This window comes from Flagellimonas sp. B-3 (assembly GCF_056857835.1).
Window position 1 is genome coordinate 1 of sequence record NZ_JBSXNW010000025.1, and the last position, 40,744, is coordinate 40,744.

The 40,744-nt window shown below is 40.2% G+C and carries 32 protein-coding genes and 1 pseudogene; 20 read left to right on the forward strand and 13 right to left on the reverse strand.

Features of this window, described 5'->3' with window-relative positions; all coding sequences use genetic code 11:
* A pseudogene (locus AC13CS_RS17935) lies at positions 1 to 551 on the reverse strand (HEPN domain-containing protein); the annotation flags it as partial.
* Between the two features lie 144 nt (positions 552 to 695).
* Between AC13CS_RS17935 and AC13CS_RS17940 the strand changes: the two are divergent.
* The gene (locus tag AC13CS_RS17940; protein ID WP_293167296.1) at positions 696 to 1,094 is read left to right on the forward strand and encodes a helix-turn-helix domain-containing protein; all 399 of its coding nucleotides are present in this window, start codon (positions 696 to 698) and stop codon (positions 1,092 to 1,094) included.
* Between the two features lie 119 nt (positions 1,095 to 1,213).
* Here the strand turns inward: AC13CS_RS17940 and AC13CS_RS17945 are convergent, their stop codons facing one another.
* Together AC13CS_RS17945 and AC13CS_RS17950 are read right to left on the reverse strand one after the other, a co-directional pair.
* Positions 1,214 to 1,696 (reverse strand): PIN domain-containing protein, encoded by a 483-nt coding sequence (locus tag AC13CS_RS17945; protein ID WP_293167295.1) that lies wholly within the window; start codon positions 1,694 to 1,696, stop codon positions 1,214 to 1,216.
* A complete protein-coding gene (locus tag AC13CS_RS17950) occupies positions 1,686 to 2,465 on the reverse strand; it encodes a hypothetical protein (protein ID WP_293167294.1) in 780 nt (259 codons plus the stop codon). Before AC13CS_RS17950 ends, AC13CS_RS17945 begins: the two co-directional genes overlap by 11 nt.
* A gap of 640 nt (positions 2,466 to 3,105) precedes the next feature.
* Here AC13CS_RS17950 and AC13CS_RS17955 point away from each other — a divergent pair.
* A complete protein-coding gene (locus AC13CS_RS17955) occupies positions 3,106 to 4,362 on the forward strand; it encodes a site-specific integrase (protein WP_293167293.1) in 1,257 nt (418 codons plus the stop codon).
* 715 nt (positions 4,363 to 5,077) lie between these two features.
* On the opposite strand, the gene AC13CS_RS17960 is transcribed toward AC13CS_RS17955, so the two are convergent.
* From AC13CS_RS17960 to AC13CS_RS17970, 3 genes are all read right to left on the reverse strand, one after another.
* Positions 5,078 to 5,572 (reverse strand): hypothetical protein, encoded by a 495-nt coding sequence (locus AC13CS_RS17960; protein WP_293167292.1) that lies wholly within the window; start codon positions 5,570 to 5,572, stop codon positions 5,078 to 5,080.
* Between the two features lie 94 nt (positions 5,573 to 5,666).
* Entirely contained in the window at positions 5,667 to 6,035 is a 369-nt protein-coding gene (locus AC13CS_RS17965; protein WP_293167291.1) for a hypothetical protein, read from the reverse strand.
* Positions 6,036 to 6,151: 116 nt separating this feature from the next.
* Entirely contained in the window at positions 6,152 to 7,189 is a 1,038-nt protein-coding gene (locus tag AC13CS_RS17970; protein ID WP_293167290.1) for a Fic family protein, read from the reverse strand.
* Between the two features lie 499 nt (positions 7,190 to 7,688).
* On the opposite strand from AC13CS_RS17970, the gene AC13CS_RS17975 reads away from it, so the two are divergent.
* Positions 7,689 to 7,982: a ParB N-terminal domain-containing protein gene (locus tag AC13CS_RS17975; RefSeq protein ID WP_293167289.1), complete on the forward strand. Its 294-nt coding sequence runs from the start codon at positions 7,689 to 7,691 to the stop codon at positions 7,980 to 7,982.
* Between the two features lie 10 nt (positions 7,983 to 7,992).
* The gene (locus tag AC13CS_RS17980) at positions 7,993 to 9,486 is read left to right on the forward strand and encodes a partitioning protein (protein WP_293167288.1); all 1,494 of its coding nucleotides are present in this window, start codon (positions 7,993 to 7,995) and stop codon (positions 9,484 to 9,486) included.
* 338 nt (positions 9,487 to 9,824) lie between these two features.
* On the opposite strand, the gene AC13CS_RS17985 is transcribed toward AC13CS_RS17980, so the two are convergent.
* Positions 9,825 to 10,088, reverse strand: a complete 264-nt coding sequence (locus AC13CS_RS17985; protein ID WP_293167287.1) for a hypothetical protein — start codon at positions 10,086 to 10,088, stop codon at positions 9,825 to 9,827.
* A gap of 663 nt (positions 10,089 to 10,751) precedes the next feature.
* On the opposite strand from AC13CS_RS17985, the gene AC13CS_RS17990 reads away from it, so the two are divergent.
* Together AC13CS_RS17990 and AC13CS_RS17995 are read left to right on the forward strand one after the other, a co-directional pair.
* Complete coding sequence (locus tag AC13CS_RS17990; RefSeq protein WP_293167286.1) at positions 10,752 to 11,093, forward strand: single-stranded DNA-binding protein; 342 nt, start codon at positions 10,752 to 10,754, stop codon at positions 11,091 to 11,093.
* 66 nt (positions 11,094 to 11,159) lie between these two features.
* Positions 11,160 to 11,609: a JAB domain-containing protein gene (locus AC13CS_RS17995; protein ID WP_293167285.1), complete on the forward strand. Its 450-nt coding sequence runs from the start codon at positions 11,160 to 11,162 to the stop codon at positions 11,607 to 11,609.
* Positions 11,610 to 12,469: 860 nt separating this feature from the next.
* On the opposite strand, the gene AC13CS_RS18000 is transcribed toward AC13CS_RS17995, so the two are convergent.
* The 4 genes from AC13CS_RS18000 to AC13CS_RS18015 are packed head-to-tail and all read right to left on the reverse strand — an operon-like array spanning position 12,470 to position 14,770.
* Positions 12,470 to 12,817 (reverse strand): hypothetical protein, encoded by a 348-nt coding sequence (locus AC13CS_RS18000; protein ID WP_293167284.1) that lies wholly within the window; start codon positions 12,815 to 12,817, stop codon positions 12,470 to 12,472.
* Positions 12,818 to 12,847: 30 nt separating this feature from the next.
* A complete protein-coding gene (locus AC13CS_RS18005) occupies positions 12,848 to 13,195 on the reverse strand; it encodes a hypothetical protein (protein WP_293167283.1) in 348 nt (115 codons plus the stop codon).
* Positions 13,196 to 13,224: 29 nt separating this feature from the next.
* Positions 13,225 to 13,569 carry a hypothetical protein gene (locus tag AC13CS_RS18010; RefSeq protein ID WP_293167282.1) on the reverse strand — a complete coding sequence of 115 codons (345 nt, stop codon included), beginning with the start codon at positions 13,567 to 13,569 and terminating at the stop codon, positions 13,225 to 13,227.
* A gap of 10 nt (positions 13,570 to 13,579) precedes the next feature.
* Positions 13,580 to 14,770 carry a hypothetical protein gene (locus tag AC13CS_RS18015; RefSeq protein WP_293167281.1) on the reverse strand — a complete coding sequence of 397 codons (1,191 nt, stop codon included), beginning with the start codon at positions 14,768 to 14,770 and terminating at the stop codon, positions 13,580 to 13,582.
* A gap of 156 nt (positions 14,771 to 14,926) precedes the next feature.
* On the opposite strand from AC13CS_RS18015, the gene AC13CS_RS18020 reads away from it, so the two are divergent.
* From AC13CS_RS18020 to AC13CS_RS18045, 6 genes are all read left to right on the forward strand, one after another.
* Entirely contained in the window at positions 14,927 to 15,142 is a 216-nt protein-coding gene (locus AC13CS_RS18020; RefSeq protein WP_207031515.1) for a helix-turn-helix domain-containing protein, read from the forward strand.
* A gap of 500 nt (positions 15,143 to 15,642) precedes the next feature.
* Positions 15,643 to 16,677 carry a protein kinase domain-containing protein gene (locus tag AC13CS_RS18025; RefSeq protein WP_293167280.1) on the forward strand — a complete coding sequence of 345 codons (1,035 nt, stop codon included), beginning with the start codon at positions 15,643 to 15,645 and terminating at the stop codon, positions 16,675 to 16,677.
* Positions 16,677 to 18,233 (forward strand): tetratricopeptide repeat protein, encoded by a 1,557-nt coding sequence (locus AC13CS_RS18030; protein WP_293167279.1) that lies wholly within the window; start codon positions 16,677 to 16,679, stop codon positions 18,231 to 18,233. Before AC13CS_RS18025 ends, AC13CS_RS18030 begins: the two co-directional genes overlap by 1 nt.
* Before the next feature lie 870 nt (positions 18,234 to 19,103).
* Positions 19,104 to 20,588 (forward strand): FGGY family carbohydrate kinase, encoded by a 1,485-nt coding sequence (locus AC13CS_RS18035; protein ID WP_293167278.1) that lies wholly within the window; start codon positions 19,104 to 19,106, stop codon positions 20,586 to 20,588.
* 2 nt (positions 20,589 to 20,590) lie between these two features.
* Positions 20,591 to 21,916 carry a xylose isomerase gene (gene xylA, locus AC13CS_RS18040; RefSeq protein ID WP_293167277.1) on the forward strand — a complete coding sequence of 442 codons (1,326 nt, stop codon included), beginning with the start codon at positions 20,591 to 20,593 and terminating at the stop codon, positions 21,914 to 21,916.
* 150 nt (positions 21,917 to 22,066) lie between these two features.
* The gene (locus tag AC13CS_RS18045) at positions 22,067 to 23,113 is read left to right on the forward strand and encodes a LacI family DNA-binding transcriptional regulator (protein ID WP_293167276.1); all 1,047 of its coding nucleotides are present in this window, start codon (positions 22,067 to 22,069) and stop codon (positions 23,111 to 23,113) included.
* 42 nt (positions 23,114 to 23,155) lie between these two features.
* Here AC13CS_RS18045 and AC13CS_RS18050 read toward each other — a convergent pair whose 3' ends face one another.
* Entirely contained in the window at positions 23,156 to 24,328 is a 1,173-nt protein-coding gene (locus AC13CS_RS18050; protein WP_290574843.1) for a XylR family transcriptional regulator, read from the reverse strand.
* A gap of 590 nt (positions 24,329 to 24,918) precedes the next feature.
* Between AC13CS_RS18050 and AC13CS_RS18055 the strand changes: the two genes are divergently transcribed.
* The 8 genes from AC13CS_RS18055 (at position 24,919) to AC13CS_RS18090 (ending at position 39,751) form a co-directional block, all read left to right on the forward strand.
* The gene (locus AC13CS_RS18055) at positions 24,919 to 26,037 is read left to right on the forward strand and encodes a Gfo/Idh/MocA family protein (RefSeq protein WP_293167275.1); all 1,119 of its coding nucleotides are present in this window, start codon (positions 24,919 to 24,921) and stop codon (positions 26,035 to 26,037) included.
* Positions 26,038 to 26,114: 77 nt separating this feature from the next.
* Positions 26,115 to 27,362: an MFS transporter gene (locus AC13CS_RS18060; RefSeq protein WP_290574839.1), complete on the forward strand. Its 1,248-nt coding sequence runs from the start codon at positions 26,115 to 26,117 to the stop codon at positions 27,360 to 27,362.
* Between the two features lie 138 nt (positions 27,363 to 27,500).
* Positions 27,501 to 30,875: a SusC/RagA family TonB-linked outer membrane protein gene (locus tag AC13CS_RS18065; protein WP_293167274.1), complete on the forward strand. Its 3,375-nt coding sequence runs from the start codon at positions 27,501 to 27,503 to the stop codon at positions 30,873 to 30,875.
* Positions 30,876 to 30,891: 16 nt separating this feature from the next.
* Positions 30,892 to 32,592 carry a RagB/SusD family nutrient uptake outer membrane protein gene (locus AC13CS_RS18070; RefSeq protein ID WP_293167273.1) on the forward strand — a complete coding sequence of 567 codons (1,701 nt, stop codon included), beginning with the start codon at positions 30,892 to 30,894 and terminating at the stop codon, positions 32,590 to 32,592.
* A gap of 56 nt (positions 32,593 to 32,648) precedes the next feature.
* Positions 32,649 to 33,587: a DUF6807 family protein gene (locus tag AC13CS_RS18075; protein WP_293167272.1), complete on the forward strand. Its 939-nt coding sequence runs from the start codon at positions 32,649 to 32,651 to the stop codon at positions 33,585 to 33,587.
* 39 nt (positions 33,588 to 33,626) lie between these two features.
* On the forward strand, positions 33,627 to 36,464 hold the full coding sequence (locus AC13CS_RS18080; protein ID WP_293167271.1) for a 3-keto-alpha-glucoside-1,2-lyase-like domain-containing protein: 2,838 nt from the start codon (positions 33,627 to 33,629) through the stop codon (positions 36,462 to 36,464).
* Between the two features lie 138 nt (positions 36,465 to 36,602).
* On the forward strand, positions 36,603 to 38,666 hold the full coding sequence (locus AC13CS_RS18085; RefSeq protein WP_293167270.1) for a TonB-dependent receptor domain-containing protein: 2,064 nt from the start codon (positions 36,603 to 36,605) through the stop codon (positions 38,664 to 38,666).
* Between the two features lie 17 nt (positions 38,667 to 38,683).
* Positions 38,684 to 39,751 (forward strand): aldose epimerase family protein, encoded by a 1,068-nt coding sequence (locus AC13CS_RS18090; protein ID WP_293167269.1) that lies wholly within the window; start codon positions 38,684 to 38,686, stop codon positions 39,749 to 39,751.
* A 587-nt stretch (positions 39,752 to 40,338) separates the two neighbouring features.
* On the opposite strand, the gene AC13CS_RS18095 is transcribed toward AC13CS_RS18090, so the two are convergent.
* Positions 40,339 to 40,744, reverse strand: a 406-nt coding sequence (locus AC13CS_RS18095; RefSeq protein ID WP_482889104.1) for a type IX secretion system membrane protein PorP/SprF, incomplete at its 5' end; no start/stop codon positions are given.

Sequence of the window (40,744 nt, forward strand, 5' to 3'; positions counted from 1 at the left end):
CCTATGCACATCTGTTCAATGAAACGGAACGAAAGCTCAAAGGCCTGGTGCATGTTGAAGGTGGCAATGGCATAATCCCCTTCCTTTATCAGGATGTCGGCAGTATTGGCAAAGGCATTTACTTTTGCCGATTCGGATTTAAGATATCGAATGGCCCTTTTGATAAGGGTCTCGTATGCCATTGTGGGGTAATCCATAATGTTTCCTCCTTGTAAGCGAGCAAAAACAGTCTCTCCCAGACAGCAATGTTCCAAGAAATAGAGCGAACCCCTTTCAAGGCCTACTTCGGATTGGCTTTCCGTATAGACCCTTATCCTGAAATCGGGATGCTTCTTTCCTTTTTTGGTTACTAGGGTACGTATCTCATTAGGGAGAGGATCATTATTGACATCCACAAAAAGGGTAAGGAAATAATATTCGGTATTGCCCTCCTTCTGTTTTTTGGACAAAAAGGCACTGTCAATGGTTATGATGTTCAGGATGCTGTCGAGCAATTCGGACAGCTCTTCGGCTTTTTCAAAGTTTTCTGGTATGTTTGTGTCATATTTCATAAGATTGTTGTTTAAAGGGTTCGAGAATCGCTGACCATATTAAGGCCATGTTCCCAAGTACCCTACCATGGGCACTTGTATTTTATTGAAACTGTTTTGTATTTTACAATCGGATTATTGTACGAAACACCCTATATTTGAGATATGCAGACAAAGACCAAAAACAACCATATAGGCAGAAAGATCAGTAGGATCAGGGAACTTCGTGGGATGAAACAGGAAACCCTTGCCGAAGAACTGGGCATCAGCCAACAGGCCGTTTCCAATATTGAGAACAGCGAAAAGGTGGATGATGTGAAACTGGAAGAGATAGCCAAGGCCTTGGGCGTGACCAAGGAAGGGATTGAAAATTTTTCTGAGGAGGTTGTTTTCACAATTATTGGCAATACGTATAATGATAATTCATCTTCATTAAATTACAACTGCACATTTAATCCATTGGATAAACTTATAGAAGCCTACGAAGAAAACAAGAAACTTTATGAGCGTTTATTACAATCAGAAAAGGACAAGGTTTCTTATTTGGAAAAGCTTATAAAATAGAGTTATTCTGCCTCGCTCAGTAAATTAGTTTGGTAAGTTTTGGGACGCTTGCAGCACTTCGCTTTGCTTCGTTCGCTCTTTAATGGCTTGTGCAACAGTTACTTTTGTTGTGCGACTTTTTATAAGTCGAGAATACCAAAGGTTTCCGTGTAAGGAATATCTATACTGATAATATCAAACTTAGGATTCAATCCTTTTTTGAGGAGTTCTAATGTACCTTTGGAGCGAACGTCTGATGTAACAAAATGTGTTGTTGTCTTATCTACATCTGCTTGCGCAAATAGTTTTGCGTCATTTGGTATAATAGCTCTTGGATGAAGACTTGATAAGCTAACTTTGTTTTCTGCGAATATTATTTTGGCAAATTCTCCAGCTCTTTGGGCTTCTGCGAGGTTTAATGGTAAAATCTGAATATTTACAAGTGGTAAATCATCTAATTTGCCTAAAACACAATATTCAGCTATTGTTACAGTAGAAACTTTTAATGTGATTTCTTCTTCAAGAAAATATTTATAGTAGCCAAGGGCGTTTTGGTGAAGTTTGTCTTCATCATTGAGTAGACGAATAAAGAAACTAGTATCAAGTAAAACACTATGCTTCATAACTACCTCTAATATCTAATATCCACTCATCAGGATTAATATTTTTCCAACTCTTCTTTGCTTTTTCGATTAGACTGTTTAAATAAGTTTTATCGAATTTTGGGTTATAGTCTATTAATTCCAAAAGCTTTAATGACTTTGTATCCACTTCTCCAGTTTCAACATTCTGAAGCCCTAGTGCTCTTACGCCAAATCTTCTATAAAGTAAATTTTCTTCTCTTTCTTTTAGAAATTCTTGTCCTGTTTCTATTGCCAAATAGCCATAATCTTGTGTATCCAGATGAATATTAGCTTTGCTTTTGCCTCCAGCATCTCTAAGGATACCATAAAAATAAAGTTCCGCCTCTACCCAAGTTTTTTCAGTTTGAACAAAACGTGTTGAAGGATTTATCGTCAATTCATAATCTTCTTTTAAGGAAGTTTTGATTTGAAATTCATAATTTTTTTGGCGCGATAAATTTTGAATGTTCTCTATTGCTCTTGCTGTTTTTAATTCCAAAAAGTCTATTGAATTATTAGCTTGAACTTGGGATAAAATTGCACTAAAACCAATTATTGCTTGAATAGTGGTTTTGAATTTATGTCTTACCGAACCTTCTTCAATATCATAAGTTATTATCGGACGGTCCTTTTTATTGTTTGGGTACAGCAAATCCTCTACATTTTGCAGTATAGCTGCAATTTGCTTTATGTCATAGTTCTCAGGACTTAAGTCTTTGTGTCCTGATTTTCCTACTACTCGGATTTCTATTTCTCCAAATTTCTCCACAATTCAAATGTACAAATAATTGATTTAGACTATAACTTTCATTTTTTGCAAATGTTGCACTGGGGTATCAGACAAAAAAAGGAGTATTATTCAAAGGGTTTTCAATATGATTCAAAATTCTGTAGATTGACCTGAAATAATTTACTCTCCTTTATCAGTGTATTTTATTTCCTTTCCTTCAAAATTTGTTTATTATTCTTAAAATTTTTGCACGGTCTAGTATATTTTGAACTGTTTTCAGTATTTTTAGTGTCAAATGGATATGTTCTTATTCTCATTTTCATGATAAATGTGCAATAAGGTGTGCAGGTTCTGAAATTTCAGTGCTTGTTTCTGATTTAGAATAACATACAATCATATGGATGGTTCAGTCATCCCGACGAAATAGGTTTCAAAAGAAACCAAAATAAGGCAAATCAAATGAAAATCAGATACTTACATATTTTCTGATTTCATTTGATTTCCTTTAAAATTGTTAATAAGTGGCCAATTCGGTTACCTATTCGGTTACCTAAGGGGGAGCAATAGCCCGACGAACCAAGCTCGTTTTTTTTTATTAAATTAGTGACCTTTAGCATTTGACTTTCACTTCGATTTGACTTTCAAAACAAAATCGAATATTCACCTAAAGTGAGAGTCTATGGACGTTTCAACAACTTTTACTATTCATTTTTGGCTTAATACGGCCAAGGAAAAAGATGGTCTGGCACCAGTTTATGCGCGTATTACCGTAGATGGAAAACGTGCCGAAATCAGCCTTAAAAGAGTGACCCAGGTAACTTTTTGGGACCCAAAAGCAAAAAAAACGGGGTTAAGAACCTCTGAAGGAAAACAATTGAACAACTATTTGGATACGGTACAAGCCAAGCTTTTGGCATGTCACAAACAATTGTCATCCGATTTTGAACTGGTCACGGCACAATCCATTAAATCCAGGTTCCTTGGAGTGGATTCCAAGCACAAAACTTTATTGCAATTGGTGTCTTATCACAACGAGAACATGGACGGTACTTTAAGGCCAGGAACCCTTAAAAATTATTATACCACTGAGAACTACCTCAAGAAATTTTTAATGAAGCAACAAAGAACGGGCGATATTTACCTGCGACATATGAGGTATAGCTTTATTATCGATTTTGAGCAGTTTCTTCGCAAGGGCCCATCCTTGCAACGTTCAAACTCCTTGAACAATAATGGGGTGATGAAGCATCTATCCCGTTTAAAGAAACTGATGAATCTCGCATTGGATCTGGAATGGTTGGACAAAAACCCTTTTGCCCGTTACAAACTGAAATTCCATAAGCACGAAAGTGAATTTTTGGAGAAACACGAACTTGAATCGTTGGTCAAGGCATTTGTTCCAGAGGAAGGTCAACGTATAGTTCGGGATGTATTTGTCTTTTGCTGTTATACGGGCCTTTCCTATAGTGATGTCAAAAAATTGAAAAGTGGCAACGTCGTTCGTGGTATTGATGGCAAGTTCTGGCTGTTTTTACAACGGACCAAGACCAATTATCCGCTTCGGATTCCCTTGTTGGAAGAGGCTATGCTGATCTTAGAGCGGTATAAGGATGCTCCAGGTACAGGGAAAGATAACCTTTTGCCCGTTTTTGTAAACCAAAAAATGAACACCTATATCAAAGAGGTGGCAAAACGGATCGGGATTGATAAGAACCTGACCTTTCATTCGGCAAGGCACACTTTTGCCACCACGGTCACCCTCTCCAATGGGGTCCCCATTGCAACAGTATCCAAGTTGTTGGGCCATACCAAGATCACAACGACACAGGTTTATGCTAGAGTTTTGGAGGATAAAATCAGTTCAGATATGGAAGGGCTGCGTTCAGTACTCAGAAACAATTCTGAAAGTGATAGTGGTTTTGTTTCAGGATGGTAATAACTTTAGAAAATCCTTTCTGAAATAAGTAAAGGGCCTTTGTCATTGATATTAAAATGTCGCAAATATTGACAACATTTGCGACATTTTCATTTTGTAGGGTTTCGTTCCAATCCATTAGGAAGTTCAAAACTATGATTTTTGGGACCAATGATATGGAGTATTGATTTCAGCAATCTCCATTACCATGAAACTTTAAATTCAAAACCCTTCCTTTTCACCTGTTTTGGGTGTACCTGAATAAATAACATGTCAATTCATCATTGACTACCCTTACGTTTTGTTGAGCTGCCCACATCGAAACACAGATTCTTTAAGATAAAAATCCTTGGTTTCCTGATTTAGGAAAGATCGTTGAATCAATTTTTCCACAAGGTCTTGCTGTTGTTGGAAAGGCTTAAAAAGGTGAACCATACGTGGCTCCATAATGCCCAATCTTCTACTGAACTTCCCCGGGGTGTTTTATTGTAAAGATTATATACTAAGTAATTAAAACAATGGAAAGTGTGTTATAATGCACTTTTTAAGATGACATATGGTAAATTTAAAAAACACCCAACCATTAAATTGGTTACCTGTTCAGGCTTCAAACACTGCTGAAGTTCTCGTTAATGGAGGTTTGAGTCGATCTTGCCCGTAATCGGGATGCCCTATACCCATTTGTTTTAAATGGCCCCGCTTCGATGACGGGGCCATTGTTCAATGTTAATGTTGCTTAGGTGCTATAAAAGCTCAGGGCATGTTGTATATCGCTTTCCCATTTTTTGATCAAGCCCAGTTCCCCATTGGGCTGGTAATACTTGTCCGTATCATAGAAACACCATCGAACGGGTGGTACTTTTCCATCATTAAAATCAAATTCCAGTTCCAGTTTTTGGAGCACCTCCTCAAATCCCTTTTTTGATTTTAGGCGTCGCTTGGTCATTCGGACCTGACAACCGAGGACGGAGTTGACGGCTATACAATCCTTGGTAGGTTCATCGATACCGCTCTGGTAGAAGTAGATGTAATTTTTAGCGGTCGACATGCCGATGGCAAAATCAATTCCATGATCAAATGTGCCCAGATCGCTACTATATGATTTTGCCAAATCTTGTAGTTCTTTGATCATAAGGCGTTGTTTTTTATTTTTGTTTATGGCCATGGCTATGAATGGTATGGCACATAGAACGATGATGGCCAAACCAATGGCCCATATTCCAATTTCCATTTATTTTTAATTTAAGTGATGTGAAACTTTCCCGGTCAACAATACGCCGGATGTAGTAAGGCAATTGATACCTTTTGATGGATAGGGTATCGGCTCAAAAGAAAAAATGGAAAGGATAGAGTAAGTCGATTTGATCCTGTTTGTACAGGTCATGAAGATGTAGAATCGATTTGGATAAGGGGGCTACATCAAGTGGTTGGGACAAACTTTTGGTCCATGCAATGGATGCAGGGTGAAACGGTGTTCCAGGGTCTCCAGCATCCACGGACAGTTCCCCATCCGAATATTTTGTTGGTACCACATGTAGGGAACCATCTGTTCGTCCATCGAGCTGGTACCATGTGGCCGTCCTTTTCGATTGGGATTCCGTGGGCAGTTCTGGGGACCAATAGCCCAAAACCATGGTCCATGCATAGATGGACAATAGGGGAATCAGACTGCAGATGTTTTTTATTGTACCCAATTGATTTGAATAAAAGTAGCAGCAAAGATATCCCATCCTCGACATAATTCGCTAATTGTGCCTCCTGTATTTTGAAGAATGCCCAGTTCAGAAGTTAAATGAACCAAATTGACCTACTAATTTAGGCTATAATTGGTGCCTGGACCCGATCCAAATTTTTCGATAAGATTTTTGTCGACCAATTCAGATAAAATTCTTTTCACTGTTGGATTGGGTATGTCAAGTTTTTTTGCAATTTCTCCTGATTTAGTTCCGGGATGGTCTGTAATAAAAACGAGAATGGATTTTTCTTTTGGTGAAAGGCTGGATTCAACACCTTCAACCGTCAACTTGTCCATCAATTGTTGATGTATGTTCAATAAGGCGTCAAAGAAGAAATATAGCCAGGTAGTTACATCCTCATTAGGTCTTTGTGCCTGACATTTTCTTAATTCCTGATAATACTCCGCTTTTCTATGTTCTATCTCATGTTCAAAACTTACATATTGGATCCATTTATAACCGTACTTTAGGAGCAGTAATGTTGAAAGTAACCTGCTTAATCTGCCATTGCCATCCTGAAAGGGATGAATGCTGACAAAGTCATAGCAAAATATGGCAGACTTGACTAGTGGGTGGATTTCAGTATCGTCATTAAACCATTCGATCAATTTCCGTACCGCATCTTCAGTCTCAATACCAGGAGGTGTGGTTTCAAAAATGATTTGTTTTGCGCCACCAGGAAAGGTTGCTTCCACGCTATTGCTGTGTTGTTTGTAATCACCTTTATGCCATTTGTCTTTCTCACTATACTTTAAGAGTTGGTTGTGTAGATTTTTAAGGGAATTTTCAGTAATGTCAATATCGGCAAAGGATTCAGAAATGAGGTCCAGTACTTCAAAGTATCCTGCAACTTCTTGGGTATCCCTATCCTCTATTTTTTCAACGGACAGATTTTTTAGGAAAACATCAACCTCCTCGTCACTCATTTTGGAGCCTTCAATTCTTGTAGATGCCCCAACACTGCGTACTGTGGCTATAGCTTTTAATTGTTTCAGGCTTTGGCCTTCCTTCTTTTCAATCAAAGTCCATTCAGCATCGAACCTATCTATTTTACTGATGATCGATAAAAGCTTCCAATCCAATGAAACTTTAAGTGTATGTACATTGTTCATGCTTACAAAACTAAGAAAATCAATTTATATATGATACGTTATGATACGATTATATACGAAATTGATACGATAATGGATATAGTGTAAATGATACGTTGTGATACGATTATATGCGAAATTGATACGATTCGAAAAGAATTTAAGTTTCAAAATTCAAGTTTAACTGGCACTGTCAGAAATATAATATCTCAATAAAAGTATTGGAGAAATGGTATTTAGTTGGTTTTATTCTATTAAAAACTTTGAAGTTGCTGAAGACAGTATCGTATCATGGACAAAATACTGATCTGAGATTTAACCCAGAAACTTCCAAAAATCTAATCAGATATATTTTTTCTTACCAATATTCACCAAAGTTAAGCTCGCCTAATTTTCTCGGACAAGGGACGGCATAAAGCCGTTCCGTAAGTCACTGTTTATTCCGTTTCCTTGCCACTCCAATATTTTGTCTTCCGCTTGGTAACCGCTCAAATATTGTTTAACCAAAAATCCAGAAATCATGGAAACACAAACAAAACAAAGAGCGGCCCAAAAGAGAAACAATGGGCAAGTAACGAAGAAAGGGCAAACCAAGAGTGCCGGAAAAGTGGATATTGTTCCACAAATCCAAATGTTGGAAATCAGCTCAATTTCCCCAGATCCCACACAACCCCGAAAAACCTTTGATGCGGAAAGCCTCAATAATTTGGCACAGAGCATTGCCGAACATGGGGTGTTACAGCCCATAACGGTTCGGAAATCCGATGAAGGCTATATCATAGTGATGGGGGGAACGTCGGTTCCGTGCCAGTAAATTGACCGGAATGGCAACAATTCCAGCCTTGGTCCGAGACTTTGGGGACAATGAAATTCTGGAAGTCCAAATCATTGAGAACTTACAACGGAAAGATGTGGAACCCACAGAGGAGGCCGAGGCCATACAGTTCCTATTGGATCGTTATGAACCCACTGAGATAGCCAAACGTTTGGGTCGTTCGGAGAACTATATCAGACAGCGCATCAAATTGGCCGCTTTGATCGAGGGATTCAAGGTTTTTGTCCGTAAAGGGGAAATGACAATTTCCCTGGGAGTGGCCGTAGCCCTGTTTGAACCCGAGGAGCAACAAATGATGCTGGAAAGCCTTGGTGGGGCATATCATGAGCATCGGATAAAGCGGATGGTCGAAAACAGGACCTTTGACCTGACCAAAGCCTGTTTTGATGTAACCGACAAAACCTTGTTGCCCAAAGCAGGGGCATGTGATGTATGTCCGTTCAATGCGGCCAATCAAGGCAACCTGTTCGGGGATGGGAAGATGGTCTGTACACGGACATCCTGTTTTGAGAACAAAAAGACCAAGACCTTTATGAACCTCTTGAAAAAAGTAAAAAAGGAGGGATTGAAACTGGTACCCAACATCAACAAATACTGGGTGGACGAGGAACGGAACCAATGGGTCATGGCCCAGATGGAAAATGAGGGGCTGGAAGTACATGTGACCAATGAACTGAACATTTTAAAGGAGCCCATTGAACCTACCATGGAACATATTGAAGAGGAGCACCGGAACTATGAATACACCGAGGAAGAATTGGCTGAATTCTTAGCCGAGGCTTTGGAATCATTTACTGAGGAAAAGAAGGCATGGGACAATGCCCTAGATCATGGCTTTGAAAAGGGTATTCTACTGGAAACGGATACCTACTTGACACAGACCATTCTTGTAAGTGTCAGGGAAGAAGTTCAAGATGGGGATTCAGGGGCAAGGTCCTTGGAGAAACGAAAAATGGCCGAGTGTACGCCAGAAGAACAGATCATCAAGATCAATGAGCGGGAACTTCGAAAAAAGCAGATTGAGAACAACCATCAGTTCAAGGAGGTGGTGGACGTGATTCGGGAGACCGATTATATCAATCGGAAGAAGCCCTTATCCACAGATGAAATGGTGGCCATCGCCATCTCATTATATGAGAACAATATCGGATTCTATAGCCAAAGGGAACATTTTGGGAATTTCCTTGGAGATGATTCCCATTTGTCGCGAGAGGAACTGTTGTCCCAGCTCAAACAAAACTTCAAAAAGGAGACCTTATTTAAATTGCTACGGTTCTTGTTGACCCAGCAAGTGCACCTTGGGGAAAGCAACCATACCAACAATATGACCAACCAGTCCTTTTATGTGGCGATGCAATCCTTTTATGGAAAAAAGATTTCAGACATAGAGGAAACATTTGCGGAGAAGCGGCAAAAACGTGAGGAACGAATCAAGGAAAGGGTAGTTGTCCTAGAGCAGCAAGCCAAGACATTCACAGATTGATTTTTATTACTTGGGGTCTGAAAACAGGCCCCGTTTTTTTATGGTCATCCATAGGAAATGGACATTTCTTCGTAGTCCACTTTGTCAATGATGCCCGGACAGTTGGAATCCACCCCCATTCTTGAAAAGGGCATCTATTTATGCCATGGTACAGTAACAAATGAATTCGGGCACTACAGTCTGGAGGTGGTCACGACCCTCGAACAACCCTTGAAACCCGACCCTCGGCAAATTGAACGAGCTGTCTTAAAAAAGTAAGGGCTACATGGCAAGTAACGCATGAAAAGAAAACCCATTTAAGAGGTATATCGAAAATCGGCACCTAATTTTGTAGAGGTTCAATCCACTCTTTCTATAGAAATGATGTCCTTGATTTTAATTGGGAAATCCCATCGGTCTTTTCCTTTTTCTTTCAAAGTGATCACGATTTCGTGTAGTTCTTGGATTTCTGTGGAATAGTGTTCAAAATGGTCAAAATTGTTCTTTGAGGATTGTATGATACCCGTATGTAAAAAACCACCAATTGTTTCCAAAGTGACCCATTCATCGGTAAAGATTTTGATGTATTCCGCGCTCATGATTACCAAAGATAATGCATTCATGGATTGCTTGGTATGTTGACCATTCCTATTCAAATGAATCCAATCAGGGAGAGCTGTTTCAAGCAGATTAAAAAGCAAGTCTTGGGTTGGCAAAAGTTCTTTTGGCCAATAAGGAAGTCGTCCAAACGGATTTTTGGTGTACCCTTCCCTTGCAAACCCTTCTTGGGGCTTTGCTGAGGAAAGCTACAATCCGTTCGTCCGCCCATCAAATTTTAAGGGGTCCGTAATAAAAGAAGCCCCTGGTTGTTTTTCGGGGCATCGAAAAACAGGGCAGTGCCCAAGGACTTCCCATCAGGACACCATCGCCTGCACTCGCTTAACTTCCCGTACGCTCAATTGTCAATGGGTCAGATGGAATTCCTAAGGCCCTCATTGAACCTGTCAAGGCCAAGACAGGTTTTGTCCATAAATAGGGTTTCCACCTCCTTGAAAACCTTGCCTGCCGTAGGCATGGCTAAAGGTTTTGCTACGTCGCGGAGCCTCCCGATTTCTGCCCAAAAGCCTTGACAGAACCCCTTCTTTTATTGTGCTGTGCACGTAAGAAGCAAACAAACGCCCCTTAAAATTTGGGAAACAAAGACCAAAAAAATAGAGGGGGAATTTTTAACCTGTTTGCTGATGTATCCAATACTGGAAGACGGCAGGCCTTTAAAACTTTATATCATGAGTACATTAAGAAACAAAGTGCAGTTGATCGGAAACGTGGGGCAAGACCCCACCATTACAGACCTTGACAAAGGGAAGCGTGTGGCACGGTTCACCATGGCCACCAATGAACATTACAAGAACGCCGAAGGGGAACGGGTGACCAACACCGAATGGCATACGGTCATCGGTTGGGGGAAACTGGCCGATATCATCGAAGGTTTCGTGACCAAGGGCAAAGAGATTGCCGTGGAAGGAAAATTGACTTCCCGTTCCTATGAGGACAAAGAGGGAAACAAACGTTATGTGACCGAGATCGTTGCCAGTGAAATTCTATTGTTGGGAGGTGCCAATGATTAATAAGGATAGGGGGTAACCAAGTTTCTTTGGAGCCCCTTTCTTTTTTGATTCTAAAATGAAATGATCATGGAACAGCAAGTCAATGAAATACAGATCAGCTACAGGGAAAAACTCAGTACCCTGCAATCGAACTCCATCACCAATTCAAATGATGTGGCACAATTGCTCTTCAAAAATTGGGATACCGACACCATTGGATTGAACGAATGTTTTAAAATTCTTTTGCTCAACCAATCGAATAAAGTCAAAGGAATCTATCCCTTGTCCATTGGTGGGATTACGGGAACCTTGGTGGATATGCGCATCCTCTTTGCCATTGTTTTAAAAACCTTGTCCGTCGGAATCATTTTATCACATAACCATCCGTCCGGCCAGTTAAAGGCAAGTGAGCAGGACAAACAGTTGACCAAGAAAATCCAACAGGCTGCAATGCTTTTTGATGTCAAGGTATTGGACCATATCATCCTGGCACCCGATGGTCGTTATTACAGCTTTGCCGATAACGGAATCCTTTAAATCTTCAAACGATGGAAACAGAAACAACAACATTTGAATCCGAAACGGAAGGGGAAGTACCCTTTGACCCAAGAGACTATCCAGATGGGTTCGATCACAGTTTGTACAGTCTGGAATAAACGAGGCCAGATTATATGAAACTTAGGGTTTTTGAATCCTTTTTACCAACAATACGACCCAATCATAATGATTGGGTTTTTCGGTATTTAATGGATTGGTTTTTATATATTTAATTCGCTGTTGTATAGCAATTAAAAAGTACGGCAATTTGATTTGACTTTCCTAAAGTCCGTACGCCATTTGATTTGACTTTTACATAAAAATGCAACTGGTTTTTAGACCATGTTGTGCGATAATTTTTGTGCTTGCGCACAAAAAGGAGAAGCAAGAGGATAGCGTGCTAACGCAGCGCTATTAATTCATTTTCCTTTGGAAAAGCCCATTTTTATTGGGATTTTTGAAAATTTTAATTGATTGCGATTCAAGCGTTTTTCACGGAAAAGTGCTCTCAGCCCAGTGAAATCAATGAATTTTTAATGGAAAAATGCTTTTTTGAGGTTTGTCCAAGAATATCCATAGCAGAATCTCATAGGGAATACATTTTCGCGACCATTATCCCACTTTTGGTGAAAAAATGCTTTCAGGCCAGTAAAATCAATGAATTTTTGATGAAAAAATGATTATTTGGCGTTAGGGTCAAGCATGGATATGTCTTCCATCTTTTGACCAACTGAAATTTATAGATTGGTATTGTTTTTAGCGTAAAATGGCTTTAAACCCAGTAAAATCAAGGAATTTTTAGCGTAAAAATCATATTAAACCCTACTTGTTTGATGAATAAATGCTTTTCTATTCCTTAATCATTCCCCTTTTTTGGCTTTCTTTTCTTCCCTATAGAACAGGTTCAAATGGTCCATCAATGCCCCTTCCCCAACAGGCATCAATCGGTTGGCGATGGTCATGGCCTGATGGATGAATTCTTCTTCGTTCCTTTCCATAACATCATCCGAACCCAATTCTGGGTTTATTGCCCTAATAGAAAGGTATATCAATGCGCGAACGGTCAATAATAGATCGGCATGACCGTCAAGGTAAAAGAACGTTGGTTGGAACTTTTCCTTGATCCATGGATGTGGGGACAATGTCGGGGAATGGTCATTTGAGTGGTGTCTCAAATCCTTTAGGAGCTTTTCTTCGTTTGGGTTCATGATGTGATGTATTTGAATTGATTTATGGGATTATCTGTTTTCAAGTTTCGTTAGCGTTTCGTCCAGCTTGTCCATATAGTACATTTGACTATCCGGAAGGATACAAAGTACCAGTTCCAATACTTGGGTAATACTATCCTCCTTTGAGGCATTATTGTTTTTAGGGGCCAACATCATCCCATCACCATCCATGGCGAATACACAGAGCTGCAATAGGCTTCTGATTTGCATCAAAAGGTGGTCGTTGCCCCTGACCTCGAAGTACACATGGTTTCCTTTGGGATCAATGGACTTTTTGTTTCCAAGCAGTCCGGTAAGATTTTTTCTGAGCTTTTGTATGTCCTTCAAAGTTTTGAGTTGCTTCTTTTTGTGTTTCATTGTTCATTTTTTTAGGTTGACAATCATGTTTATTTCTTCAAAAGGAGTTTTTCTATTCGGTCGTAGCTATCCAACTGGTCATCTGGAAGAATATCAATGACCAACCCCAGTATGGTGATCACCGCATCATCCTTGGATAGAAAGGGAAGTCTTGGGGAGTCGAGTTCGTTTTCATTGTCAATGGTGGACATACACAGCCTTAACAGACAAGAGATGACATAACGCAGTTCGGAATTGTTTTCCACCTTGAACACTACTTCTTGGACATGCGGTTCATCCTTGCCATGATATCTACGTTTTCTTGGGTTCAATAAACCAATCACTTTATCCAATAGTTCCTTTTCATTACTATGGCTTTCCTCGTTCTTTTTCATGGCTACTTTGTTAAGTTGTGGTTTCTTTATCGGAAAGCATGAGTTCCCGCATTTCATCCAAAAAGTTTCCCTCTTCCAAGGGTATTAGGTTCTTTGCAAACTCCAGTACGGTCTTTACATCCTCTTTGATGTTTTTGATGTCCAAGGTCATATCACATTGCTCGTCCAAGGCCAGGATACATACATTAAGGGTCGATTTTAAGGTGTAGAAAAGAGAGAAGTGACTATGGACATAAACGTGGTTGAGATAATATCCTTTTTTTGTCCTTCGATTTGCAGGTCTCATCATTTCAAAGTTTTCCTTGCTCAATTGTCTGATCGTGTCCAATAGGTTGGGCTCTTCTATATTTTGGGTTTCGAGCAAAGCCTTTTTTCCATTTGTATCATGAGTCTGTAAAAGTTCAAGTTCCTTTTCGAACAATTGCTTGATTTCCTCCAAGAAACATTCAAGTTTTTGTTCCAAAATGTCCAAATGACCCCTTTCAATATGGAAGGAGTTTTCATACCTTGAACTGGAATAGGCCCTATCCAATAGTTCCAACAACTCCATTTCCGTGTTGTCCTCAAGATTGAACATTCCCTTTGTTCGGTTTATGTTCCTTTCCAAAAACTTTTGATGGACCTCTATCTTATGACAGATTTTCACCTTTCCGCAGAGAAAACCTTCCAAGACCCGGTATCCCAGTTCAAACCCTTGGTGGGCCATAAAGGCAGCTTGGGAAAGGTTGTTATCCGACATGAAGTATTTGAACCCTTTTTGAAAGGATAAACTGCCTGCCAAGGATGTCCGAAAGTCCTCCTGAATGTTTTTCTGGACTTTCTCCTTGGTTAGGTCTTCAAGTTGGTTCCAAGGAAAGCCAATATCCCGATTTCCAAAGATGAGATGTTCGGATCGACAATGGTTGATGAAAAACAGGTTTCCATTAGCCAGTTCTGTTTTGGCGTAATCATGGGAAAGGAGATTGTGGAAATGATCTTGATGGTCAAAAAACAACCCTTGGATAATGGGAAGAAACTTGTTGTTGATGTCATTTTTGGGTGCATCAATAATGATGTTCCACCTGAATTTAAAGGTGTTCTTTTTTTCATGGCCTTCGTTTAGATAGACCTGTACAACATTCGGAATTACTTTGATGATATCCGATAACAGCCCCTGTATCTGAGGGTCTAGTTGATTCTTTTTGTGGGTTGTGGAGTCCATATGTCAAAGCTTTAAGGTGAATTTCAATCCATTCGTGTAGAATTTCTATACTAATGTATAAAATAAATACTCATTTTCTACACGAATTAGATAAAATTTTATATAGGTGTATCTAAAATCTATCTTTATGTATCAAAATTTTACATTCATTCTATAATGACAGACCTAGGATTATATTTGGCCAAAAAGTCCATCAACAAAGCGGAAGTTGCGAGAAGGACAGGTATAAGTAAATCAAGGATAAGTCAATTGAGTTCCAACCCGACCACAAAACTAAGGGCGGAGGAACTCTACCTGATTTCATTGGCCATTGATATAGACCCCTGTGAAGTGATGAAGGAATTATATGGAAATGTAAAGCTTCCTAATTGAGGTTTTACCTCGCTCAGTACATTAGTTTCGGTAAGTATTTGGGCTTGCAGCACTTCGCTTTGCTTCGTTCGCTTTTTAATTCGTTTCTTTTTTTAATATAAACCAAAAGAGTACATAAGCCCATTGACTATAAAGATTCGATCGATTTATTTAAAAGACTTGCATATATTTTTTTACAAAGCCTTTCCTAAAGGTCTGGGTATTTACAATGGGCTTCGGAAGATCAATTCACTTAAAAAAGAGTAAACTTGTTTAAGCCGATAAGAGATGGTTATTACAACAATGTATTTAAACTTAGTCAAATAAGCAAAAATCCGTACTTTGTAAGAATTGCTTTTAAGGAGGAAATTTGGTTATAGAAATATACGAACTTATTAGGCAACAAATTGTTGGATAATAGCCTCTGTTTGATAATTCAATAAGTCATAACTGATAACAAATTAAAATGAATAAAGGCCAAGATAATGCTGCACATTCTCTAGAAGGCAAAACCTTAAAAAATGGTTGGAAAAGTATTAAGAAAAGTTGAGCCTAAACCGGGGGCTACAGGAGGATTTTTCAGTGTTTGTTATGTGGTTTCTAGGGAAAATGAACAAGCTTTTCTTAAGGCATTAAATTTTCATGCATTTTTTCAACTGTTTAATGGAAAATCAATTGTTGAGGTAATTAAAGAGCAAACGGATGCATTTAAATTTGAGAGGGATTTGCTTTTGAGATGTAAAGAATCCAAATTATCAAAAATTTCTATGGTCATTGATGAGGGAGAGGTGGTTTTAGATGGTTTCACAATTCCAAATGTTCCATACTTGATTTTTGAATTATCTGATGGTGATGTTCGATCACATATGAATTTTAGCAAGGATGTAGAAATTGTTTGGAAGTTAAATTCACTGCATAATGTTGCGGTTGGACTTAAACAACTTCATGGAGTGGAGATAGCACATCAAGATTTGAAGCCTTCAAATATTTTAATGTATGAGAAAGGAGTTGTTTCCAAGATTGGAGATTTAGGTAGGTCGCTTTGTTCTGATATTGAAGCACCCCATGAAAATGGTGGCGCATTCCCTGGTGATTTGAATTATGCACCACCTGAATTTCTTTATCGATTTATAGATCCAGATTGGAATTTTAGAGTCCGTTCTACAGATATGTATCTGTTCGGAAGTCTTATTGTATTTTACTTTTCGGGAACCAATATGACTGCATTAATAGGGAAGAATTTAGACCCAAAGTTTAAATGGACACAATGGCAAGGGACTTTTGCAGATGTTCAGGACTACTTGGTTGATGCATTTTATAAGGGGGTAAAGGAGTTTAAATCTTACATAAGTGATAATACACTTTCGAATGAACTTTCTGAAATTGTTTCATACTGTTGTTTTCCGATTCCCCATAAAAGAGGTCATCCAAAGACAAATACTGTAGCTTCAAATATAAAGGGAGGTACAGCAACAAACTTCAATCCGTTCAATTTTGAAAGGATTGTCTCCAAATTCGATTTGTTATATAAAAGGTCTAAATACAACCTTAAGTAATGGCTGTTTTCTTTGAAATAAAAGAGCGAAGGGTTATTCCAAACTGGCGTGATTTCAAAAGAACACTTCAGTTGGGCGAACTTAACCAATCAAACAAGTTGATTAAACCTATTCAATTAACTATTGAGCGCTCCACAGAAGACTGGATTCTTAATAAAAATATCGGAACTGCTGCCGATATTATTAATTCTTCATTTGTTTCAGGAATTCATAATCCCCATGTATCAGAAGCGATTCAATTAGTCAGATTAAATAATGAACGAACTTCACCTAGTCTTCATGAACTAATCAAAAGAATTGAATCAAGTACGCTTGGGACATCAAAAATTCTAAATAATTCGTTGTTGGAGATTGATGTTGAAACCATAAATGAATTCCAAACGTTTATTAATAACAAACTATTTCACAAAATAATTAATAAAACCAAAAACAGAACAAAGAATGAAATAAATAATCCAATTGTATGGGTTGAGCTTGCACGTTTGTATGCAATGAAAGGAAATGCACGAAAAGCGGAAAATGCAATTATTACGGCTTTACATCTGGCACCCAACAATAGGTTTGTTTTAAGGTCGGCCACTAGGTTTTTCATTCATGAAGAAAAATTTGATAAAGCACTATTCTACCTTAGAAAGGCAGAGAATTTAAAGTATGACCCTTGGCTAATTTCTGCACACATAGCGACTTCTTCAATTATGGGAAGGTTTTCACCTGTAATTAAGGAAGGCAGAAAACTTATAGATTCAGGTAATTTTTCAGATTTTGATTTGACTGAACTTGCAAGTTCACTTGGGACACTGGAACTTAAAACAGGATCATTTAAACGAGCAAAGGGTCTATTTAATAAATCAATGATAATGCCCAATGATAATAGTTTGGCACAATTAGAATGGGTTTCTAAGGATGATAAAAGGTTACAAATTAATCCATTTTCATTTGATAAAGTAATTAACCCTTTTGAGGCACAAGCACTTGAATTCTATGAAAGGGGAAATTGGTCAGGGGCATTTTATAATTCAATAAAGTGGTTTCTTGACATGCCTTTTTCTAAAAGACCAGTTATTTTAGGCTCGTATATCGCTGGTTCTTTGTTAAAAGATAAGAATGCGGCTATTACATTATGTAAGGTTGGTCTTCAAGCTAATCCAAAGGATCCAACTATGTTAAATAATATGGTTTATAATATAGCCACATCAGGTAATACAGAAATGCTTGATTTCTATGTTCAGCAAATGATTGGTTTGGATATTAATGGTCTCCCTGATGCCAGTAAAATAACATATCAAGCAACCTTGGGGTTAGTGGCATTGAAAAAGGGACAATTAGAGCTGGGAATAGATTTATACAAACGGGCTATCCAAAATGCAACAAATTTAAAAAATGACTATCTTAAGAACTTGGCTATTGTTCATTTTGCAAATGAATTAATAAATCTTAAACTACCTGAACAATATCAATACATTGAACTTGTTAAAAACATGAAAATAGAAGAGAAAGATAAAGATTTACAATTAATTAAAAATGATATTTTAGATAAAATACGAGGTGAATCATAGCTTTCCAAAAGCAGAAATTTCTTTTTTTTAATTAAAGAGCTTTGTTCATGTCTTGGGGGTTAGAAATCTAGAATTTATTCCTCTAAACATTGTCTAATCAAATAAAGCACCAAAAAGAGTTATTATTGAAATTTTGTGTTCAGTTTAATCCTGTGGTTAAATCGGTATTCTTCAATTTTTAAAGAGATATGGCTCTCTTTAAAATGATTTCAGTATTTTTAGTATCAAATGGATATGTTCTTATTCCCGTTTTCATATTAAACGTGCAATAAGGTGTGCAGGTTCTGGAATTTCAGTGCTTGTTTCTGATTTACAACAACATACAATCATATGAGTGGTTCAGTCATGACCTATTGCATGCAGAGGTTCACTCTTAATTTACAATCAAAATCAAATGATTATTTCCCGTAAATATAGCAATGGGCTTCTGATACCTTGGATAAGTTAGCAGAAAATTCCCGGTGGCTATTTAATGGTTTTCCTAAAGATACTACCTGTTTCATATGCAAGTTAAAGGGAATATAGCCAACGTTGGTAGCTGGTGTTTTTGTCAGTTTATGTAATTTTTCGGTATCTAAATTTCGATATAATATTCTATTTGTCAATTTATCTGAAGTGCTTCGTTTTTAATTTTCCATTGTTTTTTCTGAATATAGGTATTACGCTAACCATGATTTACGAAAACCATTTCGAGATTGCCATCAATAGTAAGTAATATATGTTAATGTTTTGATATTCAATTGTATGGGTCTAATTTTTTCTAGTCCTTTCGAATAATCTATATCTTTTGATTTTACGCTGATTTCTGTTCTACATAAATTTTGATTTGTACATTTTTTACATTTAACGAAAGTTGAATAATATATTTCTATGTACTATTTAGGAATCGATTTGGGAAGCTCTTCAATTAAAATTGCTTTGGTTGAACAATCATCGGGCAAAAAGGTGGCGATTGGTCAAGAGCCGGAGAATGAAATGTCGATGCAGGCAGCTAAATTGGGTTGGGCGGAACAAGAGCCCGAACTATGGTGGCGTCTTGTTTGCCAAGGTATACAGCGAATTTCAAAGGAGAACAATGTGTCTTCCGATAAGATATTGGGGATAGGTATAGCATACCAAATGCATGGTCTTGTGGTGGTCGGTGCTGATGGAAAACCACTTAGAAATTCTATAATATGGTGCGATAGCCGTGCAGTGGGCATTGGAGACAAGGCATATGCGGAATTAGGTGAAGAGAATTGCGACTCTATGCTATTGAATTCTCCTGGAAATTTTACGGCCTCCAAGTTAGCTTGGGTTCGTGAAAATGAACCTGATGTTTTTGCGAAAGTCCACAAGTTCATGCTGCCCGGAGACTATATCGCATACAAGTTAAGCGGTAAAATTGCATCTACTGTATCAGGTCTTTCCGAGGGAATATTCTGGGACTTTTCAAAAAATCAGGTATCAAATGATATTTTGGACTATTATGGTATCCCTGAAAATATGGTTCCAGATGTTGTGGAAACTTTTGGAGATCAAGGAAAGGTCTCAAGTATGGGGGCTAAAGAAAGTGGTCTGTTGGAGGGGACGCCCATCGTTTATCGTTCAGGTGATCAGCCCAACAACGCCTTATCGCTTAACGTATTTAATCCGGGAGAGGTTGCCACAACTGGCGGTACTTCTGGAGTGGTGTATGCGGTAACGGACAATCTTTCGGTAAAGGAATGCTCAAGGGTCAATAATTTTGCCCATGTCAACTATAGGCCCGATAAGCATATCAGAATAGGAAAGCTTTTATGTATCAATGGGTCAGGTATCCAATATAGATGGCTTTTGAACAATTTGGATGTGTCTTCATATGAAGAAATGAACGACCTGGCCTCTGAAATTGAGATAGGCTCCGATGGTGTGTGTGTGATTCCTTTTGGAAATGGGGCAGAGCGCATGCTTAACAATCAGGATATCGGTACAAGAATCGTCAACCTTAATCTGAACCGGCATTCCAAGGCTCATCTTTGTAGGTCCGCTCTTGAGGGAATCGCTTTTTCGTTTGTATACGGAATTGAAATTATGCGGTCTGATGGTATTCAGACCAAGGTTATCCGTGCAGGTAATGATAATCTTTTCAGGTCTTCCATATTTTCCAATACCATTGCAACCCTCATTCAAGAAGAAATAGAAATATACAATACAACTGGTGCTATCGGGGCTGCCAGGGCATGTTCCATATCCGATTTTGGGCATGACAAGTTTCAATCTTATATGTACAATGACCATGTATTGACATATATGCCCTATAAGGACATTGAACCTTATCGGGAGGCATATGAAAAATGGAAAAATGAACTACAATTAATATTAAAAACAAAATAACAATGGCACATTTAGGCAACAAAGAATACTTTAAAGGTATAGGTGATATCATATTTGAAGGGAAGGATTCGGACAATCCGTTGGCATTTAAGTTCTATAATCCCGATCAAGTGGTCGCGGGAAAGACCATGAGGGAACATTTCAAATTTGCCATGGCCTATTGGCATACGCTATGCGGAACAGGTGGAGACCCATTTGGACCTGGAACCAAAAAATTTTCATGGTCTACCGATAAGAATCCAGTTAAGGCCGCTAAAGAAAAGGCGGACGCCGCGTTTGAGTTTGTAACCAAAATAGGTTTTGACTATTATTGCTTTCATGACTTTGACCTTGTGGATGAAGCCGACAGCTTAGTGGAATCCGAGAAGAGATTGTCCGCTGTAGTGGATTATCTGAAAGAAAAGCAACAAGCTTCGGGAGTTAAGCTGCTTTGGGGAACGGCCAACTGTTTCTCGAACCCTCGTTACATGAACGGAGCGGTTTCAAATCCTAATTTTGACGTTTTGGCCTATGCCGGCGCTCAAGTAAAAATGGCCTTGGATGCTACGATTGCTTTAGGTGGTGAAAACTATGTGTTCTGGGGTGGGCGTGAAGGATATATGTCCTTATTGAATACCAATATGAAGCTTGAACAGGATAATATTGGCAGGTTCTTGGGGATGGCCCGTGATTATGCTAGAAAGGAAGGGTTCAAAGGTAACTTTTTTATAGAGCCCAAACCTATGGAGCCCACAAAGCACCAGTACGATTTTGATGCAGCAACGTCCATTAACTCTATTCGCGAATATGGACTTCAGGATGATTTTAAATTGAACATAGAGGTCAACCATGCGACCTTAGCGCAACACACTTTCCAGCATGAATTGCAGGTAGCGGCCAATGCCGGAATGTTGGGAAGTATCGATGCCAACCGAGGAGACTATCAAAATGGATGGGATACCGATCAGTTCCCGAACAATGTTTTGGAAGTTACTGAGGCCATGTTGGTTTTCTTGAAATCCGGTGGACTTCAAGGAGGCGGTGTCAATTTCGATGCTAAAACTAGAAGGAACAGTACGGATTTGGAGGATATTTTCTATGCACATATTGGTGGGGCGGATACTTTTGCCAGAGCATTGTTGGCTGCAGATATCATTATGAAGGAATCAAACTATGAGGATTTGCTAAGCGAAAGGTATGCTTCCTTCAAAGAAGGAAAAGGAGCTTCATTCGTATCGGGGAAACTGGAATTTGCAGATTTGTTCAATCATGCACTTGATGTAGGAGAGCCCAAGCAGATAAGTGGCAAACAAGAACTTTATGAAAATATCGTTGGAAAGTTTGTATAGGTGAATGTTTCATCCTTTTAAAAAATAATTTACTCTTTTTTATAAGCCGTCCCTAGACATACCTATGCCAAAGGGCGGTTTTTCTTTTTTAGCCGATGTATTTATGATTATTTCAATGCTTTAAAATCATTATCTTTTAAAACTAATTTTATGGTATCCATGAACAAATTGACCTTAAAAGCCATCGCTTCCCATTTCAAGGTTTCCGTATCAACGGTTTCCAAGGCAATCAATGATAGCCATGAGATCGGCGAAGAGTTAAAGGTGAGAATTCAGAAATATGCCAAACAAAATCATTACAAACCTAATAGGGTGGCCCTGAATCTATTGAACCGTAATACCAAGACCATTGGGGTGGTAATTCCAAACATCCTGAACTATTTTTTTGTTCAAGTGCTCTATGGGATAGAGCAGATTGCGGATAAAAGAGGCTATAGCATCATTACCTGTAGCACCAACGAATCCATTGAAAAGGAGGCAAAGATATTGGACTTCCTATGTTCCGGGGCGGTAGATGGTGTTATCATTTCTACGGTAGCTGGAGAGACTCAACTAGCGGACCATATAGGGCATTTTAGGGAACTCCTGCAAAAACAGATTCCTCTGGTGATGTTTGACAGGGTCACCGAAAAAATTGAATGCGATAAAGTTGTGGTGGATGATTTCGAAGCAGGCTATAAGGCGACTAAACATTTTTTGGCAACAGGTTGCAGGGATTTAGCAATTGTGAATCCTATCGCCAACTCCCCGATTGGGAATTTGAGAATAGATGGGTTTAAAAAGGCCTTGGAGGAGAATGGACTTGTTTTTGACGAAGAAATGGTGGTGCCCATAGGCGCTGAGGATGATATGGAACTCATTTTATCCCTGTCATTGGATTTCCAAAAGCTAAACGGAATTTTGGTCTTTGATGAAATCACAACGGTCAAGGTGATGGATATTCTTAGGACCAAGGGCTATTCCATTCCTAACGATATTTCGATTATCGGTTTCACCAATGGAGAGTTGTCGAAATACGTAACTCCATCGGTTACTATGATCAGTCAGCATGGGCGTCACATTGGGGAAAAATCCGCTAGTAAACTTATCGATAGGATAGAGGCCAAAGTCCATGAGGATGATTTTGAGACAAAGACAATCAAAACAAGCTTGGTAGTAAGAGGGTCCACTTTGCCTTTGGAGTATCATAAGTGTTGAAAGCCCATTTTACTTGAAAACGTGCAAGCCTCTCGGGCAAATTTAATTTTTTATTGACTTACCCTCACGATATGCAATGGGGGAAATACCAGTTTCACGCTTGAACAGATAGCTCATATAGGAAATATGTTCAAAACCTGTTTTTTCTGCAATATCAAATAACCCAAGCTCGGTTTCGGTCAACAGTTCTTTCAATCGGTTTACACGTACCCGTTGCATTTCTTTATAAGGTGTTCGACCTACAATTTCCACAAACTTTTTCTCAAAAACCCTTCGGGTCATCGGAACTAAGTTCAACACATCTTCAATATTGAAGGTGCCGCTAGTGGCATGTTCGTATATATAATGTAGTGCCCTGGACATATGGGGGTCCTCGATGGCAAGGGCTTCAGTAGACCTCCTTTTTTTGATTCCTAAAGGTGATATCCGGTGCGAAAAGGTGTCTATTTTCTTTTTCTTCATTAGTTGTTCCAATAAGGTGGCGGCCAAATAACCTGTGGTGTGCGTGTCTGGTATAATACTGGTCAGTGGCGGGGAACAAAGTTCACAAATCAAAGGATCGTTATCCACACCGATTACAGCAATATCTTCTGGAACCATAAAGCCCTGTCTATGGCTGGAATCGATAATCAGTCTTCCCAATTGGTCGTAGGCTGCAAAAATCCCGATAGGTTTTGGTAGACTGGACAGCCAAGAATCAATCTTCTTCTGCTCGGCTACCAAATTCAATTTTAAATCAATAGAAATGTGGTGCTCATGACAAATAAATCCATTTTGTTCCAGTAGGTCTGTAAAATGGCTTGAGCGCCACTTGGACCAGTTAAAATTGGCTCCCAAAAAAGCAAAGTGCTTGAATCCACAATTTTGTAAGTGCTTTAAGGCCACTTGGGCTATTTTTTCGTCGTCGGTTTCGACCCAAGGAATGTTGGGAATCAAGTTGGCGGAACTTGTATCTACCGTTGGAAGGTTGCTTTGTTGTATGAGGTCGGCCGTGGTTTTATTTTCAATACGTGCAATAATGCCGTCGCCTTTCCAAGAAAGTAGCCATTCTGGATTAGGCTCGCCCCTTCCATATTCGCCCAAAAATACATCCCAGTCATCATGCTCTTTTATGTAGCTATAAATTCCTTTAATGATTCCTCTGGAATATGCATTTGAGGTTTCCAGTAAAAGGGCCACTTTATATCTCTTTTTTCTGATTATATCCTTGGGCATGTGGTTAAACTAAAATTTTATGGGCATAAAGGAAGCCATTGCCTTGTTTTTGGGTCCAGGGAATCAATGAAGTATTTAAGTATGCCAGGGGTTTTGTTTTTTATACTATTTGTTAAAAATCTAATTTAAAGATAGAAAAAAAAGTAGATGATGCTGTGTTTTATTCAATCACGATATTTTCGGACCTAACCTGATTAAAGTGGGAATTTCTGCTGTATATGATAATATTAGCTTCAATAAAATAACATATAATAAAAATTTATATTAAAAAATACTAACTATTGAATGGTGAGTGAGACGGATAGAACAGTAGAAGTCTAAATAATAACTGGTAATATATCTAAATGATAAGTATAAATTTCATATTGGAATCCAAAGGTATTGTGGATATGTTTGAATGTTCGCTAAAACTACCAACATCGGTACTGAACAAAAGCTTGGGGATTAACTCTCACTTTGTAGCAATAAGCAATTGATAACAAGCTGATTGTTGGTGAAGTGGGTGTCGGATCTCGGGAGTGCAGGTGATAAATCGATTTAGATTGCCAATAAAACCAATACGAATAAAACCATAATACCAAATTATAAAAATGAGTGATAAAAGTAGTAAAGTAGCCATTGTGGGGCTTGGATTCGGAGCAGAGTTTATTCCGATTTATAAAGAACACCCCAATGCAGAAATGTATGCAATATGTCAGCGAAATGAAGAAAAGCTCAATGAAATCGGTGATGCTTTTGGCATATCAAAACGGTATACGGATTATGCCGAGCTGCTTAAAGACCCTGATATTGATGCCGTACATATAAATACACCAATACCTAACCATGCAGAGCAATCCATCGCAGCGTTAAAGGCAGGAAAACATGTTGCCTGCACCGTTCCCATGGCCACCACCGTTGAGGAATGTAGACAAATTGTAGAGCTCGTAAAGGAAACAGGGCTTACCTATATGATGATGGAGACCGTGGTATACAGCCGTGAATTCCTTTTTGTAAAAGAGATGTATGAAAATGGTGACTTGGGAAGGATACAATTTTTAAGGGCGTCGCACCATCAAGAAATGAAGGGTTGGCCGGGTTATTGGGAGGGCTTGCCCCCAATGCATTATGCGACCCACTGTGTAGGTCCAATATTGGCCCTTTCCAGGTCTGAGGCCGAATATGTGTCATGTTTTGGTTCTGGTAGGATTGATGAGGAATTGATTGGTAAATATGGCTCTCCGTTTGCTGTGGAAACCTGTCACATCAAATTCAGGAAGTCCGATCTATCGGCCGAAATAACCCGTTCCCTTTTTAATACGGCAAGACAATATTGTGAAAGCTTTGATATTTACGGAAGCCTTAAATCCTTTGAATGGAATTTAATAGAAAATGAAAACCCGGTCATTCATACCGGAGAGACACCTGAACGTGTAGAGGTGCCGGACTATGCGCACCTGCTGCCAGAAAAGATTGCAAATTTTACCAGCGCCGGTGTTTATGATTCCGATGACAACCAACACCTTTCCTTTATACAAGGAGCAGGGCATGGAGGATCTCATCCACATTTGGCGCACGAGTTTGTAAGTGCCTTGATGGAGGGGCGGCAACCTTATCCGAACGCGGTCCAATCCGCAAACATAACCTGTGTTGGAATCTTGGCACACAAGTCTGCCATGAACGGGGGCGAGATTATAAAGATGCCGGATTTCACACTTTCGGAAGACTGATGGTCAAAACCCGGTTAAATGTTATTTTGATACTTAGAAATCAATAATCAAGTAAAAATTACAACAGGTAACGAATTATGGAAAAGAACAATAAGAAAAGACTCTTTTATGGAAGTTGTTTTGCAATAATAACAACGGCCTTCTCCTTTAGTATTCGAGCTGGGATTCTTCCGGAATTGGCCGAGACCTTTGATTTGAGCGCAAAGCAACTAGGATACATCAACCAGATGTGGTTTTTGGGCTTCCCTATCACAATGGTCATAGGGGGATTGTTCTATCATGTCATCGGGCCCAGAAATATAATGGCCTTTGCTTTTGTGGCACATTCCGCAGGTATTTTGCTGACCATTTATTCCGGAGGGTATATCGGTTTAATGATATCGACCCTATTAATCGGTCTTGGGAATGGATGTACGGAAGCCGCTTGTAACCCCATGATTGCAGATAGTTATCAGGGAAAGATGATGAATACCTTAATGAACCGTTTCCATATGTGGTTCCCTGGCGGAATTGTGCTCGGAAGCTTGATATCATATGTTATGACCGGTCTTAATTTGGGGTGGGAAGCCCAAATTTGGATTTTCTTTATCCCTACCTTTCTTTATGCATATATGTTCTATGGGCAGGAATTTCCAAAACCAAGAGTGGAGGAAGCAGCCAGCGTCAAGGCAAATTTTAAGGCCATGGTATCGCCCATGTTCATTTTTATTGCGGCCTGTATGGCGCTGACTGCCATTTCCGAGTTTGGACCGACCCAATGGGCTCAACTTGTATTGGAGAAAAGTGGGGCCGTACCCATGTTGGTCTTGGCCTTGATCACCGGAATCATGGCGTTTGGACGCTATTTCGGTGGGGAGATCGTCCATCGGTTCGATCAAAGCGGGGTCCTTTTGGGTTCGGCTATTTTTACCGCTCTGGGTATCTTTTTGCTCAGCAGCCAAACAGGTGGAATGATTTATGTTGCCGCAGCGATATTCGCCGTTGGGGTCTGCTATTTCTGGCCAAATATGATTGGGTTCGTGGCCGAGAAAATCCCTAAAAGCGGTGCTCTGGGAATGTCCGTGGTGGGAGCGATCGGTTTTTTCTCCACGTCAATTTTTCAGCCCATCATAGGCAACTGGATAGATAGTGCCAGGGCTACGGCAACGTCAATGGGCCTTGCCGGAGATGCATTGGAACTGGAAGCAGGTCAAGAAACACTAAAAAGAATGGTGGTCTTCCCGATTATACTTATTGTGCTTTTTGTCATTCTTTTCTTCTGGATACATCAAAAAAAGAAATCAACTCCGGCATTGACCGATTCGCCGAGAGTGAATGCGGGTTAATGCGATAAAATTTATTGAATAAAACAAACAAACAAACTGATTGAAATATGTGTTGATACACACGAAAAAAAAATCGGAAAATGGTGGATCATTTTCCGATAGGGCAGATAATAATTAACTAACACAAACCTTGAAATTATGAAAAAAATATCAAATCCCTTATGGGTATTGGATAATTGCTGTTACCAAATCTTTGGATGGAAGTTGGCACTTCTTTTATCACTAACAACACTATTTGTGATAGATGCTACTGCCTCTGGTTTAAGTGAGGAGATTAGCGCTCCTACCTGTAAAGAAAGCAAATTTGATCCAATTATTGGTACTGCAATGGAGAAAAGTGTAGAAAAGAACACTTTTTATTCAGACAAGACAAAGAAGGACACTTACCAGTTCAATGTAACAGGTACCGTGACAGATACCAATGGCCAGCCCTTGCCGGGAGCCAATATTGTAGAAAAAGGCACAACTAATGGAGTGCAAACTGATTTTGACGGAAACTTTTCACTTTCGCTGGCCGATGAGAATGGGACATTAGTGGTTTCCTATATCGGATTTGCAGCCAAGGAAATTCCTGTTGATGGGCAATCGACATTTACCATTGCTTTGGAAGAAAGTGCTGCAGGGCTCGATGAAGTGATTGTTGTAGGTTATGGTTCCCAGAGCAAAGAATCCCTTACGGGATCTGTAGCTACGGTGGACGAAGAAGAACTGAACGCAGTACCTACGGGTGGTGATGCCGCCTCAAGAATGCAGGGACGCGTTGCAGGTGTTACCATTACCACCAACAGCGCCCCTGGAGGAAATGCCGTTGTGCGTGTGAGGGGTGTAGGTTCCATAAACAACAACGACCCATTATATGTAATCGATGGAGTGCCCACGACCACAGGCCTCAGTGGGGTCAATCCCAACGATATTGAATCCATGACCGTATTGAAGGATGCAGCTTCATCAGCAATTTATGGTTCCCGCGCGGCAAACGGTGTAATTTTGGTGACCACAAAAAGGGGAAGCAAGGGCAGAAAGCCAAGTCTTAGCCTCAGTGTACGATCAGGGGTACAAAGAGCCAACAACAATATAAATTTGTTGAATACCGAGGAAGTAGGATTACTGAAATGGCAAAAATTCACCAATGATGGGTTAGAGGTCGGAGACCCGGGTTGGGGTGACCTTCAATATGGTAACGGAGCTACACCGCAGATCCCGGATTATATTTTCCCCAACGGAAGGATGGAAGGAGAAGTGGATGAGAGCCTCTACAATTTTGGCGACCCATATTACGGTATAACAAGGGCCAACAAGCAGGGGACGGACTGGTTGGATGAAATTTTCACCGTAGCCCCGATACAGGAATATAATCTTTCGGTTAGTGGAGGTACCGAAGATATGAACTATGCCATATCAGGAGGTTATTTAAATCAGGAAGGAATATTGAACCACACCGGTTTTGACCGCTACAGTTTGAGGGCCAACACCGATATCAATATTACCGATTGGTTCAAAGTTGGGCAAAGCTTGAGTTTAACAAGAAGCAATAGAAAAGGAAACCTGTCTACTTCAGCGATAGAATACGCTCTTAGAACACACCCTATCATTCCTGTTTATGATATCCGTGGAAATTTTGCAGGTACCCAATCCAAAGGTACTGGAAATGCACAAAATCCCGTAGCAATACTATATAGGGATAAGGATGACTTTTCTAGACAGCTACGGATTTTGGCAAATGTTTACTTGCAATTCAACCTGACTGATGACCTTAGTTTCAAGACTATGTTGGGTGTGGATAGCAACAACAGAAAGGCTGAAGACCGCACCTTGGCCAATCCAGAGTTTACACAGACCAACTTTAACAATAGCCTAGAGCTTAGTCATAATGAGGGGTTTCAATATAATTTTACAAATACTTTAAATTATTCCAAAACTATTAGAGAAGATCATTCATTGGATGTGCTTCTGGGAATGGAACAGATTAAAAATAGATTGGAATATTTTGCTGCCGGAAGGTCTTCATTTGCTTTTACCGATTTGGATTACATGATTTTAAATGCAGGAACCGAAAATCAAACCAATGAAGGTTTCTTTGATGAATGGGCACTTTTCTCCTTTTTTGGACGGGTGAATTATAATTACAAGGGTAAATATCTGTTCGAAGCTGTTGCCCGTAGAGATGGATCTTCGAGGTTTAATGAAGAAAATCGATGGGGGGTGTTCCCGGCATTTTCCGCAGGATGGAGAGTAAGCGATGAGAAGTTTATGGCCGATGTAGATTGGTTGAACAGCTTAAAGCTTAGGGTAGGTTGGGGCCAGAACGGTAATGATAATGTAGGAAACTACAATGCCTACAGTACCTATCGTGCAGATGGCTTTGAATCCTATTATAACCTTAGCGGTTCGGGATCCACCTCGACCCAAGCAGGTTTTCATGCCTATAAACTGGGTAATCCGGATAGCCGATGGGAAACCAATACAACCACTAACATTGGAGTGGACTTCTCCATATTGGATTACAGGTTTGATGCTTCTGTAGATGTATATACAAGAAAAACAACAGATATGCTGTATCCTGATGTCAAACCGGATACATGGGGTGCGTTGGAACTATCTTCCGTGAATGTAGGGGAGATGAGAAACTCTGGAATCGACTTAATTATGAACTACAGAAGTGATATTGACAGTCCGCTACAATATACGATTAGTGCTAATCTTTCTCATTATAAAAACGAGGTGATCCGCCTTAATGATAACCCTGATGAAATTAGATTTGGAAACTCTTTATTGAATGATACTTATACCGCGACTACCCCGGGAAGACCTATATCTTCTTTTTTCGGATATATCGTGGATGGGTATTTCAACACACAAGAAGAAGTAGACTCACATGCGCCATACAATCCTGATGTATCTGGTGTAGATGCCTATAGTAGACCGGGGGTTTTCAAGTATAGGGATGTAAACGGTGATGGGGTAATTGATCCAGATGATAGAACCTTTATAGGTAGTCCACACCCTGATTTATCTTATGGACTCAACATGAATTTTAAGTATAAGAATTGGGACATGACCATGTTCTTCCAAGGCGTTCTTGGGAATGATTTGGTCAATTTCAGTAGCCGTACAGTTTTGTTCAACCGTTTTGATGGGAATTATCTTAAAAAACGTTTGTATGAATCTTGGACGCCGGAAAGATATCAGAACGGGGATAGGATTACTGTGCCCATTTCGTTGAACGATGATTCTGTAATGCAAAGACCATCAACATTTTTTGTAGAGGATGGTTCCTATTTTAGAATGAAGAACTTTGAGCTTGGCTATTCATTTTCAGAAAAGGTGTTGGAGAAGCTCGGCGGATTGAACAGGTTCCGGATTTATCTACAGACAACGAACTTGTTCACCATCACCAATTACAGTGGAATAGACCCGGAAACAAGTTCTGGTGACGATCGTCAAATAGGAGTGGATTCCGGTCTATATCCCCCATCTCAGATATTTATGATGGGAATCAATATTAATCTTTAATCAAAAACATAACAAGATGAAAAAAATACATATAATCAAATTGATACTGTTGTTGGTTTTAGTTGGATCTTGTTCAAAAGATGATCTTTTGGATATACGGCCCAAAGGAGAATCCCAAGTTGAAGACTTGGTAAACCAAACAGGTATAGATTTATTGTTGACAGGTGCCTATGCCGTTGTGGACGGTGTAAATGGAAAAAATGGAGAAGGTTGGGCAGGAGCAGATTCCAACTGGGTTTGGGGAGGAGTGGCTTCCGATAATGCCTACAAGGGTACCGTGGCAGGAGACCAGGCTCCCATTAATGCCATTGAAGGATTTTATGTGGATGCTGCCAACGTTTATGTGGCCAACCACTGGGCCCCGATGTACGATGGTGTCCTAAGAACAAACGATATTTTGCGTATCCTTCCAGATGTGGAGGATATGGACGAACAGGAAAAGGTACAGGTAGAGGGGCAGGCCAAATTTTTAAGGGCTCATTACTATGTTGAACTTACAAGGGTGCATGGTCCAGTTCCTTATATCGATGAGAATACAGAGAATCCGTCTGTAGTGCCCAATGATCATTTGGTTTGGCCGGAAATAGAAGCAGATTTACAATTTGCGGCAGACAACCTTCCGGGAAGTTGGGAGGATAAGGGAAGGGCCACTTCGTGGGCGGCCAAGACCTATTTGGCCTATGTTTATATGTTCCAAAGGCGGTTTGATGATGCTCTGCCCATTTTACGGGATATCTACAACAATGGCCCTTTTGAATTGATGGAGAGCTATGAACAGAATTATAGGATTGCCCACCTCAATAACAAGGAGTCCATATTTGAAATTCAGTATGCAGTAAATGATGGATTTAATGGATCCCCAAATGCTGGTATAGGCAATAGTATAATAGGAATGACCTTTATGGGAGGAAGTGGATTTTTTCAGCCTTCCCATAATCTGGTAACAGCATATAGAGTTGATGAAAATGGACTGCCACTTCTGGATGATACCTTTTCCGAAGATGATATATTTCCTTATGATCAAGATGGAGAGAGTGTTTTGTATGAAGGTCCCGTGGACCCTCGATTGGATCACACCATAGGTAGGCCAGGGGTACCTTTCTTGGATTGGGGCATTCAGGAAGGACATTCTTGGATTCGTGACCCTATTAATGGAGGCCCTTACATAAACAAAAAGCCCATGTTCTTAAAATCTGAAAGAGGAACAATGTCCAGTAATACAGGAAGGACATTTCCCAATGCCAACAATTACCGTAAGTTTAAGTTGAGCCATGTTATGCTATGGTTGGCCGAAGCAGAGGTCGAAGCCACGGGAGGTTCCTTGGAAACAGCGACCAATTTGATCAACGAGCTTCGAAATCGAGCCAAAAATTCCAATGTGGTGCGTTTTGATGATGGTACTCCAGCAGCCAATTATAGTGTTGAGCCGTATCCAGTGACCTTTCCAAACAAAGAGTATGCTTTAAAGGCAATTCGACATGAAAACCGTATTGAGTTGGCAATGGAGGGGTATCGATTTTACGAACTTGTACGCTGGGGAATGGCCGGAGAGGTAATGAACAACTATTTGGATGTTTCTTGTTCGGTTATGTCCTATCTATGCGGAAAATCCTTCACGGAGGGACAGCATGAGATTTGGCCTATACCACAAAGACAAATAGACCTTTCCAAGGATGAAAGTGGGGCTTCCGTACTTGTACAGAATCCCGGCTATTGATTTTTACCATGGGGCCGATTATTTCCATTGGCCCCTAATTTTGATAAAGAAAAAGTATGAAAAGAAGGAATAAAAATATATTTAAGATTATTGGCGTATACTTCCTTTTGGGACTCATGGGACCTAATGTTTATGCTCAGGAGAGCAAGTTGTACATCATTACGGACAGCATCAATGAATCTTTAATTATTTCGCGTTCCAAGGATACGTCGGATTCCATTCTGACACAAGTGGTCAAAGCGGGAATCAGGCCCTATATCCATCCTATTGCCGCACCCGATGGTGATGGGGTTTTGACAGAGTATGGGCCAGGTCATCATTTACATCAAACAGGACTTTATTGGGGTCTAAAGCGTGTCAACGAGCGAGACTATTTCATGAACTGGAAAGAAGCCTATTGGAAGAAGGAATCTTCGACCATTTTGGAGGGTTCCGGAGCAATAGTAAGATGGCAAACAAAATATGGTTTGTTGAACGAGAAAGGAGAGGTAATTCTTGAGGAGGTTCAACAATGGTCCATGGAAGAGCGTGAAGGAAGTTTTATATTGGATTTGGAATGGCAGGGCAGTGCTAGAGTAGATGTAACCATGGGTGAGTTCTATGTTGGCGGCTTGTTTTTGCGCATGCCTTGGAAGAATGGATATAAGGCGGAAATAGTAAACTCCGATGGTAAAAAGAATCTTGAAGCGGAGGCTCAAAGAGCTATTTGGGCAGATGTGGGTATACAGGTTCCCGGAAGAAAGGATTTGGCTCATGTTGCAATGATGGACCATCCGGACAATAGAGCTTTTCCCACGCCATGGCGTGTGGACAGCCAGTTTGGTTTGGGCCCCTCTATTCAAATATTGGGCGATTGGAAGATTCCAAAAGGCTCAACGGAGACCATAAAGTACAGATTATTGATCTATACCGGTGGTCAGGACAAAGATCTCATTGCACGCACTTGGAAAGAATTTGTTTGTGAAGATGGTAAGGGAACCAATTCAGGCGAATAATTTATATGTACATAAGAACTAACTAAAACCAATTAATTAATGATCACTAAAAAGAAAGCTATTGTTTTTCTGGCATCGATTGTCGCGCTCTACAGTTGCGATACAGGTGTTGATTCCAAAAATGGGGAGTCCGATTCACCTACTGTCGCCAAAGGCGAGAACACGGACAAATATGACAATTTCACCGATTGGGCCATATATAGAGGAGATAAAAAGGCCAATCAGTACTCCGAACTTGGGCAGATAAATGCAGCAAATGTGCATGCTCTGGAGCCTGTTTGGGAATACAAGCACGGTGATCCCGATAGACCTTCCATGTACAGTAACCCTATAGTTGTAAATGGGTTGATGTACTTTACTACTCCCAAATTGCATGTAGTGGCCATTGATGCGGTAACCGGTAAGGAAGAATGGGTGTTTGATCCCGCTCCATATAGCCCGGACAAAAAGGATTTCAGAGGCCGAAGCCGAGGTGTTACCTACTGGGAAGATGCCAATGGTAAAAATGGAAGGATATTCAATTTTGTTAAGGACAGGGTATATGCCCTTGATGCCCGCACGGGAAAACGAATTGATGATTTTGGCCCTGATGGATTCATAGACCTTAGGCTAAATTTACCCGTGGACCCAAAAGATGCATCCGTTGAGATGACGTCTCCGGGGATAGTGTACAAAAATTACTTGATCGTTGGGTCCCGTGTACCAGAAGGCAGTTTTTCGACCCCTGGGGATATCAGGGCATATAATGCCAAGACCGGTGAATTTGAATGGATATTCCATACTATTCCACAAAAGGGCGAGTTTGGTTACGATACCTGGGAGTTTGAAGAAGACGTGGTGTATGGTGGTGCAAACCCATGGGGAGGTTTTTCCTTGGACGAAGAAAGAGGATGGGTGTTTTTTGCCACAGGATCTCCTGCTCCCGACTTTATCCATGGAGGCAACAGAAAAGGAAAAGGACTTTTCGGTAATTGTATCATAGCGTTGGATGCCACCACAGGGGAAAGACAATGGCACTATCAAAATATACATCACGACATATTTGATTATGATAATCCCCCGGCACCCATGCTCACCGATATTCAGGTGGGGGATTCCATACAAGAGGCGGTGGTGCAGTTTACAAAAATGGGATTGACCTTTGTTTTGGATAGACAAACAGGAGAACCAATATTCCCCGTGGTCGAATTGCCTGTGCCGGCCTCAGATGTTCCGGGCGAAGAAGCTTGGGCCACACAGCCCTTTCCTGTAAAGCCGCCACCATTGAACAGGATTACGCTGAACGAATCGGATTTGAGTAACATCTCTCCGGAAGTGCATGAATATGTTCTCAAGGAATTCAAAAAATATAGAACAGGTAATCTGTATACCCCCGCTTCTGAGCAGGGAACCATTACTATGCCAGGACACCAAGGAGGAATGGAGTGGGGCGGAGGATCATACGACCCATACACCAATGTGGTATACATCAATGTAAACGAGGCTCCCACGATTCACAAGTTGGTAAAATACCAAGAACTTGAAAACAAAGAGGAGGCAACACCGGAACAACGGGGCGCATTGTTGTACAATAATGCCTGTACATCTTGCCATGGGGCCAACAGACAGGGAAACCCACCTGCTTTTCCCAAGTTGACCGACCTACAATTATCGGATGGCGAGATCAAAGATCTATTGTTCAACGGCAAAGGAATGATGCCTTCCTTTGAGCAATTGGGAGAAGAACAGGTAAACGACCTTATTGCCTTTTTAAAAAGTGATGGCGACGAAGGTAAAACCAAAGAATCGGTCAAATCAAAAACCAGATATTCCAACCAAGCACCATTTTTTGTGGATCAGAACGGATATCCGGCCATTGCTCCGCCATGGGGAACGCTCAACGCTGTGGATCTTGGTACGGGTAATATTCTTTGGAAAGTGCCATTGGGCGAATATCCAGAGCTGGTAGAGCAGGGCATCCGTAATACAGGCTCCAAGAGTTTTGGAGGTCCGGTGGCCACGGCCGGAGATGTGGTGTTTATGGCCGGAACCCCAGATGAAAAAATCAGGGCCTTCAATTCGCATAATGGTGATGTGCTCTGGGAGTATAAATTACCTGCAGCAGGCTATGCCACCCCAAGTGTATACATGATAGATGGGAAACAATATTTGGTAATAGCAGCTGGTGGTGGAGGAAAGAACGCGACCAAATATGGTGATTCCGTAATAGCGTTTGCTCTGCCCGATGCAGTCCTTGAAAATGGACAAGAGGTGAAGGAGAAGTATGCGGAATGGACCAATTTGTTTGACGGTGAATCATTGGAAGGGTGGGTACAACTCAATGGATGGCACGACTATTTTGCGGAGGATGGAAGCATTGTAGGCCGAACAGCAAAGGGAAGTCCAAATTCCTTCCTGTGTACCGTGGATGAGTTCGATGATTTTGAACTGACCTTGGATATTATGGTTGATGACGTAACCAATTCAGGAATTCAAATTCGAAGTAGGACTAAACCAGTTTCCGAAGGGGATTACCAAAGGGCAAGAGCAGGAAGAGTTTATGGTCCCCAAGTGGAAATGCAAAGAAACAGGGAGCCAGGAACACCGACAACGGGTCTTATTTATGGCGAGGCACTGGGCACAGGGTGGTTGTCGTCAGATGAAAAGATTCAAAATGGGCATAATTACCTAAATGAGAATGGATGGAACAAACTTCGCATACTTGCCCAAGGCCCACGTATCCAAACATGGTTGAATGGTATAAAGATTGAAGACCTTACGAATGAAGAGGTATATAAAACTAACCCCAAAGGTTTTATCGGGCTTCAGATGCATGGAGTAGAAGAGCCTGGACCTTTTACCATGAAATGGAAAAATATTCGAATACGAAAACTTTAATACTATGAAAATAATTGGCAAAGACCAATTAATGTAAATCTAGAATAGTTGGTTTAGTTTAGTTTGTTGGCGTAGCACAAGTATTGTGCTGCGCTTTTTTTCACCGAGCCCCTAAACCGAAAAAGAGACATGCTTAAAATGACAAAACTTTTACCAATTATTGCCTTTGGTCTAATGGGATTAATGACTCATGCGCAAGATATGCCCAAGGATACCATAACCCAACTGGATGAAATTGTTTTGATCCAAAATGCCATCCCGAAAAAAGCTACGGGAATCACAACATCTTCCAAAATTGATGGGCAGACTTTTGAACGGTTCAACCCAACTGATATTCCCTCGGCCATCAACCAGATTTCGGGAGTTTATCTTTTATCCGGTGCCATAAACACCAACCGAATCACAGTCCGTGGCATTGGGGCAAGGACTCCTTACGGCACCAATAAGCTTCGTATGTATTTTAACGGAATTCCCGTAACCAATGGCACAGGTGCAAGCACAATTGAAGCTTTTGATTTTGAGAACTTGGGGGCAATAGAAATTATCAAAGGCCCCAAGGGCACTGCAAATGGTGCCAATCTTGGAGGGGCCTTTTTGTTGGACACCAAGGCATCGGTGGAAGATAGGACCCAATTGATCAATTCATTTTCAGTGGGCTCCTATAATATGTTAAAGGACAATCTCACATTTTCGCATTCCGAAGATGGTTTTAACCTAAGCTTAAGCTACAATCACCTGGAAACGGATGGCTACCGACAGAACAGTCAGTTTGTTCGGGATGGTTTTTTGTTAAACACACAGTTGAGGACTGGACAAAACAGCAGTCTGTCCATTTTGATGAATTATATAGATTACACCGCCCATATTCCAAGTTCCATCAACCAAACCGATTTTGATGAAGACCCAACCCGGGCAGCATCAAATTGGCTGGCAGCACAGGGATACGAAGCCAACAAGTATATTTTAACAGGTCTCTCGCATACGTATCGGTTTTCCGAACACCTTCAAAATACAACCAGCATTTTCTACACCTACTTAGATCATTACGAACCACGACCTTTCGATATTTTAAATGAGTACACCAACGGGTTTGGTATTAGGTCTAGTTTTGCGGGTGAATGGGAAAAAGCCCAGTTCACCTTCGGTGGGGAGCTTTATAAAGATGAATACCAGTGGGGCACTTTTGAAAATTTATACCAAGAAAATGATGGCAATGGCAGCTTACAAGGCGATGCCTTAAGTGACAATATGGAATTCAGAAGACAGTTCAATCTGTTTGGAACTTTCACATATACGATTACAGAAAATTTAACTACCCAATTTGGTCTTAACCTGAACAAGACCTTTTATGATTTTCGAGATTTGTTCGATCAAGGTGATGGCAATGCATCTGCCGAACGCGATTTTGATGCGATCTTGTTACCCAATCTTGGAATCGACTATCAATTGGAAAACGGAAAAATCTATGCCAATATCAGTCGTGGTTTCTCGAATCCAAGTTTAGAGGAGACCCTTACCCCTGAAGGCATCATCAACCCAGATATTGCCCAAGAAACTGGAGTTAATTATGAGCTGGGCAGCGAGTGGCTGTTCTTTCAAAAAAGATTTTCCGCTAATCTTACGCTGTACCGAATGAATGTGGAAAACCTTTTGGTGGCAGAACGTGTCGGGGAAGACCAATATATTGGAAGAAATGCAGGGAAAACCCGTCACCAAGGTGTGGAATTGGACCTACAGTACCGGGGAAAGCTGTCGCAAACCCTTATCCTAACGCCTTACCTCAGTTATACCCTGAACGACCATAGCTTTGTGGATTTTGTGGATGGGGACAACGATTATTCTGGCAATCCGCTCACAGGAGTTCCAAAACATTTGATCAGTTCTGGATTGGATTTGCAACACACCAGTGGTCTGCAATTGAACCTTACCCACCAATTTGTGGATGAAATTCCCCTAAAGGATGCAAATTCGGCCTATAGCGACTCTTTTAATGTGTTCAATTCCAAACTCGGTTATCAAACTTCTATTTCCCAACATATTCATTTGGGCCTGAATGCCGGCATCAACAATGTTTTTGATGAAAATTATGCCCAATCCGTATTGATCAATGCAGTTGGTTTTGGTGGGGCAGAACCCAGATATTTTTACCCTGGAAATGGTCGGAATTATTATGGGAGTATGGGTTTGAAATATCAATTTTAACTGATTACTATAAAATAATGAAGGATACACGTCTTGAAAAAAAACAATTTGGAGAAACTCCTGAAGGAGAAAAAGTGTATAAATATACGCTAAGGAACGTTGATGGAATGGGAGTTGATATTATTAATTATGGAGGCATAATTTCCAGATGGACTTCTAAGGATAAAGATGGAAACCAAGGCAACATAGTTCTAAATTTTAATGATTTAAGATCCTATATGGAAGGAGGTGCTTTTTTGGGAGCGTTAATAGGTAGATTTGCAAACAGGATATCGAATAGCAGTTTTACACTTGACAAAAAAAAGTATGAATTGAACAAGAATGAAAGCGAAAATCATCTCCATGGTGGAGAAAAGGGTTTTGATAAAGTGGTTTGGAATGCTGCAACAAGGATTAGGATGGAATCTGCTTCGCTTATCTTGACGTATACCAGTCATCATATGGAAGAAGGATATCCTGGAAATCTTGATGTAAAGGTCACCTACACCCTTAAGGACGATAATGCACTTGAGGTCCAATATGAGGCTTCAACGGACCGCCCAACAATCATCAACCTTACACAGCATAGTTATTTCAATCTTTCAGCAGATTTTTCAAGGGATATTTTGGATCATGAGTTATTATTGAATGCGGAATCTTATTTGCCCGTGAATAATGAATTGATTCCAATTGGAGAATATCGCGCTGTAAAAGGGACGCCATTTGATTTTGGAAAATATAGAGCCATAGGCGATTCCATTTTTAACAATGATGAGCAGTTACTGATAGGGAAGGGCTATGATCATTGTTGGATATTGGACACAGAGAAGGGTGACCTAGAATTGGCAGCTTCATTATATCATTGGCGTAGTGGCCGTAGATTGGAAGTGTATACTACCGAACCTAGTATTCAATTTTATAGTGGAAATTTACTAAGTGGATATTGTACAATTGATAAAAAGATGATATACGGAAAAAGACAAGGCCTATGTTTGGAGACTCAACATTATCCAGATAGTCCGAATCAACCAAGGTTTCCTTCAGTACGTTTGGATCCCGGAAAGGACTATTGCACCAAAACGATATACAAACTTTCGGTTGTTTGAGAATTGTAGATACCCCAATCTTTAGGACAGGTTTTCTAAATTGATTTAGATTGGTAAAATGTGAAATTTGACTATTGGTGCCATCGATATTTTTTTGAAGATAAATTATCCTTTTTAAACTGATTTCAGTATTTTTAGTATCAAATGGATATGTTCTTATTCTCATTTTCATCTTAAATGTGCAATAAGGTGTGCAGGTTCTGGAATTTCAGTGCTTGTTTCTGATTTACAATAACATACAATCTTCTGGGTGGTTCAGTCATCTCGACTTAACCTTTTCAAGTAAAATCAAAACACTGTTAATCTTATGATTTTCAGTAAAATCCTCTATATCTATGTGACCAAGTTTAACCCAATGAACAACTAAAGCTAAACCTTCATAAGGATTCTAGGTTGAATCATATTTTGTTGGTATCATTAAGAGATCCTCCTTGTCAATAAATCCATGGTTGTTTTCATCCTACCATACTTTGACCAGCCTCTTTAAAGGCAACATTTGCTGTTTTAAGGTCATTTTTAAGCAATAAAATGCCCTTGGCTAAAAGGGCATTTATCACTAATAACAGTATTGTTTGATTTTGAAATTGTTACATTTTCAACTGCATAAAAAGCTCATGGGTGTTGTTGTCCAGGCCATCAATGGGGTTTTGGATGGAGGTCTCATAGGCATAACCCAAATTGAACCCGTTGCTGATATTGAACAGGAACAGCCCGCTGATGCTCTCGTCATACCTATAGCTGGCACCGAACTCAAAGCGCTCGCCGAAGTCCAGGATTCCCGTCACTTCGACGGATATGGGGGAAGCATCGACGTAGCGCAACATCCCCATGGTCTTCAAATCCAATGTTTTGCCCAAGAGAAAGGTGTAGCCGCCACTTAGGTAGGCATGCATACTGTCCACGCCAAGATAGGCGTTGCCATCGCGTTCTTTTAGACGTTCCGGGGTCAACAACTTTGGTGCGGACAGGGATGCAAAGTACCTGTCGTGCTTT

Bases quoted from the DNA above. Each gene is read 5' to 3' on its own strand.
- AC13CS_RS17940 (WP_293167296.1), top strand. From the start codon at position 696: ATGCAGACAAAGACCAAAAACAACCATATAGGCAGAAAGATCAGTAGG.
- AC13CS_RS17945 (WP_293167295.1), bottom strand. From the start codon at position 1,696: ATGAAGCATAGTGTTTTACTTGATACTAGTTTCTTTATTCGTCTACTC.
- AC13CS_RS17955 (WP_293167293.1), top strand. From the start codon at position 3,106: ATGGACGTTTCAACAACTTTTACTATTCATTTTTGGCTTAATACGGCC.
- AC13CS_RS17960 (WP_293167292.1), bottom strand. From the start codon at position 5,572: ATGGAAATTGGAATATGGGCCATTGGTTTGGCCATCATCGTTCTATGT.
- AC13CS_RS17970 (WP_293167290.1), bottom strand. From the start codon at position 7,189: ATGAACAATGTACATACACTTAAAGTTTCATTGGATTGGAAGCTTTTA.
- AC13CS_RS17975 (WP_293167289.1), top strand. From the start codon at position 7,689: ATGGAAACACAAACAAAACAAAGAGCGGCCCAAAAGAGAAACAATGGG.
- AC13CS_RS17980 (WP_293167288.1), top strand. From the start codon at position 7,993: ATGGCAACAATTCCAGCCTTGGTCCGAGACTTTGGGGACAATGAAATT.
- AC13CS_RS17985 (WP_293167287.1), bottom strand. From the start codon at position 10,088: ATGAATGCATTATCTTTGGTAATCATGAGCGCGGAATACATCAAAATC.
- AC13CS_RS17990 (WP_293167286.1), top strand. From the start codon at position 10,752: ATGAGTACATTAAGAAACAAAGTGCAGTTGATCGGAAACGTGGGGCAA.
- AC13CS_RS17995 (WP_293167285.1), top strand. From the start codon at position 11,160: ATGGAACAGCAAGTCAATGAAATACAGATCAGCTACAGGGAAAAACTC.
- AC13CS_RS18000 (WP_293167284.1), bottom strand. From the start codon at position 12,817: ATGAACCCAAACGAAGAAAAGCTCCTAAAGGATTTGAGACACCACTCA.
- AC13CS_RS18005 (WP_293167283.1), bottom strand. From the start codon at position 13,195: ATGAAACACAAAAAGAAGCAACTCAAAACTTTGAAGGACATACAAAAG.
- AC13CS_RS18010 (WP_293167282.1), bottom strand. From the start codon at position 13,569: ATGAAAAAGAACGAGGAAAGCCATAGTAATGAAAAGGAACTATTGGAT.
- AC13CS_RS18015 (WP_293167281.1), bottom strand. From the start codon at position 14,770: ATGGACTCCACAACCCACAAAAAGAATCAACTAGACCCTCAGATACAG.
- AC13CS_RS18020 (WP_207031515.1), top strand. From the start codon at position 14,927: ATGACAGACCTAGGATTATATTTGGCCAAAAAGTCCATCAACAAAGCG.
- AC13CS_RS18025 (WP_293167280.1), top strand. From the start codon at position 15,643: ATGGTTGGAAAAGTATTAAGAAAAGTTGAGCCTAAACCGGGGGCTACA.
- AC13CS_RS18030 (WP_293167279.1), top strand. From the start codon at position 16,677: ATGGCTGTTTTCTTTGAAATAAAAGAGCGAAGGGTTATTCCAAACTGG.
- AC13CS_RS18035 (WP_293167278.1), top strand. From the start codon at position 19,104: ATGTACTATTTAGGAATCGATTTGGGAAGCTCTTCAATTAAAATTGCT.
- xylA (WP_293167277.1), top strand. From the start codon at position 20,591: ATGGCACATTTAGGCAACAAAGAATACTTTAAAGGTATAGGTGATATC.
- AC13CS_RS18045 (WP_293167276.1), top strand. From the start codon at position 22,067: ATGGTATCCATGAACAAATTGACCTTAAAAGCCATCGCTTCCCATTTC.
- AC13CS_RS18050 (WP_290574843.1), bottom strand. From the start codon at position 24,328: ATGCCCAAGGATATAATCAGAAAAAAGAGATATAAAGTGGCCCTTTTA.
- AC13CS_RS18055 (WP_293167275.1), top strand. From the start codon at position 24,919: ATGAGTGATAAAAGTAGTAAAGTAGCCATTGTGGGGCTTGGATTCGGA.
- AC13CS_RS18060 (WP_290574839.1), top strand. From the start codon at position 26,115: ATGGAAAAGAACAATAAGAAAAGACTCTTTTATGGAAGTTGTTTTGCA.
- AC13CS_RS18065 (WP_293167274.1), top strand. From the start codon at position 27,501: ATGAAAAAAATATCAAATCCCTTATGGGTATTGGATAATTGCTGTTAC.
- AC13CS_RS18070 (WP_293167273.1), top strand. From the start codon at position 30,892: ATGAAAAAAATACATATAATCAAATTGATACTGTTGTTGGTTTTAGTT.
- AC13CS_RS18075 (WP_293167272.1), top strand. From the start codon at position 32,649: ATGAAAAGAAGGAATAAAAATATATTTAAGATTATTGGCGTATACTTC.
- AC13CS_RS18080 (WP_293167271.1), top strand. From the start codon at position 33,627: ATGATCACTAAAAAGAAAGCTATTGTTTTTCTGGCATCGATTGTCGCG.
- AC13CS_RS18085 (WP_293167270.1), top strand. From the start codon at position 36,603: ATGACAAAACTTTTACCAATTATTGCCTTTGGTCTAATGGGATTAATG.
- AC13CS_RS18090 (WP_293167269.1), top strand. From the start codon at position 38,684: ATGAAGGATACACGTCTTGAAAAAAAACAATTTGGAGAAACTCCTGAA.